Origin of the sequence: Kutzneria sp. CA-103260, assembly GCF_018263855.1 — a bacterium.
Classification (GTDB): domain Bacteria; phylum Actinomycetota; class Actinomycetes; order Mycobacteriales; family Pseudonocardiaceae; genus Kutzneria.
Genome location: NZ_CP073318.1, coordinates 5329562 through 5386020, shown reverse-complemented (window position 1 = coordinate 5386020; position 56459 = coordinate 5329562). Strand labels below are relative to the sequence as shown.

52 protein-coding genes (2 of these 52 running past the window's edge) are annotated in these 56459 nt (G+C 70.5%); 29 read left to right on the top strand and 23 right to left on the bottom strand.

From position 1 onward, the window contains the following. Window positions 1-9 carry the final stretch of a hypothetical protein gene (locus JJ691_RS23410; protein ID WP_211770855.1) on the top strand. Its footprint begins 1872 nt before the window's first position, so only the last 9 of its 1881 coding nucleotides appear in the window; its start codon lies beyond the left edge, outside the window; the stop codon is at window positions 7-9. A gap of 44 nt (window positions 10-53) precedes the next feature. Here JJ691_RS23410 and JJ691_RS23405 read toward each other — a convergent pair whose 3' ends face one another. Then, window positions 54-974: a TauD/TfdA family dioxygenase gene (locus JJ691_RS23405; protein WP_211770854.1), complete on the bottom strand. Its 921-nt coding sequence runs from the start codon at window positions 972-974 to the stop codon at window positions 54-56. 110 nt (window positions 975-1084) lie between these two features. On the opposite strand from JJ691_RS23405, the gene JJ691_RS23400 reads away from it, so the two are divergent. After that, window positions 1085-1654: a CGNR zinc finger domain-containing protein gene (locus tag JJ691_RS23400; RefSeq protein WP_211770853.1), complete on the top strand. Its 570-nt coding sequence runs from the start codon at window positions 1085-1087 to the stop codon at window positions 1652-1654. A gap of 471 nt (window positions 1655-2125) precedes the next feature. On the opposite strand, the gene JJ691_RS23395 is transcribed toward JJ691_RS23400, so the two are convergent. Together JJ691_RS23395 and JJ691_RS23390 are read right to left on the bottom strand one after the other, a co-directional pair. After that, window positions 2126-2701, bottom strand: a complete 576-nt coding sequence (locus JJ691_RS23395) for a TetR/AcrR family transcriptional regulator (RefSeq protein WP_211770852.1) — start codon at window positions 2699-2701, stop codon at window positions 2126-2128. Between the two features lie 55 nt (window positions 2702-2756). Then, window positions 2757-3086 (bottom strand): MazG nucleotide pyrophosphohydrolase domain-containing protein, encoded by a 330-nt coding sequence (locus JJ691_RS23390; protein WP_211770851.1) that lies wholly within the window; start codon window positions 3084-3086, stop codon window positions 2757-2759. A gap of 247 nt (window positions 3087-3333) precedes the next feature. On the opposite strand from JJ691_RS23390, the gene JJ691_RS23385 reads away from it, so the two are divergent. The 4 genes from JJ691_RS23385 to JJ691_RS23370 all read left to right on the top strand — a co-directional run bounded on the left by JJ691_RS23385 (window position 3334) and on the right by JJ691_RS23370 (window position 7537). After that, window positions 3334-4752, top strand: a complete 1419-nt coding sequence (locus JJ691_RS23385; protein WP_211770850.1) for an alpha/beta fold hydrolase — start codon at window positions 3334-3336, stop codon at window positions 4750-4752. Then, complete coding sequence (locus tag JJ691_RS23380; RefSeq protein WP_211770849.1) at window positions 4749-5912, top strand: serine hydrolase domain-containing protein; 1164 nt, start codon at window positions 4749-4751, stop codon at window positions 5910-5912. Before JJ691_RS23385 ends, JJ691_RS23380 begins: the two co-directional genes overlap by 4 nt. 243 nt (window positions 5913-6155) lie before the next feature. Beyond that, window positions 6156-6311 (top strand): hypothetical protein, encoded by a 156-nt coding sequence (locus tag JJ691_RS23375; protein ID WP_211770848.1) that lies wholly within the window; start codon window positions 6156-6158, stop codon window positions 6309-6311. Between the two features lie 233 nt (window positions 6312-6544). After that, window positions 6545-7537 (top strand): CDP-diacylglycerol diphosphatase, encoded by a 993-nt coding sequence (locus JJ691_RS23370; RefSeq protein ID WP_211770847.1) that lies wholly within the window; start codon window positions 6545-6547, stop codon window positions 7535-7537. Between the two features lie 111 nt (window positions 7538-7648). On the opposite strand, the gene JJ691_RS23365 is transcribed toward JJ691_RS23370, so the two are convergent. Next, window positions 7649-8056 carry a glyoxalase superfamily protein gene (locus tag JJ691_RS23365; protein WP_211770846.1) on the bottom strand — a complete coding sequence of 136 codons (408 nt, stop codon included), beginning with the start codon at window positions 8054-8056 and terminating at the stop codon, window positions 7649-7651. Window positions 8057-8162: 106 nt separating this feature from the next. After that, window positions 8163-8759 (bottom strand): TetR/AcrR family transcriptional regulator, encoded by a 597-nt coding sequence (locus tag JJ691_RS23360; protein WP_211770845.1) that lies wholly within the window; start codon window positions 8757-8759, stop codon window positions 8163-8165. Between the two features lie 58 nt (window positions 8760-8817). On the opposite strand from JJ691_RS23360, the gene JJ691_RS23355 reads away from it, so the two are divergent. Further along, on the top strand, window positions 8818-9045 hold the full coding sequence (locus JJ691_RS23355) for a hypothetical protein (RefSeq protein ID WP_211770844.1): 228 nt from the start codon (window positions 8818-8820) through the stop codon (window positions 9043-9045). Here the strand turns inward: JJ691_RS23355 and JJ691_RS23350 are convergent. Beyond that, window positions 9042-10907: an ABC transporter ATP-binding protein gene (locus JJ691_RS23350; protein ID WP_211770843.1), complete on the bottom strand. Its 1866-nt coding sequence runs from the start codon at window positions 10905-10907 to the stop codon at window positions 9042-9044. The two genes, JJ691_RS23355 and JJ691_RS23350, sit on opposite strands and share 4 nt — an antisense overlap. Before the next feature lie 63 nt (window positions 10908-10970). Here JJ691_RS23350 and JJ691_RS23345 point away from each other — a divergent pair, with 63 nt between their 5' ends. Beyond that, window positions 10971-11858 (top strand): N-acetylglucosamine kinase, encoded by an 888-nt coding sequence (locus JJ691_RS23345; RefSeq protein WP_211770842.1) that lies wholly within the window; start codon window positions 10971-10973, stop codon window positions 11856-11858. Window position 11859: 1 nt separating this feature from the next. Here JJ691_RS23345 and JJ691_RS23340 read toward each other — a convergent pair whose 3' ends face one another. The 4 genes from JJ691_RS23340 to JJ691_RS23325 form a co-directional block, all read right to left on the bottom strand. Continuing rightward, window positions 11860-14694 (bottom strand): AfsR/SARP family transcriptional regulator, encoded by a 2835-nt coding sequence (locus JJ691_RS23340; RefSeq protein ID WP_211770841.1) that lies wholly within the window; start codon window positions 14692-14694, stop codon window positions 11860-11862. A gap of 142 nt (window positions 14695-14836) precedes the next feature. Next, window positions 14837-16444 (bottom strand): phospholipase C, encoded by a 1608-nt coding sequence (locus tag JJ691_RS23335; protein WP_211770840.1) that lies wholly within the window; start codon window positions 16442-16444, stop codon window positions 14837-14839. A 20-nt stretch (window positions 16445-16464) separates the two neighbouring features. Continuing rightward, window positions 16465-17658, bottom strand: a complete 1194-nt coding sequence (gene efeB / locus JJ691_RS23330; RefSeq protein WP_211770839.1) for an iron uptake transporter deferrochelatase/peroxidase subunit — start codon at window positions 17656-17658, stop codon at window positions 16465-16467. Next, window positions 17655-18779: an EfeM/EfeO family lipoprotein gene (locus JJ691_RS23325; protein WP_211770838.1), complete on the bottom strand. Its 1125-nt coding sequence runs from the start codon at window positions 18777-18779 to the stop codon at window positions 17655-17657. The genes efeB and JJ691_RS23325 overlap by 4 nt, the downstream gene beginning before the upstream one ends. Before the next feature lie 162 nt (window positions 18780-18941). On the opposite strand from JJ691_RS23325, the gene JJ691_RS23320 reads away from it, so the two are divergent. The 4 genes from JJ691_RS23320 to JJ691_RS23305 all read left to right on the top strand — a co-directional run bounded on the left by JJ691_RS23320 (window position 18942) and on the right by JJ691_RS23305 (window position 24746). Then, window positions 18942-21248 (top strand): hypothetical protein, encoded by a 2307-nt coding sequence (locus JJ691_RS23320; protein ID WP_211770837.1) that lies wholly within the window; start codon window positions 18942-18944, stop codon window positions 21246-21248. Continuing rightward, a complete protein-coding gene (locus JJ691_RS23315) occupies window positions 21245-22300 on the top strand; it encodes a glycoside hydrolase family 88 protein (RefSeq protein WP_211770836.1) in 1056 nt (351 codons plus the stop codon). The genes JJ691_RS23320 and JJ691_RS23315 overlap by 4 nt, the downstream gene beginning before the upstream one ends. A gap of 280 nt (window positions 22301-22580) precedes the next feature. After that, on the top strand, window positions 22581-23783 hold the full coding sequence (locus tag JJ691_RS23310; protein WP_211770835.1) for an acyltransferase: 1203 nt from the start codon (window positions 22581-22583) through the stop codon (window positions 23781-23783). Between the two features lie 132 nt (window positions 23784-23915). Further along, window positions 23916-24746, top strand: a complete 831-nt coding sequence (locus JJ691_RS23305; RefSeq protein WP_211770834.1) for a L,D-transpeptidase family protein — start codon at window positions 23916-23918, stop codon at window positions 24744-24746. Between the two features lie 6 nt (window positions 24747-24752). Here JJ691_RS23305 and JJ691_RS23300 read toward each other — a convergent pair whose 3' ends face one another. Beyond that, a complete protein-coding gene (locus JJ691_RS23300; RefSeq protein ID WP_211770833.1) occupies window positions 24753-25607 on the bottom strand; it encodes an oxidoreductase in 855 nt (284 codons plus the stop codon). 100 nt (window positions 25608-25707) lie between these two features. Here JJ691_RS23300 and JJ691_RS23295 point away from each other — a divergent pair, with 100 nt between their 5' ends. Both JJ691_RS23295 and JJ691_RS23290 read left to right on the top strand, forming a co-directional pair. Next, entirely contained in the window at window positions 25708-26514 is an 807-nt protein-coding gene (locus tag JJ691_RS23295) for a helix-turn-helix domain-containing protein (RefSeq protein ID WP_211770832.1), read from the top strand. A 127-nt stretch (window positions 26515-26641) separates the two neighbouring features. Further along, window positions 26642-28465, top strand: coding sequence for a glycoside hydrolase (locus JJ691_RS23290; RefSeq protein WP_211770831.1), 1824 nt, complete (start codon window positions 26642-26644; stop codon window positions 28463-28465). Here the strand turns inward: JJ691_RS23290 and JJ691_RS23285 are convergent. Beyond that, window positions 28455-29189 (bottom strand): hypothetical protein, encoded by a 735-nt coding sequence (locus JJ691_RS23285; protein ID WP_211770830.1) that lies wholly within the window; start codon window positions 29187-29189, stop codon window positions 28455-28457. The genes JJ691_RS23290 and JJ691_RS23285 overlap by 11 nt on opposite strands. Beyond that, window positions 29177-29713 carry an RNA polymerase sigma factor gene (locus tag JJ691_RS23280; RefSeq protein ID WP_211770829.1) on the bottom strand — a complete coding sequence of 179 codons (537 nt, stop codon included), beginning with the start codon at window positions 29711-29713 and terminating at the stop codon, window positions 29177-29179. The genes JJ691_RS23285 and JJ691_RS23280 overlap by 13 nt, the downstream gene beginning before the upstream one ends. Before the next feature lie 80 nt (window positions 29714-29793). Between JJ691_RS23280 and JJ691_RS23275 the strand changes: the two genes are divergently transcribed. The 3 genes from JJ691_RS23275 (at window position 29794) to JJ691_RS23265 (ending at window position 31814) form a co-directional block, all read left to right on the top strand. Then, on the top strand, window positions 29794-30492 hold the full coding sequence (locus JJ691_RS23275) for a L,D-transpeptidase family protein (protein ID WP_211770828.1): 699 nt from the start codon (window positions 29794-29796) through the stop codon (window positions 30490-30492). A gap of 62 nt (window positions 30493-30554) precedes the next feature. Further along, on the top strand, window positions 30555-31235 hold the full coding sequence (locus JJ691_RS23270; RefSeq protein ID WP_211770827.1) for an SDR family NAD(P)-dependent oxidoreductase: 681 nt from the start codon (window positions 30555-30557) through the stop codon (window positions 31233-31235). Window positions 31236-31379: 144 nt separating this feature from the next. Then, on the top strand, window positions 31380-31814 hold the full coding sequence (locus tag JJ691_RS23265) for an OsmC family protein (protein ID WP_211770826.1): 435 nt from the start codon (window positions 31380-31382) through the stop codon (window positions 31812-31814). On the opposite strand, the gene JJ691_RS23260 is transcribed toward JJ691_RS23265, so the two are convergent. Genes JJ691_RS23260 through JJ691_RS23250 form a run of 3 tightly spaced genes read right to left on the bottom strand, consistent with a single transcriptional unit; the run spans window position 31789 to window position 36481 of the window. Further along, window positions 31789-35451 (bottom strand): ABC transporter ATP-binding protein, encoded by a 3663-nt coding sequence (locus tag JJ691_RS23260; RefSeq protein ID WP_211770825.1) that lies wholly within the window; start codon window positions 35449-35451, stop codon window positions 31789-31791. The two genes, JJ691_RS23265 and JJ691_RS23260, sit on opposite strands and share 26 nt — an antisense overlap. After that, window positions 35444-35866: a MarR family winged helix-turn-helix transcriptional regulator gene (locus JJ691_RS23255; protein WP_211770824.1), complete on the bottom strand. Its 423-nt coding sequence runs from the start codon at window positions 35864-35866 to the stop codon at window positions 35444-35446. The genes JJ691_RS23260 and JJ691_RS23255 overlap by 8 nt, the downstream gene beginning before the upstream one ends. Window positions 35867-35908: 42 nt before the next feature. Next, on the bottom strand, window positions 35909-36481 hold the full coding sequence (locus JJ691_RS23250) for a class I SAM-dependent methyltransferase (protein WP_211770823.1): 573 nt from the start codon (window positions 36479-36481) through the stop codon (window positions 35909-35911). A gap of 55 nt (window positions 36482-36536) precedes the next feature. On the opposite strand from JJ691_RS23250, the gene JJ691_RS23245 reads away from it, so the two are divergent. Both JJ691_RS23245 and JJ691_RS23240 read left to right on the top strand, forming a co-directional pair. Further along, window positions 36537-37253 (top strand): AraC family transcriptional regulator, encoded by a 717-nt coding sequence (locus tag JJ691_RS23245; protein ID WP_211770822.1) that lies wholly within the window; start codon window positions 36537-36539, stop codon window positions 37251-37253. A 76-nt stretch (window positions 37254-37329) separates the two neighbouring features. Next, window positions 37330-38712 carry a hypothetical protein gene (locus JJ691_RS23240; protein WP_211770821.1) on the top strand — a complete coding sequence of 461 codons (1383 nt, stop codon included), beginning with the start codon at window positions 37330-37332 and terminating at the stop codon, window positions 38710-38712. On the opposite strand, the gene JJ691_RS23235 is transcribed toward JJ691_RS23240, so the two are convergent. From JJ691_RS23235 to JJ691_RS23220, 4 genes are all read right to left on the bottom strand, one after another. Next, complete coding sequence (locus JJ691_RS23235; protein WP_211770820.1) at window positions 38681-40306, bottom strand: DUF885 domain-containing protein; 1626 nt, start codon at window positions 40304-40306, stop codon at window positions 38681-38683. The genes JJ691_RS23240 and JJ691_RS23235 overlap by 32 nt on opposite strands. Before the next feature lie 35 nt (window positions 40307-40341). Further along, the gene (locus JJ691_RS23230) at window positions 40342-41250 is read right to left on the bottom strand and encodes a S1C family serine protease (protein WP_211770819.1); all 909 of its coding nucleotides are present in this window, start codon (window positions 41248-41250) and stop codon (window positions 40342-40344) included. A gap of 76 nt (window positions 41251-41326) precedes the next feature. Next, the gene (locus JJ691_RS23225; protein ID WP_211770818.1) at window positions 41327-42313 is read right to left on the bottom strand and encodes a Gfo/Idh/MocA family protein; all 987 of its coding nucleotides are present in this window, start codon (window positions 42311-42313) and stop codon (window positions 41327-41329) included. Window positions 42314-42350: 37 nt separating this feature from the next. Further along, window positions 42351-42866: a hypothetical protein gene (locus JJ691_RS23220; RefSeq protein WP_211770817.1), complete on the bottom strand. Its 516-nt coding sequence runs from the start codon at window positions 42864-42866 to the stop codon at window positions 42351-42353. A 149-nt stretch (window positions 42867-43015) separates the two neighbouring features. Between JJ691_RS23220 and JJ691_RS23215 the strand changes: the two genes are divergently transcribed. From JJ691_RS23215 to JJ691_RS23205, 3 genes are all read left to right on the top strand, one after another. Further along, window positions 43016-43825 (top strand): phosphatase PAP2 family protein, encoded by an 810-nt coding sequence (locus JJ691_RS23215; protein ID WP_211770816.1) that lies wholly within the window; start codon window positions 43016-43018, stop codon window positions 43823-43825. After that, window positions 43822-45843: a threonine--tRNA ligase gene (gene thrS / locus JJ691_RS23210; protein ID WP_211770815.1), complete on the top strand. Its 2022-nt coding sequence runs from the start codon at window positions 43822-43824 to the stop codon at window positions 45841-45843. Before JJ691_RS23215 ends, thrS begins: the two co-directional genes overlap by 4 nt. Before the next feature lie 92 nt (window positions 45844-45935). After that, the gene (locus JJ691_RS23205) at window positions 45936-46403 is read left to right on the top strand and encodes an HIT family protein (RefSeq protein WP_211771665.1); all 468 of its coding nucleotides are present in this window, start codon (window positions 45936-45938) and stop codon (window positions 46401-46403) included. An 89-nt stretch (window positions 46404-46492) separates the two neighbouring features. Here the strand turns inward: JJ691_RS23205 and JJ691_RS23200 are convergent, their stop codons facing one another. Next, complete coding sequence (locus JJ691_RS23200) at window positions 46493-47032, bottom strand: YceI family protein (RefSeq protein ID WP_211770814.1); 540 nt, start codon at window positions 47030-47032, stop codon at window positions 46493-46495. Between the two features lie 87 nt (window positions 47033-47119). Between JJ691_RS23200 and JJ691_RS23195 the strand changes: the two genes are divergently transcribed. From JJ691_RS23195 to JJ691_RS23170, 6 genes are all read left to right on the top strand, one after another. Further along, entirely contained in the window at window positions 47120-47602 is a 483-nt protein-coding gene (locus JJ691_RS23195; protein WP_211770813.1) for a MarR family winged helix-turn-helix transcriptional regulator, read from the top strand. 106 nt (window positions 47603-47708) lie between these two features. Then, window positions 47709-48320, top strand: coding sequence for a phosphatidylinositol phosphate synthase (gene pgsA / locus JJ691_RS23190; protein WP_211770812.1), 612 nt, complete (start codon window positions 47709-47711; stop codon window positions 48318-48320). Continuing rightward, complete coding sequence (locus JJ691_RS23185; RefSeq protein WP_211770811.1) at window positions 48317-49210, top strand: phosphatidylinositol mannoside acyltransferase; 894 nt, start codon at window positions 48317-48319, stop codon at window positions 49208-49210. The genes pgsA and JJ691_RS23185 overlap by 4 nt, the downstream gene beginning before the upstream one ends. Before the next feature lie 3 nt (window positions 49211-49213). Continuing rightward, window positions 49214-50305, top strand: a complete 1092-nt coding sequence (locus tag JJ691_RS23180; RefSeq protein ID WP_211770810.1) for a glycosyltransferase family 4 protein — start codon at window positions 49214-49216, stop codon at window positions 50303-50305. A 5-nt stretch (window positions 50306-50310) separates the two neighbouring features. Next, a complete protein-coding gene (locus JJ691_RS23175) occupies window positions 50311-50727 on the top strand; it encodes a hypothetical protein (protein WP_211770809.1) in 417 nt (138 codons plus the stop codon). Between the two features lie 9 nt (window positions 50728-50736). Continuing rightward, window positions 50737-51696, top strand: coding sequence for an NUDIX hydrolase (locus JJ691_RS23170; RefSeq protein WP_249228132.1), 960 nt, complete (start codon window positions 50737-50739; stop codon window positions 51694-51696). Window positions 51697-51726: 30 nt separating this feature from the next. Here JJ691_RS23170 and JJ691_RS23165 read toward each other — a convergent pair whose 3' ends face one another. Further along, the gene (locus tag JJ691_RS23165; protein ID WP_211770808.1) at window positions 51727-53853 is read right to left on the bottom strand and encodes an elongation factor G-like protein EF-G2; all 2127 of its coding nucleotides are present in this window, start codon (window positions 53851-53853) and stop codon (window positions 51727-51729) included. Between the two features lie 195 nt (window positions 53854-54048). Here JJ691_RS23165 and pdxS point away from each other — a divergent pair, with 195 nt between their 5' ends. Beyond that, a complete protein-coding gene (gene pdxS, locus JJ691_RS23160; protein WP_211770807.1) occupies window positions 54049-54948 on the top strand; it encodes a pyridoxal 5'-phosphate synthase lyase subunit PdxS in 900 nt (299 codons plus the stop codon). Window positions 54949-55011: 63 nt separating this feature from the next. On the opposite strand, the gene JJ691_RS23155 is transcribed toward pdxS, so the two are convergent. Then, on the bottom strand, window positions 55012-56459 hold the 3' portion of the coding sequence (locus tag JJ691_RS23155) for an L-lactate permease (RefSeq protein ID WP_211770806.1). It continues 118 nt past the right edge of the window; 1448 of the gene's 1566 nt are visible here — the last part of the coding sequence; the start codon falls outside the window, past its right edge — the gene reads right to left on this strand; it ends in the stop codon at window positions 55012-55014.

Below are 56459 nucleotides of genomic sequence, written 5' to 3'. Positions count from 1 at the left end.
TATCCGTGACAAGGGCGGCGGCCGCGCGGGAGCCCCCTCGCGGCCGCCGGTCCTCAGTGTCGGGCCGACAGCCAGAGGCGGATGAGATCCCGGCGCAGCGCCGGATCGGGATGGTCCTCGAACGCGGTGCGGCTGTGCATGGTGACGTGGTTGTTGAGGAACTGCATGTCCCCGGGGCGCAGGTCCATGCCGAGCACGAACCGCGGATCGCTGGTGAGCCGGTCGAGCGCGGCCATGGCGGCCAGCTGCTCGGGGCTCAGCGGCGGCACGTCGGCGCCCCGCTGCGCGGAGCGGATGTAGTCGGGGCCGTAGTTGGTGCGCAGCCGGCCGTCAGCGTCGATGTCGTAGACGGGCTCGGTGTAGAAGCTGTCCGGACCGTCGCCGCTGCGGCGGTCCCGCCACCACGGTTGGTACAGCACTTCGGCGAGGTCGGGGTGGTGACGCACGATCTCGTTGTGCACGGCCGGAGAACTGACGGCGGTGCTCAGTCCGCCGGACATCGCCGGGCGCAGGCAGAGCAGCGCGACGAAGTCGTACGGGTCCGAGTGATAGCCGAGGGCAGCGCGGTGCTGGAAGCTGCGACTGGTCGGCGCTGTCGGGTCGACGCCACGGTCCCGTACGTGTTCGAGCACGGATGTTCCTTGTGGCATCACGGTTGCGACGTGGCCGCCGATGCCGACGGCGAGCAGGTCGGACTGCTCGGCCGTGCGCCCGTCGACCGGGATGCCGGTCAGCAGCCCGAATCCCCGTCCGTGCAGGAGCTCGCTCGCCAGCTCGGCCAGCACGGGACCCAAGGTGGGCAAGGGAAAGTTCGACACCGACACCTCGGCCGGCTCGATTCCGGCGACGGCGTCGAGCGCCGTCAACAGCTCGGCTTGATGTCCGGGTTCCAGGGCGATCCGCCACTCGGCGCTGTCGGCGATCTCCGCGCCCCGCCACACCGCCGGCCCCCGCTGCTCCGTGATCGTCACCATGCCGCCGATTCTGCCGACGCGGCCGCAGTTGGCGTCGCCGGTTCGCTGTGAGCGCAGTGAAGTAAGAACTGTAGTATTGATGGTGGTTTCTTGTGGAAGGAGTGGCGGCGATGGTGTGGCCGGCGAGCGGGCGGTACCGGATGGACGTCGCCCCGGCGGGGCTCGGCTTCGTGCACGACCTGCTGAACACCATTCCCGCCGGGCGACCGCGGACCCGGGACCTGCTCGCGGAGGTGGCGGACGCCCAGCCGTGGCTGGATGAGGCGCTTGCGGTGTGGGCGGCGGAGACCGGCCGTCAGCAGCCCGAGGTGACCCTGACCGAACGGGATCTGGACCAGGTTCGGACGCTGCGGGACGAGCTCAAGGGCTTGCTGACCGGCGTCGAGTCCGCCCACGAGCTGTCGTCGGCCACGCTGCGCCTGGACGCGTCCGGCACGGTGGTCATCGAGCCGCGGGGCGGCGGTGGCCGGCTCGTGTCGTCGCTGGTCCTGGTCGAGATGCTCACCGCCCAGCAGGCCGACACCTGGCGCCGGCTGAAGGTGTGCCGCAACCCCCGCTGTCAGGTGGCGTTCTACGACCGGTCCCGCAACAACAGCGGCGTCTGGCACGCCACCAAGGTCTGCGGCAACCTCGAGAACCTGCGGGCGCACCGGGCCCGAGTCAAGGCCTCGGACCGGTAAGAGCCAAACGCTCTTCGGTGCTTACCAGAGTTCTGCCGCGTCTTCGCTGACCGGATTTCCGACGGTCACGGGCCGTCGCCCTTTTGTCGCGTGACGGAAATGGTGCTCCGGGCCGGCGTGGCGCATCGTAACGGGCGGCTCGCTCGTGCTTCCGGGAAATGGCCTCCGACCTGCGTAATTGCCCGCAGATACAAAATCCGCCGACCGAATCCCGACCCGGTTCCAATCCTGGCCTCGTGGGGGCATCGTCCCAGGTCGCCATCGTTGTAACGAATGTGGCTGGTCGCCTCCCCGTCGCTGGGCTACACTGGCCGACGAATCGCAGAAAAGCGTTTCATGCGAGTTGTGAGACACGGGGGAGGGTGACCCGCTGGGGGTGAGTCACCCTCCCCTCGCGGCTTGTCGCACATTCAACTTTCCGCGCGTCCCCCGCTGTGACGAAAAGGCGGAAATTCTTCATCTCCGGCTCGGTCAGCCGTGGAGGGCGGCCAGGGCCGCGTCGAACAGGTCCGCGAAGGACTCGACCCCGTTGCCGCGCGCCCACTCGGCGGTGGCGACGTCCAGGCACGACAGGGTGGCGGTGATGATCGAGCCGGCGGCGAGTGCGGGCCGGTCGGTGTGAGCGAGGCGGCGGGTCATCTCGGGGAGCAGGAGTTCGGTCCACTGCAGGTGCTTGCGCATGATGGCCAGGCGCAGGGCGGGGGTGTCGGCGAGCATCCGGGCCCGGCCGAGGTCGGGCCCGGGCGAAACGCAGAGGTCGAGGGCGTGTCGCAGGGCGGTGCGCGGGGGCTCGGCGTCGGGCCGGGCGCGCAGGACGGCGGCGACCTCATGGCCCCGTTCGGCCAGGCCGTCGACGGCCATGTCCTCCTTGGTGGCGAAGTAGCGGAACACGCTGCGCTGGGACATGCCGACGGCGGCGGCGATCTGGTCGACGGTGGTGTGCTCGAAGCCGTGCGCGGCGAACAGGTCGACGGCCGCGGCGGCGATCTGGGTCCGGACCGCCCGGCGAGTCGCCTCGCGCAGTCCCGCGCCGCGTTGAAGATCCACTGGCTCATCCTGCCCGTTGTGGCAGCGGCTGTCGAACCCGGCAGTGGTTGACAGGTCACTCCACCGGAGCCTGCTCCCGCCAACCGCGGGTGAAGACCACCTTCGCCTTCTCGGTGATGGCCTGGTCCAGGTCGATGCCGAGCTCCTGGGCGCTGACGAAGGCCGTGATCACCACGTCGGCCAGCTCGGCTCGCATCTCCTCGGCGGTGCCGCTGCGCCGGGCCTGTCCGGACCAGCGGCGGTAGGAGCCGACGAACTCCCCGCACTCCTCGGCCAGGGCCAGGACCTGCCGGTTGGCCGCCCCTTCGGCCGAGAAACCGTTGGCGCGCAGGTGTTCGGAGATCACGCGGGCCAGCTCGCGGAGGTTGCCGGTGTTGATGTCCACGGCTGCCATCCTGCCGGGGTCCGGGGCGAAGCCCTGGCGTGGGGGTGTGGGGGCCGGCCCCCACGGGGGCGCTCCGAGTGACGTGGTCCGCGCTCTCCGTGGACGCATGTCCGCGGAGTGAGGACGGTGAGCCGTGACTTCCCCTCACGGCTCACCGTCCAGTAGCACTCTATCACGGTCTCGAACGTGTGTTCGACTCCGGGTGGCGGGGATCACGCGGTAGGGTCGGCGCAAAAGGGGGAGATCCATGATCGTTCAGGTCAACGGCGTCGAGATCGAGACGGACACCTTCGGGGAGCCGGGGCGGGCGGCAGTGCTGCTGCTGGCCGGGGCTGGTGGCTCGAAGGACTCGTGGCGGCCGGAGTTCTGCCGGCGGCTGGCCGAGGCGGTGGGCCTGGTCATCCGTTACGACATGCGGGACACGGGCCAGTCGGTCAGCTACCCGGTGGGCGAGCCGGGCTACACGCTGCTCGACCTGGCCGACGACCCGGTGGCGCTGCTGGACCACTATGGCGTCGAGCGGGCGCACCTGGTCGGCATCTCGATGGGCGGCGCGATCGCGCAGTTGATCGCTGTCGGCCACGGGGACCGCGTCGCCTCGCTGACCCTGATCGCCACCAGTCCGGGCCAGCCGGGCCTGCCGGCCTCGACGCTGCCCGAGGTCACCGAGCCGCTGGCCGATCCGATCGAGCGCAGGGTGGAGGCCTGGCGCGCGATGGCGGCGCAGTCGGTGCCGTTCGACGACGAGGCGGTGCGTGAGCTCGTCACCCAGGAGCGCGCGCGGGCGAGGAATCCCGAGGCCACCGCGCGCAATCTGCACGCGACCAAGCGCATCGAACGCTGGTACGGCCGGCTGCCCGAGATCACCGCGCCCACCATCGTCCTGCACGGCGACGAGGACCGGATGTTCCCGATCGAGCACGGCCAGGCGCTCGCGGCGGCGATTCCCGGGGCGGAACTGCGCATCGTGCCGCAGATGGGCCACGAACTGCCGGCCCGCACCTGGGACGCCGTGATCACCGCCGTCGCCGACCTGGCCACGACGGACTGGGATCTGCGCGGCGATCGCCTTGCGGCGCAAGCAATTGCCGCCGGTCAGCCCACCGTGTGGTTCGACCGCCTCTACGCCGAGGGCGTGCGCGGCGAGGTCAAGATGCCGTGGAACCGGCAGCAGCCGAACCCGGCGCTGGTCGAGCGGCTCAAGGGCGAGGACAGCCAGGGCAAGCGCGGCCTGGTCGTCGGCTGCGGTCTCGGCGTGGACGCCGGATTCCTTGCCGGCCTTGGCTTCGCCACCACGGCCTTCGACGTCTCGCCGACGGCGGTCGAGATCGCCCGCGAGCGGCACCCCGATGTCGACTTCCACGTGGCCGACCTGTTCGCTTTGCCAGACAAGTGGTTGCGAGCCTTCGACTTCGTGGTCGAGATCTTCACCGTGCAGGCATTGCCCGAGTCGGTGCGGGCGCGGGCCAGTGCCGCCGTCGCCGGCCTGCTCGCCCCCGGCGGCACGCTGTTCGTGGTCGCCAACGGTCGCGAGGAGGGGACCGTCGCCGACGGTCCGCCGTGGCCGCTGACCCGGAGTCAGCTGGACGGCTTCGCCGTCGAGGGCGTGACCGCCGTGTCGGTCGAGCGGCGCGACAGCCAGTGGATCGGAGAGTTCACGCGATGAGCCTGTCCAGCAAGGGTTTGACCCGCCTGCGCGACACCCTCGCGCGGCACGTCGACAACGGCGAGTGCCCGGGGCTGGTCAGCGTGATCCGCCGACGCGGCGAGACGCACGTGGACGTGATCGGGGACGTGCGGCGGGACACGATCTTCCGGATCGCCTCCATGACCAAGCCGGTGACCGCCGCGCTGGCCATGGCGCTGGTCGAGCAGGGCCGGCTGCGGCTGGACGATCCCGTCGACGAGCTGCTGCCCGAGCTGGCCGACCGCCGCGTGCTGACGTCGCTGGACGCCGAAGTCGACGACACCGTGCCGGCCAACCGGGCCATCACCCTGCGCGACCTGCTGACGTTCCGCCTGGGCTGGGGCGGCATCTACGCGCCGCCCGGCACCTATCCCGTGCAGGCCGCGGCGGCCGAACTCCAGCTCGGCCTGGGCGAGGGCCCGCCGCGGCCGGCCGGACCGCCCGAGCCCGACGAGTGGATGCGGCGGTTCGGCACGCTGCCGCTGCTGCACCAGCCGGGGGAGCGGTGGATGTACCACACCGGCTCGGAGGTGCTGGGTGTGCTGCTGGCCCGGGCCACCGGCCGGTCGCTGGGCGAGGCCATGCGGGAGCACCTGTTCGAGCCGCTGGGCATGATCGACACCGGCTTCCACGTGCCCGAGGCGCAGCTGGGCCGGCTCACCGTCAGCTACTCGGACGGCAAGCTGTTCGACGCCGTCGACGGCCAGTGGAGCAAGCCCCCGGCGTTCGAGGCCGGCGGTGGCGGTCTCGTCTCCACTGCCGACGACTACCTGGCGTTCGCGACCATGTTGCTGGCCAACGGAAAACACGGCCGCGAACGCGTCCTGTCGCGGCCGGCCGTGCGGCTGATGACCACCGATCACCTGACGCCCGGGCAGCACGCCGCCGACGGCTTCTGGCCGGGATTCTTCGGCGCGCACCGGGGCTGGGGCTTCGGCGTGCAGGTCGTCACCGGGCGGGACGAGCTGTGGGCCACGCCCGGCCGCTACGGCTGGGACGGCGGTCTCGGCACCTCGTGGCACAACGACCCGGCCGAGGACCTGACCGCCATCCTGCTCACCCAGCGGGCCGGCTTCCTGCTGCACTGGCCGCTGTACCTGGACTTCTGGAACGGGGTCTACGCCTCGCTCGACGACTGACGGCTTCTTCCACCTGAGTGGCTCCATGGCTTTGGAGCGCAATTGAGCCACTCAGGTGGAACGAAGAAGCGAGCACGGTGCTACGGAACTGCTCGGGTGAAGTCGAGCCATCAGGCGCATCACGGCCGTCAAGACGACCCGCTCGGCACCGCCATCCGGTTGATGATCGACCAAAACACCAGAAGGTCTCAACCGTGCGTGTCACCATGACGCTCGCCGTTTTTCCTTGGGGGTGCATCGAACGTGGCCAGCGACGAGCAGCAGGATCATCGCCCAGTGCCATCGCCGCCTGCTTCCAGTGACAGCCACACGCCGGAGGCGAGCTCAGCGGCCGACCAGGGACGGGAGGGGCAGTTCGCGCTGGCCACCGACCTGGTGGTGTGGCAGCACTCGTCCTGAGATGCCAACACCGTTCAGACTGCGGGCCACACTTTGCCCACACCTCTGACCTCGACTCACGTCGGCTCGCACGCGTCGTTGACACCTGCGCGTGGCCCGGAGGCGGTCGCCCTGCGCCACGAGTCCCGCGTCGCTCAATCCCGACGCCACCATCTTGCGGCAGACGTGGCTGGTCGCCCGAGGGCTCACCGCGCGAGGTGACCGTTCATGTGTTTGGTGGCCAAGGAATGTCGGTGACGCCTCTGCGCCGCTGCCTGCCGCCGCGTCGCACGAAGGACATGGAAAAGGCTGACAGCGCCGGCCGCCCGATTATCGCATCGGAGGTGATCGTCATGAATGGAAGTGAGAATATCGGGCACCTGTCGCGGCGTCGATTTTTCGGACTCTCTTCCACCGTTGGTGTTGCCGCGCTCCTGGTGGGTGCGGAAGCGGACAGGAACGTTGCCACGGCGTCCCGGGCACCCGTATGTGGAGACCCTTCCGCTGCCACGAACAGCTGTCCGCCTACGTCACTCCAGGTCATCTGCGGTGATCCCGGTGACAGAAACGATCCACTATGGAACGATGTTCAGTACTGCATTCACGGGGTAGTTCCGCCACCGCCCCAGCTGCCGCCCGACTGTGTGCACAAGACCGCCCAGTATGTCGTACTACGCGGCAAACCCGAGAATACTCACAATTACCTCCTGTTGCCAGCGCGTCGAATTGCGGGCATTGAATGTCCGTTCATATGGGAAGCCGGTGCGCCGCATTACTGGAACTACGCCTGGGGCAATGCGATGCCTGGCGGGGTGGTTCCTGTGAAGTATCGAAGCATAGGGTTCGGGGTCAACTCGCAGGATGCCAGGCGCTTCAATCAGCTGCATATCCACATGGCCGGAGTGCGGGACAGCTTGCAACGCCGCTTGCACGAGCTCGAAAATTCGGGAGATATCGCCGATGATCCAACACGATGGGCTGATCCGAAATATCGTGTCACCATCAACGGCTCTCAGGGAGATCGGACGTACCGGGCCCTCGTTCTCGCCGGTCTGGACCAGAACATCTTCACATTACTGTACCGCAACGTGGTGCAGAAATCGCACCTGAAAATGGCCGACCAAACGTTGATCGTGGTGCCGAAGAAGACGAACGGCGGATTCGTCGGGACTTTCTATGTCCTGAACAGCGATAAATCGCTCCACGGTGGCACGTCTACCTGTGATCAGTTGCTTGTGTACAGCTGAGTCGCCGCGGAACCACAGGTCAGGCTGGTCGCCAGGCAGCGGTTGGCGGCTACGGTGCGGGTACTTGACCGTCGGACTGCGTGGAGGACCGGGGTGGGTGCGGAGACGGCGCTACCGGTAGCCCTTTTCCTGGAGGACCCAGGTGTTGCCGTCGGGGTCGGCGAAGTCGGCGAAGGAGTTGTAGTCGGTGTGGTCCGGGTCCACGCCGGGCTGCCAGCCGTCCTTCATGTGCCGGACTTCGCTGACCGCCAGGCCCTTGGCCGCCAGCTCCTCGCGTACGGCGACGATGTCCGACACCACCAGGTGCAGGCCCTTGATCGTGCCGGGGGTGGCGTCGGTGATGCCGACGCCGAAGGCGATGGAGCAGGCGGAGCCGGGCGGGTCCATCTGCACCACCCGGAAGTTCTCGCCGGCCCGGTGGTCGACGTGCACGGCGAAGCCGCACTGGTCGGCGTAGAAGGCCTTGGCCCGGTCGACGTCGGCGACGGGCAGCAGCACCAGCTCCAGCTTCAGCTCCACGGCGCCACCCTCTCACACCTGCCCTGATGCCACATGTGGTCCGCAGGCATCGTTTGAAGTCGACTGTGGCGCACATGTGGCGGAAAGCGGTGTGAGGGGCGGGGCGTCAGCGGGGTGGGAAGACGCGGTCGAGGTTGTAGTCCAGGGTGGCGAGCACGTCGTCCGCCGTGGCGGTGCCGATGAGCACGTCCGGGCCCATGCCGTTGGCCACGGCCAGCAGGGTGGCGGCCTCCCGTTCGGGATCCAGCCACGAGGGACTGTGGCCGGCGGCCTGGGAATCGCGGATCAGGCCAGCGAAGAAGGCGGCGAGCTGATCGGTGCCGTCGCCCTGGAAGGCCTCGCCCAGCACGGGATCGGACAGAGCCCGCACGAAGTAGGCGATGAACACCAGCGACACCATGCGGCTGTGCTCGTCGGCCGGCACGAGCTCGGCCAGGCTGGTGCGGATGATCTCGCGTGGCGTGGGCTCGCTGCCCAGTGCGGTGCGGACCCGGCTCTCCAGGACCTCGTTGAGGTGCCGCAGGGCGAACCGCAGCATCCGGTCCTTGGTCTCGAAGTAGTACTGCACGAGCCGCATGGACACGCCGGCCTCGGCGGCGACCTGGCGCAGGCTGACCGACTCCAGCCCGTGCGTGCTGGCCAGGCGCCAGACGGCGGCGGCGATCTCCCGCCGCCGCTGCTCGTGGTCGACGACTTTCGGCACCGCGACTCCTCACGATCTGTTATGGTGCGATCGCATCATAAAAACTCAGGGGGTAGTGATGAGCAAGAAGACCTGCGAGTTCCTGCAGATGATGGCGGCTCTCATCGGGATCCACAGCGGTGTGCTGCCGTTCGTGTTCAAGCTGATCGGTCGCGGCGCGTCGGGCCTGGCCCTGCCGCTCTACCTGCCGGACCCGGCCTCGTTGATCGTGGCCGGGTCCGTGCTGGTGCTCTGCGTGGCGGCGCTGTGGCTGCTGGAGAACGCCAAGAACCGAGCCACCTCTTAGACCGCAGTCGGCTCCTCGCGGAACTGCGTGTTGTGCAACTCCGCGTAACGGCCGCCGGCAGCCATCAGCGAGGTGTGGGTGCCCCGCTCCACCACCTCGCCGTCCTCGATGACGAGGATCTGGTCGGCGGCCCGGATGGTGGACAGCCGGTGCGCGATGACCAGCGCGGTCCGGCCCTGCAACGCCTCGGTCAGGGCGGCCTGCACCGCGACCTCCGACTCGGAGTCCAGGTGCGCGGTCGCCTCGTCCAGGATCACCACGCGGGGCCGGGCCAGCAGCAGCCGGGCGATGGTCAGCCGCTGCCGCTCGCCGCCGGACAGCCGGTAGCCGCGTTCGCCGACCACGGTCTCCAGGCCGTCGGGCAGGCTCCGGATCAGGTCGCCGAGCCGGGCCCGCTCGATGGCGTCCCACAGCTCCTCGGCGCTGGCCTCGGGCCGCGCGTACCGCAGGTTGGCCTCGATGCTGTCGTGGAACAGGTGCCCGTCCTGGGTGACCACGCCGACCGCGTCCCGGACGTCGTCGAACGACAGCTCGCGAACGTCCACATCGGACAGTCGGACCGCGCCCGAGACGGTGTCGTAGAGCCGCGGCACCAGCGAGGCGATGGTCGACTTGCCGGCGCCCGAGGACCCGACCAGGGCCACCAGCTGGCCGGCCTCGGCCCGGAAGCTGATGCCGTGCAACACTTCCTGCCCGCCGCGGGTGTCCAGGTTGGCCACCGACTCCAGCGAGGCCAGCGACACCTGGTCGGCCGACGGGTAGCCGAACCGCACGTCGTCGAACTCCACCGACACCGGCCCGGCGGGCAGCGGGGTCGGCCGGTTCGACTCCACGATCATCGGCCGCACGTCCAGCACCTCGAAGACCCGCTCGAACGACACCAGTGCGGTCATGATGTCCACCCGCGCGTTGGCCAGCGCGGTCAGCGGCGTGTAGAGCCGGGTCAGCAGCAGCGCCAGCGACACGACGGTGCCCGCTTCGAGCTGACCGGTCAGCGCCAGCCAGCCACCGACCCCGTACACCAGGGCCTGGGCGATGGTCGGCAGCAGCGACATGCCGGTGAGGAACCAGCGCGACGCCATCGCGGTCCGCACGCCGATGTCCCGCACCCGCCGGGCCTTGTCGCCGAAGTCCTCGGCCTCGGCCTTGGGACGGCCGAACAACTTCACCAGCGTGGCCCCGGGAGCGGAGAAGCGCTCGGTCATCTGGTTGGTCATGCCGGCGTTCAGCCCGGCGGCCTCCCGCTCCAGCCCAGCCATCCGCGCGCCCATCCGCCGCGCCGGCAGCAGGAACGCCGGCAGCAGCACCAGGGCCAGCACCGTGACCTGCCACGACAGCGACAGCATCACGACCAGCGACAGGGCCAGCTGGATGACGTTCGTGACCAGACCTGACAGTGAAGAAGTGAACGCCCGCTGCGCGCCGATCACGTCGTTGTTCAGGCGGCTGACCAGCGCACCCGTGCGCGTGCGGGTGAAAAACGCGACCGGCATGCGCTGCACGTGCTCGAACACCGCGCGCCGCAGGTCGTAGATCAGGCCCTCGCCGATGCGCGAGGACTGCCAGCGCTCGACCAGGCTGGTGCCGGCGCTGACCACGGCCACCAGGGCGATCAGCCCGGCCAGCCCGATCACCAGGCCCAGCGCGGCCCGGTTGATGATCGCGTCCACCACCCGGCCGGCCAGCACCGGCGTGCTGACCGCGAGAAACGCGTCCACCACGGTCAGACCGAGGAACACGGCCAGCTTTCCCCAGTGCGGCCGGGCGAACTCCAGCACCCGGCGCAGCGTGCCGCGGCGCACCTGGTTCGGGGCGTCCGCCCGAGCCATCACGCCGCGCATGAACATCCAGGACGAATCCATCGATCCCCCCGACTCTCCAACGTTGTGACGACCGGGGAACCGAGCCGTCTACTCTTCTATTCCATGTACCTCGGCGCCGACGCGGGCGGTTCGAACACCAGGGCTGTGCTGGTCGACGCGAACGGCGAGGTGCTCGGCACCGGCAAGGCGGCCGGCGCCAACCCCGTCGTGCACGGGATCGAGCACGCCGGCCAGCAGCTGGCGGCGGCGTTCCGCCAGGCGCTCGGGGACCATTCTCCCTCCGGTGTCGCCGCCGCGGTGATCGGGCTGGCCGGCGGGCCCACCGCGGGCCGGCCGCTGGTCAACGAGGTCAAGCGGGTGGCGACCGAGATCGGCCTGAAAGTGGCCCCGCGGGTGCTCAGCGACGCCGAGGTGGCCTTCGCCGCCGGCAGCCCGGTGCCCGACGGCGTGCTGGTGATGTCCGGCACCGGCGCGGCCGCCGCCGAGCTGCGGGACTGGCGGATCAAGCGGCACATCGACGGCAACGGCTGGCTGGTCGGCGACGAGGGCTCCGGGTTCTGGATCGGCCGGCAGGCGGTGCGGGCCGTGCTGCGCATGCTCGACGGCCGCGGCCGCCCGACCAAGCTCGTCGACCTGGTCACCTACGCCCTGGCCACCGAACCGGACACGTCGGCCATCGAAGCCGCCGTCTACCGCGAGCCGCCGGTGCGGCTGGCCACCCTCGCGCCGCTGGTCACCGGCCTGTACGCGGACGACTCGGTGGCGGCGGAGATCGTCACCGAGGCCGCCGAGCTGCTGCTGGCCTCGGTGGACGCCCTCGACCCGGTCGGCGCCGGCTACCACGACGTCGTGCTCGGTGGCGGGCTGCTGCTGGCCGACGGCCCGCTGCGGGCCCTGGTCGCCGGCGGCATGGCCGACCGCTTCGGCCTCACCGCCCGCTTCGCCGAGGACGGCGCCGTCGGCGCGGCCAAGCTGGCCCGCATCCTCTGACTCAGCCGATTGTCGCCAACAGCGCACGGATCGCACCGGCCTCGCGTTCGTAGACGGCGGGGCGTCCGGACGTCCGCACGAGGTCCAGCGCCTCGGTGAGCAGCAGGCGGGCGCGGTCCGGCTGGCCGGCCTCGTGGAGCGCACGGGCCAGGGAATGCCGGCTGTGCACCTCGCCCCAGCGGTCGCCCAGGCCCCGCCACAGCTGGAGGGCGTCGTCGAGATGCTTGATCGCCTCGTCCAGCCGGCCGGCTCGCCGGCAGGCCCCGCCGATCTGGGCCATGCCGTGCGCGAGCATGTGCTCGGACCCGGTCTGCCGGGCCAGGGCCACGCATCGCAGCCCGTGCTCGATCGCCTCGTCGTGCCGGCCCTGCCTGGACAGCACGGCGCTGAGCGCTTCGGAGACGGCGGCCTCGACGAACAGGCTGTCCTGCCGGCGGGCGATCGCCAGGGCGTCCTGCAACAGCGGCAGCGCGTCCAGCCGCAGGCCCATCATCAGGTAGGCCACGGCCAGGTTGGCCGCGATGGCCTCCTGGTTGCCCTCGCCCAGTTCGGCCAGCTCGGTCAGCAGACCGGCCGCTTTCTGGTGGCAGGCCACGGCTTGGTCGCCGTGCCCGAGGAAGTGGTGCACGACCCCGGCGTCGTTGTGCAGGCGGGCCACGCTGAGCCGGTCGCCGGCCCGCTCGGCCGCGGCCAGCCCGATTTCGGCTATGCGAAGCCATTCCGGCCAGCGGCTGGTGCAGTGGCACAGGCTGCCCAGCGCGCTGGCGAGTTTGGCCGCGTACGCGTCGAGGCCGCGGTCCACGGCCAGCCGCAGCACGTCGGCCAGGGCCGCCAGCTCACGATTGGTCCAGGCCTGCGCGTCCTCGTAGCCGTTGGGGGCGAACGGCGGGTGCTCCGGCGGCTCCAGCTCGATCGGGCCGAGTTCCGGGGTCAGCACCTCGCGGGCGGCGGCGGCCGAGGCCAGGCACCAGCGCGCCAGCCGCCGGACGGCCTGGTCGATGGCCACCCCGGCCTCGTCCCGCTCCGCGCACTCGGCGGCGTAGATCCGCAGCAGGTCGTGGAACCGGTGGCGATCGCGGGCGACCGGCTCCAGCAGGTGCGACTGGGCCAGCCCGGCCAGCAGCCGCCGGGCGTCCGGCACCGGGACGTCGAGCAGGACGGCCGCCTCGGTCACGCCGAACTCCACCGACGGGTGCAGACCGAGCAGCCGGAACGCCCGGGCCTCCTCGGGTTTGAGCGACTGGTACGACCAGGAGAACACGGTCCGGAGCACCGAGGACTCATCATCCAAAATGGACAGTGCGTCCAGTCGGTCCCGCTCCGCCCGCAACTCCTCCACGAGATGCGCGATGCCGCGCTGGCCGATGACCCGCTCGGCGGCGATCCGCAGCGCCAGCGGCAGATGGCCGCAGAACTCGGCCAGGGCCCGCGCGTCCTCGACGTCGACCGCCACCCGCGCGGACCCGAGAACGCGGCGCAGCAGCGCCAGGGACTCCGCCGGCTGGAGCACGTCGAGGCTGAGCCGGGTCGCGCCGTCCCGGGCCACCAGCCCGGCCAGCCGGTTGCGGCTGGTCACCAGGGCGAGGCAGCCCGGCGAGGCCGGCAGCAGCGGGCGGACCTGCTCGGCGCTGACGGCGTTGTCCAGCACCACAAGGAGTCGACGGCCGGCCAGCAGCGAGCGGTACAGCGCCGACTGCGCGGCCAACCCGGTGTGCTGGGTGTCGGCCTGCGCGCCGAGGCCGCGCAGCAGATGGCCCAGCGCGTCCTCCGGCGTGACCGGCGAGAAGTGCGGGTCGAAACCGCGGAGGTCGACGAACAATTGGCCGTCCGGGAAATCGCCGGAGACCCGGTGCGCGAGGTGGATGGCCAGCGCGGTCTTGCCGACGCCGGCCGCGCCGTCGATGGCCGAGATCACCACCGATCCGCCGTGCGCCGCGCCGGACGCCTCCGCGCACAGCTCGCCCAGCCGTGCCAGTTCGGCCTCGCGACCGGTGAATTCCGCGACGCCGTGCGGCAGCTGCGCGGGCGTCACGCGGGGGAGTGGGAAAGCCGTCGGCTCGGCGTCCTCGCCGGCCCGCACGCGCTCGTGCATCTGACGCAGCGCCGGGCCCGGTTCCACGCCCAGTTCCTCGACCAGACGTTCCCGAATCCGTTGGTACGCCTCGATTGCCTCGGCTGGCCGCCCGGTGCGCAGCAGGGCCAGCATCAGCAGCTCGTGCAGCCGTTCCCGCAACGGGTGCTGGGCGGTGAGCGTGGCCAGCGCGGCGACCGCGCCGCCGGTGGCCCCGGTCTCCAGCAGTGCCGCGCACCGCAGCTCCGCGAGATCCAGCTCCAGCAGTTCCAGGCGGGACCGCTCGGCCTCGGCGAACGGCCCGGCCGCCCCACCGAGCGGCGGCCCGCCCCACTCCCGCAGCGCGCGGTCGCAGTGGATCAGCGCGCCGTCGAAGTCGTTGGCCGTCCAACAGCGCCGGGCCTCGGCGGCCGCGGTCTGGAACCGGAACGCGTCCACGGAATCCGGTGGCAGCAGCAGGCAATACCCGGCGCGACTGCTGGTCAGCACCCGCGGCTCGTCCTTGCGGCCACGGCCCGGTTCCAGCGCCTTGCGCAGTGTCGAGACGTGCGAGTAGATGCCACCCTCGGCGGTCCGCGGCGGCGTTTCGCCCCACAGGGCGGAGATCAGCTCGTCCAGGGTCACGGTTGTGTTGGCGCGCAAGGCCAGCACCGCGAACACCGAGCGCGGCCCGGACGGGCCCAGGTCGACCGCCGTGGCCCCGTTGAGCACCTGGATCCGGCCCAGCAGCCGGACGGCCGTCCCCGGATTTCCCCCGCCGCCCATGACCACCGTTCCGATCGCCCTCGCCCCGGACCTCCCATCTTCGCCGGTGATGGAGTCGTTGCCTAGCGTGAGTGGCGGTAAGGGCACAGAAGAACGCCCCACTCCTCAGAAAAAGGAGCGGGGCGTTCCCGGATCAGTGCGATCAGTGGTTGCTGACCACGGCCCCGGTCTTCGGGTCCAGGATCAGCTGCTTGTTGTTCGGGCGCTGCCAGAAGTTGAACATGTCGAACAGGCTGCCGGCGCGCTGGTCGAACGAGTGGTCGCCGATCTCGCCGGTCCGCCAGTTCTGCTCGATGAACTTCAGCACCGAGGTCTGGTCGGTCAGCGTGTGGTCCACGTGGTTGGTCTTGGCGTAGGGCGAGACCACCAGCAACGGCAGGCGCGGGCCGTAGCCGCAGCGGTCGGCGTAGCCGCCGGCGACCAGGCTGTGGCCGCACAGCGCCGCCTGGTCCAGAGCGGCGTCCTTGGAGCCGTTCACCGTCGGCGGCTTGACGTGGTCGTACCAGCCGTCGGAGTCGTCGTAGGCCAGGATGACCGCGGTGGAGGACCACTCCTTGGACTTCTGGAGCTGGTTGATCTCCTTGACGATGAACGCCTGCTCGTCCAGCGGGTCGGAGTAGCCGGCGTGGCCGTCCTGGTACTCGCCGGCCTTCAGGAAGCTCACCGACGGCAGGTTGTTGGCCGCCACGGCCTTGTCGAAGTCCGACGTGTCGTACTGGTGGTTGGCCTGGTCGGTGTGACCGATGGCGCTCACCGACGACGGCGGCAGGTGCTTCGGGTTGGCCGTGGACTGGTAGTACTGGAACGGCTCGTGGTGCGGGCTGTAGTCCAGCGCCGCGTTGCCGCCGACGTTGGCGTGCTTGGCGCCGCAGACGGCCTTGCCGTTGTTCTGGCTGGTCGGCGCGAAGCCGCCCTGGAACCAGCCCCAGGTGACGTGCTTCTGGTTGAGCAGGTCACCGATGTTCTGGCCGTGCATCGCGGCCAGGTTGTTCGACGCCGTCCCGTTGGTGTTGGAGCAGTCGTCGTAGAACGGGTCGGGGTCGTTGGTGATGGTCCCGATGCCGTTCTTGTCCGGCGACTGCACCGCGTAGGCGTCCGTGGTGGGCTTGCCGGTCTTCGGGTCCATCGCCTGACCGCCGTGGGTCTGGCCGGAGATCAGGTTGAGCGCGCCCGGGGTGGACGGGCCGTACACCGTGTCGAAGGAGTTGTCGCTCAGCGCGTAGTGCTGGGCGTAGTTCCACATCGCGGTGACGGTGTTGCCGTCGTAGTAGTCCATCACCAGGCCGGGCTCGCCGAACAGAACCGGCTGGCCGGTGCACTTGTCCGTCTCGGTGTTCTCGACGAACTTGTCCATCTTGCCGCCGTTGACGGCCTTCTGCTCCGGACCGTAGCTGTGGTTCTGGTCGCAGGTCAGGGCCTGCGACGGCGAGAGCCGCTTGGGGTCGTAGGCGTTCGGGTTGTCGGTCAGCAGCTGCTTGGACAGCCCGTTGACCTTGGGCGTGCCCGGCGCCGCCTTGAACGGGGTGCCGTCCGCGTTGGTGGCGTTCGGGTACGTGCCGAAGTAGTGGTCGAACGAGATGTTCTCGCCGAAGATCACCACCACGTGCTGGATCGGCGTGGTCGGGTGGACCAACTGGTACGAATCGGCGGCGTTGGCCACCTGGTTGGTGTCACCGCCGCCGCAGGCGGCCAGCAACAAGCCCGTCGCGGCCACGGCGGCCGTGGCCAGGACACGGCGTCTTGCACGCATGCCTTCTCCTCCTGAGTGACTCATGCGAGCAACGACCGGCCGAAGTGGTCGTTGCTGTCCCGAACACCGGGAAGCGCGAAGAAATAACCGCCGCCGACCGGCCGGATGTAGTCGACGAGGGGCTCGTCGGCCAGCCGGGTCTGCACGGCCTCGAACTGCCGGGCGATGTCCTGCTGGTAACCGCAGAACAACAGCCCCATGTCCAGGTCCCCGACCGAGTCGGTGCCCTTGTCGTAGTTGTAGCCGCGGCGCAGGAACTGGCTGTCCGCGGTGTCGGTGGTGCGCGGGTTGGCCTTGCGGATGTGGCTGGTCAGCGGGATCGCGCCGCCGGTCGGGTCGGCCGGGTAGTTCGGCACGTCGGTCTCGGTGTTGCCGTCCAGCGGCGCGCCGGAGTCCCGGCGGCGGCCGAACATGTTCTCCTGCTCGCTGACCGAGACCCGGTCCCAGAACTCGACCAGCATCCGGATCTGGCGCAGCACCTGGTAGCTGCCGCCCTCGGTCCAGGCCGGCTCGCCGTTGCCCTTGCCGACCCACACGAGCTTGTCGAAGTCGGCCGGCACCGGCTTGACGATGCCGTCCTTGAAGCCCATCAGGTTGCGCTGCGTGCCCGAGGGCCGCGGCGGGCTCTGGAAGCCGTCCACCCGCCAGCGCAGCTGCATCCCGCCGCGGGTGTGCCGGGCGATGTCCCGCAGCGCGTGCAGCACGGTGTCGGTCTCGGTGGCGCACAGCTGCAGGCTCAGGTCCCCGTGGCACAGGCTGTCGTCCAGGCTGTCGTTGGGGAATTCCTTCATCGCCGTCAGCTTGGCCGGCTTGCGTTCCTTGATGCCGTACCGGTCGTCGAACAGCGACGCGCCGAGGCCGACCGTGACGGTCAGGTCGTCGCCCGGCATGTCCGGTCCGAGCACCCCGGAATCGGCCGGCGGGGCCGTGATCCCCAGCGGCGGCAGCGCGCCGCCGGCGGTCAGCAGCCGGGCCCGGTCGGTCAGCGTCTGGAGCAGATCGGTGAGCTCGCCCTTGTCCGCCGCGATCACGTCGAACGAGGCGAAGACGGCCTGCTTCTGCTGCGGGGTGTCGATGCCGGCCTGGTGAACCCCGTGGAACGCAACGGAGTTCGAGGTGGCGGCGTCGGCGGACACCGACAGCCCGGTCACCGCCGCCGCGCCGGCGCCGACGATCGCGCCGCGCAGGAAGGAACGGCGGCCGAGGCCGGTCATGAATCTCTCCGAACTTCGAGGATGGCGGCGACCGGGGCGAGCTTCTCCAGCAGTTCGCCGACGGCGCCGTTGAGCTGTTCCCGGGTGGCCTGGTCCAGCTGGCCGACCGGGGTGTTCTGGTGCGCGGTCAGCAGCGCGCGGGTCCGGTCCGCCCACTTCCGCACCTGGGGCAGGTCGGGGTAGCGGGGCTGGAGCACCGGGTCCAGGATGGCTAGCACCTTGGCCGTGCCGTCGAGGTTGGCCAGCGCGGTGTTCAGGCTGGTGCCGCTGCCCTGGTCGTTCTCCCCGGTCAGCTCGAACTGGAGGGCGTTCTCCATGATCTCGTGGGCCCGCAGCCCGAGATCGTTCGGATCCACCTGTTCGTTGGGCAGGTCGTCGGCCAGGCCGCGCACGGAGTCGGCCAGCTGGTCGGCGATCGGCTTCAGGTCACCGGCGGCGGCGTTGTGCCACAAGCCCTTCTCGAGCGGGTGGAAGCCGGCGTCGGAGCCGTCGATCTTGTCGGCGAAGTCGCCGAAGGCGTCGTAGGCCGCGCCAAGGGAGTTGTAGGCCAGGTGCGCCGGCAGCCAGTCGGCGCGGGCGGCGTCGAGATTGCCGGCGTCCACGTCGCCGCGCAGCTTGTCGGTCTTGGCGGCCAGGTCGGCGACGCCGCTGGCGACGGCGGCCTCGTACTGCTTCACCAGCGGCAGCATGTCGTTCTTAGTCACGGCCACCGCGGCCGGACCGCTCTTCGAGTCACCCGTCAGCGTGACACTCGGACCAGTGATCGCGTCGGTGTCCTCGATCAGGCAGCGGAAGGCGTACTGGCCGGCGCCCAGCTGGACGTCCATCGGCGCGCTGGTGTTCGGGCCCAGGCCCTCCAGCTCCCCGTACACCTTGTTGCTGCCGAGCTCGACCAGGTCGACCTCGGCCGCCGCGTCCCCGGTGTTGCGCAGCGTGAACGTCTGCCGGCCGGTCTTCGCGTCGGTCCACCCCTGGCCGCACTGGCTTCGGGACACGGTGATCTGGGGCGGGCCGCTGGCCGCGTCGGCGGAGCCTTCCCAGGGCCGCCACACCGCCACCGTCACGACCGCCGCCACCCCGACCAAGGCGATCGCCGCCGGCAGCGGACGGGGAGTGCGCACGGGGTCGCTCCTGGTGATCGACGATTTCTATCGTGGGGAATCCTAAGGGGGCTGTCACGGGAGTCGAACGGTGTTGGCCCGCTCGTCACGCATTGTTTGTCCTAGTCGGACAGAATGGGCATCGTGGCCACGGATGGACGCACAACTCATCGACTGTCAGTAATGGGATCGGTACTCGATTGGGTGGTGCGGCCGGTGATCGCCGCGCCGGTGCCCGACGCGGATCTCGGTGTGGCCGCCACGGGTTCGCCCTGGGGAGACGACGGCCGGTGGGTGCTCACCAACGGCCCGGACGTCACCCCGTTGAAGCGCCGGCTCTATCTGAACCGGCCGTTGCCGGTCGACCAGCCGCCGCCCGAAGTCGTAGAAGGCCCGAAATTCCGTCGCATTCACACCGGAATGGACGGTTTGGTCGATTGGAGCGAATTCTGCTTCACGCCGACCTACCGCACCGCCGTCGCCGGCACGGCCTTCGAGATAGACCAGGCCGAATGGCGGACCTTGAAGGTGGCCAGCACCGGCCCGGTGTTGCTGCACGTCAACGGTGAACTGCTGCTGCACGCGGACACCGTCACCTACATGGAGCCGGCCGAGCACGAGGTGCGGGTCTGGCTGCCGTCCGGGATCTCCCAGGTCGTGGTGACGTCCTGGCAGGTCGGCTTCCGCGAGTGCCGCCAGGTCGTGCGGCTGCGGGTCGGCGGCCTGCCGGTGCGGGTGGTGATTCCCAGCCCCGGTGCGGACGAACGGGTGGCCGCCGAGGCGGAGCGGATCCTGTCCGCGGTCGGCACGCCGACCTGGGGCACGGTCGACGGCGCGGTGGAGCTGACCGGTCCCGCTGATGCCCGGCTCCGCGTCGGCCGCGAGGTCGTGACGTTGACCGATGGCCGGGCGACCGCGCGGCTGGTCGATCTGGGCGATCTGGGCGAGGACGCCGAAGGGGCCGTGGGGTCGGCGTCGATGCTGGCCAGCGGCGAGGTGGTGCTGCGGGTGTCGGTGGACGACGACCGCTCGCCGGTGTTCCGGGAGTTCCCGATCGCGGTGCTGCCGCCGCGCTACCGGCCGGAACCCGTTGGCTCGCCGGAACAATGGCGGGCCGAACTGCTCGCGCACGTGCAGACGACCACGCCGAGCGTGGCGACCGCCCTCGCCGCCGGCCGGGTGCGTGCCGAGGCCCTGGAGCGGTCGCTGTGGATGATCGCCAGCCGGGCCGACTGCGCCGACTTCGAGGCGGTCGGGCTGATCACCCTGCTGCACCGCGTCGGGGCCGAGCACTGGGATCCAGGGCTGCGGGACGAGGTGCGGGCCGCGCTGCTGGGCTTCAAGTACTGGATCGACCAGCCCGGCCTGGACGCCATGTGCTACTTCACCGAGAACCACCAGCTGGTGTGGCACACCGCCGAGCTGCTGGCCGGCTCGCTGTTCCCCGGTGAGGTGTTCGGCAACACCGGCTGGACCGGCTCGGACCACGCCGCGCACGGCCACGAGCTGGCGGCGGAGTGGATCCGGCGCCGGCTGGCCGGCGGCTTCAGCGAGTTCAACTCCAACGCCTACCTCGCCATCGACGCGCTGGCCCTGGTGTCCATTGTGGAGTTCGCCGGGGAGCCGTCGCTGGTGGCCGACGCCCGCGTGCTACTGGACCGGATCCTGACCGGGTTGCACGTCACGTCGTGGCGGGGCGTCAACGGGGCCGCGCACGGCCGGTCGTACGTGAACACCGTGCGGTCGTCACGGTTCGAGGAGACCGCCCCGATCCTGTGGTTGTGCTACGGCATGGGCGCGTTGAACAACGCCGTGCTGCCGGCGACGGCACTGGCCACCGCGGTGAAGTACCAGCTCCCGGCGGCGCCCGAGGCGCGGGAGCTGGTGCGGATCAGCTCGGCGGGCGAGTACCGCTTCGAGCACGACCTGCTCTCGCGGCCTTACCACTCGGACATCGTGGTGTACAAGACGTCCGACGTGATGTTGTCCACAGTGGAGGATTACCGAGCCGGCCTGCCCGGGCTCCAGGAGCACGTCTGGGGCGCCACGCTGGGGTCGGAGACGCAGGTCTACGTCACCCACGCGCCGAACTCGTCGACCAGCTCCTCGGCCCGGCCCAACGCCTGGGCCGGCAACCGGATCCTGCCCCGGGCCCGGCAGTTCCGGGACGTGGTGCTGGCCCTGTACCGGATCCCGCCGGACGACCCGATGGGCTACACCCACGCCTGGTTCCCACTGTCCACACTGGACTCCTGGGAACAGCGCGGGGTGTGGACGATCGGCCGTCGCGGCGCCGGCATCGTGGCGCTGGCCTGCGAGGGCGGCGCGCGGATCGTCACCACCGGTCCGGACGCCTACCAGGAGCTGCGGCCCAACGGTCCCGGCACGGCCTGGGTGTGCGTGGTCGGCGATCCCGCCCCGGCGGAGCCGGTGTTCTGGTCTGATGGTGTGACGTACAAAGGACTGTCGCTGGACTGGGAGGGGCCGTGACCGGACTCGACCCGAGCTCGGCCGAGCACGCCGAACCGCTGCGGCCGCCGGTGGATCCTTCGGTTTTGACCGTTGACGTTCTCGCCGACACCGGCCGGCGGATCGGCCGGCGCGCGGCGGAGATGGGGCTGCGCCGCTGGTTCTGGGGCGAGGGCGTGGTGCTGCTCGGCCTGCTGCGGCTGGCCTCGGCCGCCGGGGATCCGTTGCCGCCCTTCGTGGTCGATTATGTGGACAATCACCTCCGGCAGGGCATAGCGCCTGATCACGTCAATTCGATCATTCCCGGCGCGGCCTGCGCGTGGCTGTACAAGGAGACCGGCGAGCGCCGCTACGCCGACGCCTGCGAGCAGCTGCTGTCGTGGCTGGCCGAGCGGACCGGGCCGGGAGCGCTGGAGCACTGGCCCGGCGGTGTCTGGGCCGACACCGCGTTCATGGCCGGCGTGTTCCTCGTCCAGTGCGGACAGGCCTTGGGACGGCCGGAGCTCATCGCCGAGGCGGCAAGGCAGTGGCTCGCGCACGCCGACGTGCTGCGCGATCCGGCCACCGGTCTGTTCGCCCACGGCTCGCACCGCGGCGAGACGGTCTGGTGCTTCTGGGGCCGGGCCAACGCCTGGATCGCCTTGTCCGGTGTCGAAATCCTCGAAGCCGATCCGAGCCACGGTCACATCCGTGAACTTCTTTCCGCCCAACTGGCCGCGCTGGCCGGAAACCAACCGGCCCACGGCGTGTGGGACGTGCTGGTCGACGGGCACCCGGAAACCCGGGGAATCATCGAGACCTCCGCCACAGCCGGCATCGCCGCCGCGCTGTTCCGGGCCGCCGCGCTGGGCGTTTCACCTGCGGTGACCGGGGAATCGGCCTGGCGAGCCATGGGCGGGCTGCACCCGTACGTGGCCGCCGACGGCGCCGTGACCAGGACCAGCGCCGGCACCGTGTTACAACTCGTGCCGTTCGGGTATTCCGTCATTCGTGACGACCGCATCCAGCCTTGGGGGCAGGGCCTCGGGCTGCATGCCTACGCGGCCGCCCTGGTCACCCGCTCGTGTCAGTGAGTCCGTTCGCTACGGTGAACCCACGCGCGGCGCGTGGCGTGGTCCCGAACGGGAAGCCTGGGCGTCAGCTGTCGAGATGCTGAAGGTCACCTGTCCGGCCCAGTCCCCGGGGGCGGAGGTGAATCCCCTGGTCGGAAGGGTTGCTGGCGCGTCATGGGAGCACAGGTCGAACCATCATCAGGATTTCGACAGGCAATGGGGCCGCCATCCTTAAGCCACTCTCAGGTCGAGGTTGCAAGCTAGTCACCGATCACGAGTGGGACGAGGGAGGACACGCCCGATGAGCGTTCAGATGCTCCCCGCCGCGCCGGCGGCCAAGGCCACGGCGAAGGCGGGCAAGGGACACCTCAACCAGGTCGACCTGGTCCGAGTGCTGACCTTCGCCAGCGTGATCGCGGTGCACGTCATCACGTACACCAACGACGGCGCCGACGTGACCGCCTACGGGGCGCTCACCCTGCTGCACTTCACCCGGTCCGTGTTCTTCTTCCTCACCGGGTTCGTGCTGGTCTACACCTACCGCAAGCGCCCGCTGGCCACCGGCAACTTCTGGCGGCGGCGGATGTCGCTGGTCGGCATTCCGTACCTGATCTGGACCGCCTTCTACTTCGGCGTCCTGCAACAGGTCGGCATGAGCTCCATGCCGCTGGGCGACTTCCTCGACAACCTCTGGGGCTGCATCTACAAGGGACTGGGCTGGTACCACCTGTACTTCCTGCTGGTGTCGCTCCAGTTCTACATCCTGTTCCCGTTCGTGCTGTCGGTGCTCAAGAAGACCGTCCGGCACCACAAGAAAATCCTCGTCGGCTCGCTGGTGCTGCAGGTCGGGCTCTCCCTGGCCGAGACCTACCTGCCCGCGCCGTCCGACCCCGACTCGCTGCTCGGGCAGCTGTGGTCCAACGACGGCACGCTGGTGATCACCTACCAGTTCTTCCTGCTGGCCGGCTGCATCGCCGCCTTCCACTACGAGGCGTTCCAGGCCTGGATCACCGCGCACAGCCGGCTCATCTGGTGGGGCCTGGCCGGCTCCGCCGCGCTCGCCCTGACCTGGTACGGAGTCAACCTCGCCTACGGCCACACCCCCGGCGACGCCACCGGCGTGCTCCAGCCGGAGATGCTGCCCTGGTACGGCTTCGTCGTGCTGGCCCTCTACCTCGTCGGCTCCCGCTGGGCCGCCCGCCAGCAGGCCGGCTCCCGCTCCCAGCGGATCATCGCCGCCGCCTCCCAGCGCTCCTTCGGCGTGTTCCTGGTGCACCCGGCCATGCTGTGGGTGTTCCTCAACGAGTTCGGCGAGTGGTTCCCCAACCACATCCCCCAGGGCTTGCCGCTGACCGTGTCGGCCTACCTGTTCGCCGTGATCACCTCCCTGGTCGTCGTGGAGATCGTGATCCGCACCCCGCTGGCCAAGGTCCTCATCGGCCGCGACCGCATCCGCCGCGCCCCCAAGCCCGTCAAGGCCGAAGTGCACCCCGTCGCCGCCTGACCCCCGCGAGTCACGCTTTCCGTCACACCGAATGTCGGTTTCCGGCACATCGACAAGCCGCCCACCCGGGCGGCTTGTCGCCGTTCGGGCGTCGCTGCTCGACGCGACGCGCGGACGTGAGAGTGTGGGCTGATGCGATCCCTGCCGCGGTGCGTATCGGCCGCGCTGCTCGTGACGGCGTTAGCCGGCTGCGCCACCAGCCCGCCGCCGGTTGCCCGCTCGGCTGCCCACGAGAGCAGCACCCCGCCGAGCAGCACCAGCACGACAACGGTGCCGGCATCAACGACGACCACCGCGCCGACGACCACCACGCCGTCGACCACCGTTCCGACAACCACCACGCCGGCCCCTCCCGCTGGTCAGCCGTTGCCGCTGACCGCCGACACCGGCTCGGCAACCCAGGTGATCACCGTCGTCGCGAAGAGCGCCTCCGCCACCACGGCCCAGGTGCGGGAATGGACCAAGGTCGCCGGCGGCTGGCAGCCGGTCAGCGCGAACATCCCGGCCAACCTCGGCTCGGCCGGGCTGACCGCCCACCCCAGCGAGACCCTGTCCGCGACCCCGATCGGCAGCTTCACCCTGACCCAGGCCTTCGGCCGCGACGCCAACCCCGGCACCGCCCTGCCCTACCTGCGCACCACCCCCGACGACTGGTGGATCAGCCAGCCCGGCCCGCTCTACAACACCCACCAGCGCTGCGCCAGCGCCTGCCCGTTCGACACCACCAGCAGCAACCCCAACGAACACCTCTACTACGAGACCCCGTTCTACAACTACGCCGTGGTCATCGACTACAACACCGGCCCACGCATCGCCCAGGGTGCCGGCAGCGCGTTCTTCCTCCACGTCACCACCGGCGCATCGACCCAGGGTTGCGTGGCGATCCCCGTCGACGACCTGCTCCCGCTGATGCGCTGGCTCAATCCCGCCGCTGAGCCACGCATCGTCATCGGCATCGGATAATCGGGCTCATGCCTCCGCCAGGTCCGCGCTCCTGGTCAACGCCTCGTTGGCGTCGATCTCGCCGCGCACCCGGTCCAGACGGGCGCGAGCCCCGGCGAGCGCGTCGGAGCCCAGCAGCAGCCGGAGCGGCGGTGCCTCGGTGTCCACGATCGCGGCGATCGCCGCGGCGGCCCGTGCCGGGTCGCCGGGCTGGCGGCCGGACACGGCCAGCGTGGCGTCACGGCGTTTGCCGGCGGTCTGCTCGTAGTCGTCCAGGCGGGTTGGGGACTGCCGCATCGACGCCCCCGCCCACTGGGTGCGCAGGCCGCCCGGCTCGACGATCGTCACCGCGATGCCCAGCGGCGCGAGTTCCGCGTGCAGCGACTCCGACAAGCCCTCCAGGGCGAACTTCGTCGCGTGGTAGTAGCCGGTCGCGGCGAAGGCGGCCAGGCCGCCGAAGGACGAGACGTTGACGATCCGCCCCGAGCGGCGGGACCGCATGCCGGGCAGCACCGCCTTGAGGACGGTCACCACGCCGTGCACGTTGGTCTCGTACAGCGCGCGGACCGCCGTGTCCTCGCCCTCCTCGATGGCGGCCAGGTAGCCGTATCCGGCGTTGTTCACCAGGACGTCGACACGTCCGAAGGCCTCCTCGCACGCCTGGACGGCCGCGGCCACCGACGCCGGGTCGGTGACGTCCAACTCCAGGGCCAGCGCGCGATCGCCGTGCTTGTCGGCGAAATCGGTCACGGTCATGCGGTCGCGGGCGGTGACCGCGACCCGGTCACCCCGGTTGAGGGCGTGTTCGGCCAAGGCCCGGCCCAGGCCGCTGGAGCATCCGGTGATCAGCCACACCGGCGATTGGGGTGTTTCGTTCGACATGCCTTCATGCCACCAGCGCGCCCCTGGACGTGCCACACCCCCGTGAGGGTGGCTCCCGCAGGGTCAGCTTCGCGTGTGACCAGCGGTAAAGTCGGTCCTGATGGCACGTGACGACAACCAGCTCGGCTCCTTCCTGCGTAGCCGCCGGGAGAAAATCGACGCCGCCTCCGCCGGCGTCCGCGACAGCACGCGACGGCGGGTCACCGGGCTGCGCCGCGAGGAGCTGGCGCTGGTGGCTGGGCTCAGCCCGTCCTACTACACCCGGATCGAGCAGGGCCGCGACCGGCATCCCTCCCGCGAGATCCTCGAAGCCCTGGCTCGCGCGCTACAGCTGGACGACACCGAGCGGGCCTACCTGTGGTCCCTCGCGACGCCGCCGCTGGCCCCGGCCGACCCCCACGCCGTCCCCGGCCACACCGTGCGGCCGGGGGTGCTGGCCCTGCTGGAGCGCTGGGCCGACCTGCCCGCGTTCGTCGTCGGCCCCACCCGTGACGTGCTGGCCGGCACCGCGCTCGCCGCACGGGTCAACCCGGCGTGGAGCCCCGGGCACAACCTGATCGAGTTCACCTTCCTCGACCCCCGCGCGCCCGAGGTCTACCCCGACTGGGACGACATCAGCCAGCAAGCCGTCGCCGGTCTGCGCGCCACGTCAGGCGTGCGCGGCGCGGAACTCGACCCGTTCATCGCCGGCATGCGCGAGCGCAGCGAGACGTTCCGGGCACTGTGGGACTCCCACGACGTGTACGACCGCGTGACGGGCGACAAACGACTGCGCGTCGACGGCATCGGCGTCCTGCGCCTGAGCTTCGAGACCTTCGCGTGCGCCGGGCCCGAGGGCCACGTGCTGTACGTGTACTTCCCCCACCCCGGCAGCGGGGACGACGAAACACTGCGCAGCCTCGCCTGACCACGACCGGAAACCGACATTCGGTGTGACGGACAGTGCTGAATTTCCTGGGTGAACTCGCCGGGGTTTTCAACTGTGAACTGTTGGGGGTACCGGCGAGTAGCGATCACTGCCTACGGTCTTGACCATGCGTGGGGTGATCCTGGCGACGGCGCTGGCGATGACGGCGATGGCGGCTCCGGCGGTGGCGACACCGCAGGCGGCGGCGGAGGTGTCGGGGACACCGGCGCAGTCGGTGCAGGGGTTCGGGGCCTCGGGCGCGTGGTGGGTGAACGACCTGGCGCATTTCGCCCCGGCGGTGCAGCAGCGGGTGGGTGATCTGCTGTTCGGTCCGGATGGGCTGGACCTGAGCGTCTACCGCTACAACGTGGGCGGCGGGGGAGTGGGCGTGACGAATCCGCCGCGAGCCCCGCAGACGGCGCTGGTCAGCCCGGGCGTGTACGACTGGACGAAGGATCCGGGCGGCACGACCTTCGTGAAAGCGGCGGCCCAGCACGGAGTGCCGGACCTGCAGGCGTTCGTGAACAGCGCCCCGCCGGTGTGGACGACCAACGGCAAGAGCTGCGGCGGCTCCCTGACCAGCGGCGACGAGGCGGCGTTCGGGCAGTACCTGGCCGACGTGGTGACCCACTTCCAGCAGCAGGGCGTGACGTTCTCCCAGGTCAGTCCGATGAACGAGCCGGACAACAGCTTCGGCGACTGCGGCCAGGAGGGCATGTCGGTCGGCACGGGCCAGCGCGGGGCTATCGTGCAGGCGCTGGGGGCGGCCCTGGCCAGGTCGGGCGCGTCGGCCCAGGTGCTGGCCGACGAGACCAGCTGGGCGTTGCAGGACATCTTCGAGCTGCCGCTCTGGGCCGGGGACGCCAACACCCAGCGGTACCTGGTCGCGCTGGCCCACCACACCTACGACTTCCCGACCAACGCCACTCTCAACACCCTGCGGGCCAGTGCCAAGAACTACGGCAAACCGCTGTGGGCCACGGAGATCTGCTGCTCCAACGGCGGCGGCTACGGCCAGGGCTACGACCCGACCATCGACGGCGGCCTGCGCATGGCCGACCTGATCCACCAGGACCTGACCGAGGCCAACGACGCCCAGTTCGACTGGTGGACGGCGCTGTCCCCGGTGCTGGGTTGCGACCCGGTGGCCACGCCGAGCTGCCCGACCACCAAGAACGGCCAGGGCTGGAACGACGGCCTGATCTACTACGACCCGAACTACGCGACGAACGGCAACCAGAACCTCTATGTCACCAAACGGTTCTGGGCGCTGGCCAACTTCAGCCGGTTCGTGCGGCCCAACGCGCTGCGGTTCCCGATCACCGGCATGCCGGCCAACGTGTGGCCGGTGGCCTTCGAGTCCGGCGGCACGTGGACGGTGGTGGCGATCAACGACAACACGTCGGCCACCTCCTTCCCGCTGCACTTCGGCGCGACCAACGGCCAGCTCACCGCGACCGGGGCGTACCGGACGAGCGCCACCGAGGACCTGGCCCCGGTGGACCTGCCCACCGTCAGCGGCAGCACCGCGACCGCGACGCTGCCGGCCCGCAGCATCACCACGTTCACCTTCGGCCAGCCGACTTCCGCCGTCCCGGGCCGGAACTACGTCGTGCAGGCGGTCAACTCCGGCTCCGCCGCCGACGTCGCCGGAGCGTCCACTTCGGACGGTGCGGCGGTGATCCAGTACCACACCACCGGCGACGCCAACCAGCGCTGGACCGTGCAGGCCAACGGCACGATCACCTCGGTGAACAGCGGAAAGTGCCTCGACGCCTCGGCCACGACCGTCGTGCAGCGGACCTGCGACGGGTCGGCGGCCCAGCAGTGGACCGTGAGCAACGGCACGATCTCCAACCAGGGCAGGGGATTGACTGCGGCGTCCACATCGGACGGTGTGCAGCTGACCGTCGGCGCCGGGCAGCCGTGGACGCTGAACGCTACTGGTTGACGATCGTGTCCTTGTTCATCGACAGCAACGTGCTCGTCGACGCGTCGATGACCAGCTGCAACGACAGCGGCCCGACATTGGCCACGTACAGCGCGCCCTGACGGCCGTCCAGGTCGACGGAATTAGGGTCGAGCAGGCCGACTTCGGGCTGCCGCAACAGCAGTTTCACCGTCACCGCGCGCATCTGCTCGCTCAGCCCCGGCTTGCTGAGCAGGTCGGCGAGCACCTGGCCGTTGTACATCTTGGTCCGCTTGGCCACCTCGCTGATCACGTCGGACAGCGCGGTCTCGGTGGTCGGCAGGTCGGCGACGATCGTGCGCTGGTCGGCCACCAGCACGTCCGGCGACATCTTCGCGAACTCCTCCGGCACACCCGGCCGGTTCAGCGCGATCGGCTCCGGCACGTCGGTGAAGGTCCGGTCGAACGTCGGCGACTTCAGCCGCACGGTGTGGCGCACGTCGTCGATCCACACCTCGTCGCTCCCCGGTCCGTTCGGGCTCAGATGCGGTGTGGTCCAGCGCAAATGGCGGATCGATGGTGGTGCGCTCGCCTCGTGCACGTCGGTCGGCGTGCCGATCGGCGGCCGGATCACGGTCAGCACCAACAGCCCGGCCGCGACGGCCGCGGTCGCCGCCACCGGCAGCCAGCGGCGACGCTTGCGGGGCGGCTCGACCTGCCGCAGCCCGGCCAGCATCCGCTCCTCGAACGGGGTCAGCTCGGGCATGTCGATCCCTCCCCGACCAGCGGCACCAGCTTGCGGCGGGCCCGGGCCAGCCGCATCCGCGCCGCCGAGGCGGTGATGCCGAGCACCTGCGCCGCCTCGCCCGGCGTCAGCTCGTCCAGGCTGACCAGCAGGAACAGCTCCCGCTCGGCCGGCGGCAGGTCGTCGAGCCCGGCCAGCACGGCGGTCGCGGCGGTGGCGGCGTCCACGCGGGCCTCCAGTTCGGCGAAGTCGTCGGGCGCGAGTGTGCGTTGACCGTAGACGCGATGCAAGGCCCGGAACTCCGCGCCCCGCCGACGACCGCGCGAGGCGATCAGGTTGGCGGTGATGCCGAACAGCCAGGACCGGGCCGTGCCGCGGGCCGGGTCGAAGCCGCCAGGCCGCTCCAGCACGGCCAGGAACGTCGCCGCCACCACGTCCGCCGCCTCGTTCGGGTCGCCGAGCCGGCGCGCGGCGTAGCCGAGCAGCGCATGCACGTGTTCCCGGTACAGCGACTCCAGGTCCTCCACGCCGTGGACGACGAACAACTGGCGTCGGACGTTGCGCCCCGGGACACTCGTGCCAATCCCCAGTGACGCCGATTCGCTCGCCCAAGGGATCCGAGTACATGTCGAGAACCGCGAAAGCGCTGGTCGCAGGCTCTGTTGCGCTGCTGGCCGCCGCCTGCGCCCAGGCCCAGTCCGCGACCGCGCCGGTGGCGCAGACCGTGACCTCCGCCACAGCCACCACCACTGTCGTGCCGCCCAAGCCGGCCCCGCCGACGGTCGCCGAAGCGCAGCAGATCCTGCACGACCTCGGCTACCAGGCCCGAGGCGTGAACGGGACCCTCGACGACGAGACCAAGCACGCGATCGTCGCGTTCCAGAAGGTGCAGGGCCTGCTCCGTACCGGCGTCATCGACGACGCCACCGCCACCGCCCTGCGCTCCCCGTCGCCCAAGACGATCAAGCCGCAGCACGCCACCGCCGGCACCCACCTGGAGGTCGACATCGCCCACCAGGTCGACTACACCGTGGTCGACGGGGCCGTGAACCGCATCTACGACGTCTCCACCGGCGACAACACCGGCGACCGCGTCACCCCGCTCGGCGACTTCCACGTCTACTACCAGATCAACTTCTGGGAGTACGCGCCGCTGGGCCGGCTCTACCGGCCCAGCTACATCACCACCACGGGCATCGCCGTGCACGGTGGCGAGGACGTCGCGCCGGTTCCGGCCAGCAACGGCTGCGTCCGCATGACCGACCAGTCCATCGACGACGTCTACCCGCTGCTGCACCCCGGGGCCGAGGTGCTCATCTTCTGAGGCGCTTGTCTAGACGCAACGTTGCGTCTAGCCTGAGTGGACCGTTTCACTAAGGAGTGACCGTGTCCGCTGCATCCGATCGCCTGGCCCTTGTCATCGGCGCCTCCCGGGGTCTGGGTCTCGTCCTCGTCGACGAGCTCGCCCGGCGGGGCTGGCAGGTGATCGCCACGACTCGCCAGCCCGGCGGCCAGCTCCGGGTCGACGCCTCGGTCGAGGTCGAGTCGTTGGAGATGACCAGCCCGGAGCAGGTCGCCGCCCTGCGCTCGCGCCTGGCCGGCCGCCGCCTCGACCTGCTCTTCGTCAACGCCGCCATCGACCGGGGCGACCTGCCCATCGACCAGGTCCCCACCGGCATGTTCACCGAGGTGATGATCACCAACGCGCTCAGCCCGCTGCGCGCCGTCGAGGCCCTGCGTGACCTCGTCGTCCCCGGCGGGACTGTCGCCGTCATGTCCTCCGAGCAGGGCAGCATCTCGCTCAACACCGGCGGTGGCTACGAGCTCTACAAGGCCAGCAAGGCCGCGCTCAACCAGCTCATGCGCAGCTACGCCACTCGGCACGCCCACGACGGGCACACCAAGCTGCTCATCGATCCCGGCCACAACCAGACCGAGCTCGGCGGCCCCGACGCTCCGCTCAATCCGTCGGAGAGCATTCCGGCCGTTGTCGACGTCCTCGAAGCCCAGGCCGGCGCCCCCGGCCTCCAGTTCCTGGACCGTCACGGGAAGTCCGTTCCCTGGTAGGGGATCAGGAGTGCGGCGTCAATCGCCTGACCCCTGCCGCTCGGTCGCCTGACCCCTGGGTGGTCTCCTTTTCGTCCGGAAGCATTGCGTGCGATTTAAGTGTGCGCTAGGGTCTTGGTGTAACCACCACTCAGGGAGGCCACAATGCCCAGCCGCGACGCCACCACCCACTGGGAAGGCGGACTGCAGAACGGCAAGGGGACCGTCACGTTCGACTCCTCGAACGCGGGTCAGTTCGACGTGTCGTTCCCGACCCGCACGGGCAACCCGGACGGCCAGACCTCGCCGGAGGAGCTGATCGCGGCCGCGCACAGCTCGTGCCTGGCGATGAACCTGTCCGGCGTGCTCGGAGCGGAAGGCCTCACCGCGGACTCGCTCGACGTGAGCGCCGAGGTGACGCTGGGCCCGGACCCGGCCGGCGGCTTCGCGCTGACCGGCATCGCGATCACGGTGAACGCCAAGGTGCCGGGCCTGGACGCGGCCAAGTTCGCCGAGCTGGCCCAGACCGCCAAGGACACCTGCCCGGTCAGCAAGGCGCTGACCGGCACGACGATCACGCTGGACGCGACGCTGGTGTGACGGCGGCTGTGCTGGTTTCAAAGGCCAGCCAGAGTCGAGCGTAGTGGTCGCTGTCGGCGAGCAGCTGCTCATGAGTGCCGACGGCGACCACGCGCCCGGCGTCCATCACCACGATCCGGTCGGCGGCGCGAGCGGTCTGCAAGCGGTGCGCGACCAGGATCGTGGTGCGGCCCTCGGCCAGCGTGGACATGGCGGCGGACACGACGGATTCCGTGGCCAGGTCCAGATTGGCGGTGGCCTCGTCCAGCAACAGCAGCACCGGATCGACGAGTTGGGCCCGGGCCAGGCACAACAGCTGCCGCTGCCCGGCGGACAGGGATCCGCCCCGCTCACCCATCTCGTGCAGATAGCCGCCCGGCAGCTTGGCCACGAAGTCGTGCGCGCCGATGGCCCGCGCGGCCGCCTCGACCTCGGCGTCGGTGGCCTCGGGCCGGCCGTAGGCGATGTTGTCCCGGATGGTGCCGGGGAACAGGAAAGCCTCCTGCGGCACGTAACCCAGCTGTCGGCGGAACTCCGGCGGATCCAGCTCGCGCAGGTCGAAGCCGTCGATCGTGACGGATCCCCGGTCCGGGTCGTAGAACCGGGCCAGCATCTTGACCACAGTGGACTTGCCGGCCCCGGTCTCGCCGATCAGCGCGACCGTTTCCCCGGGCTCCACAACGAGATTCACGCCCCGCAGCACGTCGGTGTCCACGCCGGGGTAGCGGAACCACAGGTCCCGCACCATGATCCGGCCGGTCAGCCGGCCGGGGTGGGTCGGTTGGGCGGCGGTCGGTGTGAGATCGGGCTCGGCCAGCAGGTCGTTGATCCGCTGCATCGACACCCGTGCCTGCTGCCAGTCGTCGAACACACCGGACAGCTGCTGGATCGGGGCGAAGAACAGGCCGAGGTAGAGCACGAACGCGATCAGCTCGCCGGCGGTCAACTCGTTGCGGGCGATGAGGAAGTAGCCCGCGCCGAGCACCAGCGCCGCGCCGAGGTCGGACAGGAACTCCAGGAACGGGAAGTACGCGGAGATCAGCCGCTGGGCCTTCATCCTGGCGTCCAGGTAGCCCCGGGTGAGCCGCTTGAACTCGCTGTGCCGGCGCTGCTGCTGCCCGAACGCCTGAGATTCCCTTACGCCGGAAAGGCTTTCCTGCAAGCCGGCGTTGACGTCGGAGATCCGCTCCCGGGCCTGCACATAGCTGCCCTTGGCCAGCCGCCGGAACAACGTGGTGGCCAGCACGAACGGGATCAGCACCAGCGCGGCCACCCCGGTCAGCTCGATGTTCATCACGGCCATCGCCACGAACACGCCGGTGAAGGTCAGCACGCTGGCCGCGGCCTGGAGCAAACCGTTCTGCAGCAAGGAGGAGAACGAGTCGGTGTCGGTGGTCATGCGGGTCATGACCTGGCCGACCATCTCCCGGTCGTAGAACGAGACCGGCAGCCTGAGCAGCCGTTTGAACACGCGGACCTTCAACGCCATCAGCAGCCGCTCACCGGTGCGGCCGTTGACCAGCGTCATGGCCACCGACACGGCGAGATCGCCCAGCACCACCGCGAAGAAGACCAGGGCCGACAGCATCAGCGCCGCGCTGGACCCGTTGAGCACGCCGTTGTCGATGCCCTCACGGGAGAAGTACGGGCCGGCGGCGGTCGCGACGGCGTCCAACAACACCAGGAACAGACCCAGCCCGAGCGCCGTGCGGTGCCGCCACACGAAGCGGCGGAAGGAGAAGTGCGGGTCGTCGTCGCCGACGGTGTCGACCTCGGCGCGGTCCCGGGCCGGTGGCAACGCGGCGATGCCGGCGGCCATCTCCCTGGGCGTCTCCATGATCGCCAACTGCTTGCGCTTGCCGCCATCCGCCTGCCAGGCCTCGGCGGTGACGCCTTCGGTCACCTCGACGTCGATGTCCTCGTCGGTGCCGGCCAGCAGCCGCCGATACAGCGGACTGGCGGCCATCAGCTCCTCGTGACTGCCCTGCGCGACCACACGTCCCTTGTCCACCACGGCAATCCGGCTCGCCAGCCGCAGGGTGGAACGGCGGTGGGCGATCAGCAGCGTGGTGCGGTCGACCATCACCCGGCGCAGCGTGGCGTGGATGCCCTCCTCGACCCGGGCGTCCACCGCGCTGGTCGCGTCGTCCAACACCAGGATCCGCGGATCGGTCAGCAGAGCCCGGGCCAGCGCGATTCGCTGCCGCTGCCCGCCGGACAACGTCAGCCCGCGCTCGCCGACCTGCGTGTCGTATCCCTCCGGCAGCGCTTGGATGAAGCCGTGCGCCTCCGCCGCTCGTGCTGCCGCCTCGATCTCCGCGTCGGTGGCGTCCGGCCGGCCGTAGCCGATGTTGGCCCGCACGGTGTCGGAGAACAGGAAGCTCTCCTCGAACACCATGCCGACCTGGCTGCGCAGCGAATCCACCGTCACGTCCCGGACGTCGACTCCGTCGATCTTGACGCTGCCGCCCTGCACGTCGTGGAATCGCGCCAGCAGCATGGCCACGGTGGACTTTCCGGAGCCGGAAGTGCCCACCAGGGCCACGGTTTCACCGGGCTCGACGTGCAACGTGAAGCCGTCCAGCACCGGTTCCGAGCGCAGGTAGCCGAAAGTGGCGTCGGTGATGGCGATGTCGCCGCGCACTGGCGGCAATGGCTCGGCGTCCGGCTTGTCCGTGACCGCCGGCACCGAGTCCAGCAGGTCGAAGATCCGCCGCGCGGAGATGCCGGCCCGCTGGGTGGCGCTGATCATCCCGGCGAACATCTGCGCCGGCCCGATGACCTGGGCCAAGTACGTGGCGAAGGCCAGGAAGGTGCCGACGGTGATGTTGCCGTGCAGCGCCAGCCAGCCGCCCAGGGCCAGCAGCAGCACCTGCCCGATCGCTGGGATCGCCTGCAGCAGCGGCTGGTACTTGGCGATCAGCCGGACGGATCGGATGCGTGCACCGTAGAGTTGTTGGCTGGCCTCGACGAACCGGTCCAGCTCGTGGTCCTCCTGGCCGAACGCCTTGACCACCCGGATGCCGGACACGGTCTGGGTGACGGTCTGCGTCACCTCGGCGCCGCGCTGCTGACTGTCCCAAGTGGCCGGTCGGACCTGGCGGCGCATCTTGTACACCACAAAAACCAGCGCCGGCACCACCAGCGCGCTGATCACCGCCAGTAGCGGCGACAGCACGACCATCACCACCAGCGACACCACGATCAGCAACACGTTGCTGCTCAGCGCCGGCAAGTAGGACAGCACCCGGACCATCACGCCGGCGTCGGTGGAGATCCGGGACACCAGCTGCCCGGTCGGCATCGACTGGTGGCTGCCGATGTCCAGGCGCTGCAACTGCTCGTGCACCGCGTTGCGGATCTGGTACTGGACCTCCAGCACCACCTTGGCCGCCCGGAAGCGGCGGATCCGCGACGCGAAGAAGGTCAGCACGCCGACCGCGATCAGCGCGATCAGCCACGGCAGCAAGGGGGAGCGATGGCTGAGGATGACGTCGTCGACGATGTGCCGCTCCAGCAGCGGTGTGACCGCGGCCAGACCGGCGCCGGCCAGTGCGGCGGCGAAGGTGAGGACCAGGCTGCGGCGCTGGATCCGCAGGAACGGCAGCAGGCGGCGGATCCAGTTGCCGCCCATGGGGTTCACCCGCGGCTCAGTCATCGGCCAGCCGATCCATCAGCTCGGCCGCGTCGGCCAGCAGTTGCCGCTCGGCTGGGCTGAGCTGGATGTCCATGGCCTTGGCCAGCCACAGTTCCCGGGCCTGCATGTCCTCGGACAGCGCGGTCACGCCGGCCTCGGTGATGCCGATGACCGCCTGCCGGCGGTCCAGCTCGTCCGGCCGGCGCAGGATCAGGCCGTCCTCCTCCAGCGCGGCCAGCGTCCTGGTCAGCGACTGCGGCTGCACCCGCAGCAGGGAAGCCAGGTCGCCGGCGCACATCCGGCCGTTGCGCCACAACTCGGCCAACACGGCGATCTTGGTCGCTGCCAGGGCGTCCGCCGGCCGTTCGGCCCGCAGCCGGCGGGACAGCCGGGTCACGGCCGACCGGATCCGGCGGACGTTCTCGTCTCGAGGCACGTTATTACGCTACTGCGTACTAACGCGACGACGCCACCGGTTTTAGCGCGAAGGTTTCCGGGCTTTGAACTTGAACGCCCCCTCCTTGAGGGTCACCTCGACGTCCTCGAAACCGGCCCGCCGCAGGCGTTCCGGCAGCTCGTCCGGGTCGACCACGTTCATCGTGTCGCCGATGTGCAGCATCCGGAACCGCAGACTCAGCCGGCTGTCGCTGCCCGCGAACACCCCGCCCGGCCGCAACACCCGCAGCGCCTCGGCGAAGATGCCGTCCTGCATGTCCCTGGTCGGCACGTGGTGCAACATCGTGAAGCACACCACCGAGCTGAAGTCGTTGTCCGGCAACGACATCTTACTGCCGTCGCCGTGCAGGATCCGGGCCCGGCCGTCGAACTCGCCACGGAGATCCTCGGCCGACCTGGCGTCCACCTCCACCGCGGTCACCTTGGGGGCCATCTCCACCAGAACCCGGGTCGTGGCCCCGTAACCCGGCCCGATCTCCAGCAGGTCCTCGCCCAGTTCCACGCCCGCCAGCGACCAGGGCAGCTTCTGCTCGCGGACCTGCCGGGCCCAGTCCTGCGAGGAGCAGATCCTCCGGTGCATGAAGTTCATCGGCATGGCTTCGACGGTAGGGTGGGCCGGAGGTGTCCGCTACCGAGTAGAAGGACAGGTGATGTCGTCAGACGGACACGCCATCATGGTGCTCAGCGTGACCATGCCCAAGGGGGAGTGGTTCGACTGGCACGTGCATCCCGACCACCAGTTCGCTTGGGCCGCCGAGGGCATGCTGACCGTGCAGGTCGGCGACGCCACCTGGGTGCTGCCGCCCAGCCGGGCGCTGTGGATCCCGGCCGGCACCGTGCACCGCACCGGGGCCGCCAGCACGTCGTCCATGCACAGCGTGTACTTCGGCGGGCGGCGCTGGGGCGAGCCCACCGTCGTCGCCGTCGGGCCGCTGCTGGCCGAGATGATCCGCTACCTCGCCGACCTCACCCTGCCCACTGCTCCCCGCCGCCGCGCCGAGGCCGTGCTGCGGGACCTGCTGGTGCCCGTGCCGGTGTCCACCATCCACGTGCCCACCGTCTCCGATCGCCTGGCCGTGATCGCCCGAGCCCTCACCGACGACCCCGCCGACGACCGCGACCTGTCCGCCTGGGGCCGCCTCGTCGGCGCCTCCTCCCGCACCCTGGCCCGGGCCTTCGTCGCCGAGACCGGCATGACCTTCGGCGCCTGGCGCACCCAGATCCGCCTGCTGGCCGCCCTGCCCCTGCTGGCCGCCGGCATGCCCGTCGCCACCACCGCCCGCCGCGTCGGCTACGCCACCCCCAGCGCCTTCGTCGCCGCCTTCCGCCGCGTCACCGGCACGACTCCGGGCACCTATTTCATTTGAGCCCGGTTGACGGCGCGGCACGGTAAGGTGCCCGCACAGCGTCGGCGGCACCACCGGAACGTGTTGGAGCGTGCGAGTGACGTTTCTCCAGTGGGCCCCGGTGGTCAGCGCGGGCGTGGCGGTCCTGGTGATGGTTGTCGGCGCAATCTGGTGGGTGGGAAGGAAAACCATCGACGCCAAGGTCCTCACCCTGGAAGCCGAGGCCAAGGCGGAGACCGCGGCGCTGAAGACGGATCTGCACGAACAGGTGCGGGCGGCCCAGCAGCTGGCGGCCGCCGCGCAGCAGCGCGCCGATCGGGCCGAGGCCGTCGCGAACGCCAAGAAACGGGAGCTCTACTACGAGATTTTCGAGGACCTGCGCAGCAAGATGTCGTCCGAGGCGTCGCTGCTGACCAGCGGCGGCCTGCTCCGGTACGAGGTCGAGAACGAGCTTCGCAACGTGATGCAGGATCTGGGGGCCACCGAGTCCTCGGTGATCGTCAAAGATCCCGAACCGCAGTCCAACTCCTTCATCTTCCTCGTCGCCCATGGCCCGGCCGCCCCGCGGCTGGAGAAGATGAAGGTGAAACCGCAGTCGATCGCCGGCTTCGTGTTCCGGGACGGCCGCCCGGTGATTGGCGATCCCCAGGAGAATCCCCACTTCTCGCCCGCGGTGGACTCGCGGGCCGAGCATGTCACGGAGAACATGCTCACCGTGCCGCTGCACTACGGCGGCAAGGGCCCCGTCGGTGTCGCGCAGTTCCTGAACAAGGACGGCGGCTTCGAGAGGGGGGACGAGCAGGCGGCGGTCGCGGCGGTGACCAGGATGGCGGTCAAGGTCGGCGAATTCGTCAGCGACACCGACCATTTCTCCCAGATCGGGCTGTACTCGCCGCCGAGCCGCTACCAGGCGGCCATCGTGTTCTGCGACCTCAGCCACTCCTCGTCGCTGTTCGACGCGCTCGGCGAACCGGGCGCGGTGGCCTGCATCGACGAGTACCTGACCGGTGTCACCGAGTTCGTGCTCAACGCGGGCGGCGCGATCGACGGATATCTCGGCGACGGCGCGATGTTCCGGTTTGTCGACGACCAGCTGGCGGTCTCCGGGAACTCGACGGCGGTGGACGCGGCGGTCACCACGGCGCTGCGAGCCGCCGAGGACTTCGCGCGGATCAAGAAGGTGTGGCGGGATCGAGGCTGGCAGGTCGACCGGGTGCACAGCCGGATGGGCATCTCGTACGGCCCGTACCGCGAGGTCCGGATGGGGCCGGTGCGGCACCGGGAGAACCTCGTGGTCGGCGCCAGCGTGCACAAGGCGGCGCAGATCTGCGATCTGGCCTCACGCGACCGCACGCTGGTCGTGGTGGACCGCGCGGTCGCGGAACGCGTGGGCGACCGGTGGTGCCTCGAAGTCCCGGACGCCGACCTGCCTGAGCCCTTCTTCGAGGTCAGGTCAGCAGCCGGGCCAGCTCCGTCGTGAGCAGGTCCAGGCCCATCGGGCCGAGGTCCAGCGCCGTCTTGTGGAAGGTGCGCAGGTCGAAGCGGGCGCCCTGGCGGGACTGGGCGGCGGCGCGGGCGGCGAGCCAGGAGCGTTCGCCTACCTTGTAGGCGATGGCCTGGCCGGGCAGGCCCAGGTAGCGGTCGACCTGGAAGCGGGCGAACTCCTCGCCGCCGATGGAGCCGGAGCGGTCGCGCACGAACTCCACGGCCAGTTCGGGTGTCCACGGCTCGCCGTCGTGGAAGCCGACGCCGTGCGGGATGGACAGTTCGAGGTGCAGGCCGATGTCGACGATGACGCGGACGGCGCGCAGCTGCTGGCCGCCGGCCAACATGCCCATGCGGTGCGCGGGAAGCTCGTAGCAGCCGAGCTCGTCCATCAGCCGCTCGGCGTAGAGGCCCCATCCCTCGCTGTGCCCGACGTGCAGTTCGGCGCTGAGCCGCTGGAATCGGTTGAGAGTACGGGTGTTCAGCACGTTGAGGCCGAGCTGGAGGTGATGCCCCGGCGCGCCCTCGTGGAACATCACCGACGGCACGGACCAGGTGGCCGGCTGCTCCTCGGTGACCGAGTACCACACGATGCCGGGCCGGCTGAGGTCCTCGGCCGGCGCGAGGTAGTAGATGCCGGTGTTGGAGCCGGGCACCCGGCATTCCAGGCGCCGCAACGGTTCCGGGATGTCGAAGTGCACGCCGTCGAGATCGGCGATGGCCCGGTCGGCCAGCTCCTGGATCCAGCCGCGAAACTGGTCGACACCGGACGCCCGGTGCGCGGGGTCGGCGTCCAGGGCGGCCAGCACGGCCGGCAGCGGCTCGCCGGGCCGGATGTGCGCGCCGACGGCCCGCATCTCCGATTCCAGCCGGGCCAGCTCCCGCCAGCCCCAGTCGTACGTCTCCACAAGGTCGATCTCGCTGCCGAGGAAGTTGCGTGCCTCCAAGGCGTACCGCTCAGACCCGACGGCGTCCCGCGCCGGAGCGTACGGGGCCAAACCTTCGGTCAGGTACGCCGCGAACTCCAGCAGCGCGGCCCCGGCCCGCTCGGTCTCGGCCCGGAAGTGGCCCGGCAGCGTGTCCAGGTAGTCGGCGAACTCCTTGCTCTGCCGGGCGCAGTTGACGACCTGTCGCACGGCCGACACGCGCCCCTGCTGTCGGCCCCGCTCCAGGGTCGCCCGCAGCCCGGCCAGCGCCTCGGGAATCCCGGCCAGCCGCGAGCGCATGTCCGCCTCGACGGTCCGTTCGCCCTGGTCCAGCACCTCGATGGCCTGCCGCAACCGTTGCGGCGGACTGTCGATGGTGTTGAGGTCCGCTTCCACGTAGCCGGCGGCGAACCGGGCCAGTTCGATCTCCAGCCGATCCCGCAGCACCGCCGCGGCCCGCCGCTGCGCATCCGAACCGAGCGGGACGGCGGTCAGCTCGGTGAGGGTGCGTTCGGCCAACTCGTGCCGGGCCGCGAAGCCGTCCGGCCCGTAGTCGGTCAGCGCGCCGTCGTGGCCGGCGATGCCCATCATGGCCGCCAGGCAGGGATCGGTCGCGGCCAGTCGGCCCACGTACCGGTCGGACAGCTCGTCGACAGGGTTCACCGGCCGAGCATAGGTGGTCCACGGCACGCAGGTCGCTAATTGCCGTTTGCCACCAGCTTCTGGGCCACGGTCTTGGCCGTGTTGCTGGGGATGGCGAAGCCCAGGCCGATGCTGCCGTCGCTGGTGGAGTAGATGGACGAGTTGATGCCGATGACCTGGCCCTGCAGGTTGAACAGGGGGCCGCCGGAGTTGCCGGGGTTGATGGACGCGTCGGTCTGGATCGCGCCCTTGTAGGTGGTGGCCGAGTTGGCCGAGCGCGAGTACGGGCTGTTGCCCTGGTTGTCCGAGGCGGTGACGGTCCGGTTCAGCGCGCTGACGATGCCGGTGGTGACGGTGCCCTGAAGTCCTTCGGGGGAGCCGATCGCCACCACCTGGTCGCCCACCTTGACCTGCGAGGAGTCGCCGAAGGTGGCCGTCTTCAGCCCGCTGACGCCCTGGGCCTTGACCACCGCGAGGTCGGTCGAGGGGTCGGTGCCGACCACGGTCGCCGCGACCTTCTTGCCGTCGTTGAACGTGACGGTGAAGGAGCCGCCGCTGGCCACCACGTGGTTGTTGGTGAGGATCAGCCCGTCGGAGCTGATGATCACGCCCGAGCCCAGGCCCTGCGAGTTGGAGATCTGCACGACCACCGGCAGGCCGCTGGCGGCCACCGTGCTGACCGAGCCGGACGTGTTGTTGGCGGCCGGGGTTGCGGTGGTGCTGCTGGAAAGGCTGCTGACCACAGTGGACTGGGCGTTGGCCGTGTAGATGCCGTAGCCGGTGCCGCCGCCGACCACCGCCGCCAGCACCGCGGCCCCGATCAGGACCGCGGCGCCCTTGCGTGACTTGCGGGGCGGCTGCGGTGGTTGCGGCACGAACAGCGGGTTCGGGAAGCCGGTCGGCGGCGTCGGCGTGTTGTCGGTGTAGACGGCGGCGGGCTCAGGGGTGCGGGGCGTCTCGGTCATGGCACCAGCCTGACTTCGCCACATATGAGGAACCTGAGGCGAAGGCGTGCGCACCCCAAGAAGTTCCTGGGTTTGTCTAACGGGGAGTGAGGCCGGCCTTCCGGTAGATCTCGTCGATCACCGTCATGGTGCGGATCGAGTCGGACGGCGGCGTGAGGATCGGCTCGCCCCGGAGCACGGCCCCGCAGAAGGCGTCCAGCTGATAGCTGTAGGACGGGCGCTTCGACAGCTGCTCCACCCGCTTGCCGTCGGCGGTGCGCACGGTCAGCCGGTGATAACCCTGCGGCATCACGAAGTTGAACACGTTGACGCGGCCCTTGTCGCCCACCGCCGAGGCGGTGATCTTGAGCAGGTCCCTCGACCACAGGGACGCGGTCAGTGCGCCCGTGTGTCCCTGGGGGAAGACCAGGTCCGCCTTCATCGCCCGGTCCACGTCCGGCTTGTGCAGTTTCGCGTGCGCGGACACGACATCCGGCTCGCCACCGCCGAGCAGCCGCACCATGTGCAACGCGTAGCAGCCGGCGTCCATCATGGCTCCGCCGCCGAGGTCGCGGTTGTAGCGGATGTCGGAGAACTTGGGCAGCGGGAAGCACAGGGCCGCCTGCACGTGGCGCAGCGTGCCGATCTCGCCGCTGGCCAGGATGTCGGCGACCCGCTGGGCCAGCGGGTGGTAGCGGTAGTGGAACGCCTCCATCACCACCAGGCCGCTCTTCTCGGCGGCTTCGGCCACGGTCTTCGCCTCGGCGGCGTTGCTGGTGAACGGCTTCTCGCACAGCACGTGCTTGCCGGCGTCCAGCGCCGCGAGCGTCCACCGCGCGTGCAGGGCGTTGGGCAGCGGGTTGTAGACGGCGTCGATGTCCGGGTCGGCGAGCAGTTCCTCGTAGCTGCCGTGCACCCGGCCGATGCCGTGTTTCTGCGCGTACGCCGAGGCCCGGTCGCGGTCGCGGGCCGCCACCGCGACCACCTCGGCCTCCGCGTTGTCCCGGGCCGGCGCGATCAGGGCGTTCGGCGCGATGCGGGCCGCGCCGAGCACCCCGATGCGGACGGTCGTCGTATTGCTCATGCGGCGATGATGCCGCATGGTTGGTTAACAGGTGTAACTAGCCCTGTTCTCCCTGCTGCGTCCCCTGCTGGGGGCCGCCTTGCTGGCTGCCGGGCCCGAAGCCGCCGCCGCGGCCGAAGCCGCCCTGGGGGCCGTACTGGGAGTACGTGCGGTGCATGCCGGGCCCGCCGGTGTGGTGCGCGCCGATGATGCCGCCGATGCCGCCGCCCACGATCAGCCCGACCACCAGCGCGGCCACCACCTGGGTGACCCGGTTGCGGGCGAAGGCGGCGAACTTGCCGGGCGGCCGCTGGACGTAGATCACCTGGGGCTGGGGCGCGCCGGGCGGCGGGGGAACGTAGGACGCCTGCGGCTGCTGGACACCGGGCTGGGCCTCGGGCGGCGCGTCGGCGGCGAAGGCCGCCGGCTGAGGCTCCTCCTGCGCCGGGGCCTGTTCTGGCTGGGAGGGCTGCGGCGGCTCGGCGGCGGACGGCTGCTGGTGCGCGTCGGGGCCGGCCACCGGCTGCTGGTGCTGCTCGGCCGGCTGCTCGTCTGGGGTGTTCGGCTCGGACATCTGGCCTGCTCCTGGGGTTGCGCGTTGCTGCTGAACACCAGAGTGCGAGAGCCGGCTGTGCTGCCGCTGAGTGGAACCTGTCGAACTCGTAGCGAAACCATGACAGGACACGCACAGTTCACACACAGCGCACCGGCAGTGTTGATCGCATGAAGCTGCTGCCCGTGGGGGGATGCGTGGTCGGGTTCGTGCTCGCCTACGCGGTGTTTGTGCTGTCGCCGACCGGCCGCCGGCTGGAGGATGCCACGCTGCTGCCGCCGGACATGACCGGCACGCTGGGCGCGATCAGCCCGGGCCTGATCGCCGTCGGCATCGTGCTGGTCCTGGCCACCGGCGTGCTCCAGCGCCGCTGGCGGGGCACGGCCGCGGCGGCGGTGCTGATGGCGGCGGCGATCTCGGTGGCGTGGGTGCTGAAGGAGTCGCTGCTGTACCGGCCGGGTTCGGTCGGCAACAGCTTCCCCGGCGGCCACGTCACCGCCTGTGCGGCGATCGTGCTGGGGGCGATCCTGGTGCTGCCACGGGACATCCGGCCGGCGGCGCTGGTGCTGGGCGCCGTGCTGACGTCCTACATCGCGGCCACCACCGCCGAGCTGGGCTGGCACCGGCTCAGCGACACGATCGGGGCATTGGCGTTGTGCGGGGCCCTCGCGGCGGCCCTGTCCGACGTCCGGCCGACCCTGTGGGCGGCCCTCACGGCGGCCTGCGCACCGGCCGCTGCCGTGCTCGCCGGATATGTGGTACTTGCCTCGACCACCAGCTCCGACCTGGTGATTGTCGCCACCGGGGCGATCGCCGCCGGCACTGTCGCGGCGGTGGCCCTGCCGCTGTGCGCCCACCCGAGGGCTACGGCAAACGCCCAGGTGGCCGCTGGATACGATGGGATACCGACTTATCCCGTGTTGAAGGAGTCATCGTGTCGCAGCCGCGCCCCTCAGGCCCAGGATCAGCACCGCGCGTGACGGTGCCGGCCGGGACGACGGCGGGCACCGCGGTCCGCGACGCCGGCCTGCCCGGCAAGGGCTCCGACGCGATCGTGGTGGTGCGGGACGCCGAGGGCAAGCTGCGCGACCTGTCCTGGACGCCGGAGGCCGACGTCGAGGTGGAGGCGGTCGCCGCCGACACCGAGGACGGCCGCAGCGTCATCCGGCACTCCACCGCGCACGTGCTGGCCCAGGCCGTGCAGCAGGCGTTCCCGGAGGCCAAGCTGGGCATCGGCCCGCCGATCAAGGACGGCTTCTACTACGACTTCCAGGTCGACCGCCCGTTCACGCCGGAGGACCTGGCCGCGCTCGAGAAGCGCATGAAGCAGATCATCAAGGGCTCCCAGCGGTTCTCGCGCCGGGTCGTCGAGTCCGTGGACGCGGCCAAGGACGAGCTCAAGGCCGAGCCGTTCAAGCTGGAACTGGTCGACATCAAGTCGGACGTCGACACGTCCGAGGTCATGGAGGTCGGCGCGGGCGAGCTGACCATCTACGACAACCTCGACCCGCGCAGCGGCGACCGGGTGTGGGGCGACCTGTGCCGCGGCCCGCACGTGCCCACCACCAAGCACATCCCGGCATTCAAGCTGACCCGCTCGGCCGCCGCCTACTGGCGCGGCAACGAGAAGAACCCGCAGCTGCAGCGGGTCTACGGCACCGCCTGGGAGTCGCAGGAGGCGCTGGACAAGCACCTGGAGCTGCTGGCCGAGGCCGAGCGCCGCGACCACCGCCGGCTGGGCACCGAGCTGGACCTGTTCAGCTTCCCCGACGAGATCGGCTCCGGGCTGGCCGTCTTCCACCCGCGCGGCGGCATCGTGCGCCGGGCCATGGAGGACTACTCGCGCCGCCGGCACGAGGAAGAGGGCTACGAGTTCGTCTACTCGCCGCACATCACCAAGGGCGCGCTGTTCGAGACCTCCGGCCACCTCGACTGGTACCGCGACGGCATGTACCCGGCCATGCACCTGGACGCCGAGTACGACGAGGACGGCAAGGTCCGCAAGCCCGGCCAGGACTACTACCTCAAGCCGATGAACTGCCCGTTCCACGACCTGATCTTCCGGTCCCGCGGGCGGTCCTACCGCGAGCTGCCGCTGCGCATGTTCGAGTTCGGCACCGTGTACCGCTACGAGAAGTCCGGCGTGATTCACGGCCTGACCCGCGTGCGCGGCATGACGCAGGACGACGCGCACATCTTCTGCACCCCCGAGCAGGTGCAGGACGAGCTGAAGTCGCTGCTGGGCTTCGTGCTCAACCTGCTGCGCGACTACGGCCTGGACGACTTCTACCTGGAGCTGTCCACCCGCAACGACGAGAAGTACGTCGGCTCCGACGAGGTGTGGGAGAAGGCCACCGAGGCGCTGCGCGAGGCGGCCGAGGACTCCGGCCTGGAGCTGGTGCCGGACCCGGGCGGCGCCGCCTTCTACGGTCCCAAGATCTCCGTGCAGGCCCGGGACGCGCTGGGCCGCACCTGGCAGATGTCCACCATCCAGCTGGACTTCAACCTGCCCGAGCGGTTCGAGCTGGAGTACACCGCCAACGACGGCAGCCGGCAGCGGCCGGTGATGATCCACCGGGCGCTGTTCGGGTCCATCGAGCGCTTCTTCGGCGTGCTCACCGAGCACTACGCCGGCGCGTTCCCGGCCTGGCTGGCCCCGGTGCAGGCGGTCGGCATCCCCATCGCCGACGAGCACGTCGAGCACCTGCTGCAGGTCACCAAGGCGCTGCGGGCCAAGGGCGTGCGGGTCGAGGTGGACGCCTCCGACGACCGGATGCAGAAGAAGATCCGCAACCACACCCTGCAGAAGGTGCCGTTCATGCTGGTCGCCGGCCAGAAGGACGTGGAGAACGGCGCGGTGTCCTTCCGCTTCCGCGACGGCAGCCAGGTCAACGGCGTGCCGGTCGAGCAGGCCGTGGAAGCGGTGGTGGACTGGGTCAGCCGCCGCGAGAACGCCTCGCCCAACGCGGAGAACTTCTCGGTGGTGGCCACCGCGTGACCTCACCTGAACAGGGACCCCCGGCAGGGAAGTCGGTTCAGCACGGTGTGGGGGTCCCGGACGCGCTTCAGCGGCTGTGGACCCCGCACCGGATGGCCTACATCCAGGGCGAGAACAAGCCCGAGAGCGACGAGCCGGCCGGCTGTCCGTTCTGCGCCATCGTGCGCCTGCCCGACGAGCAGGCACTGATCCTGGCCCGTGGGCAGCTGGTGTACGCGGTGCTCAACCTGTACCCGTACAACGCCGGTCACCTGATGGTGGTGCCGTATCGGCACGTCGCCGACTACACCGACCTGAACGCGGCCGAGACCGTGGAGCTGGGGGAGTTCACCCAGACCGCGATGCGGGTGGTGCGCAGCGTGTCGGCCCCGCACGGCTTCAACATCGGCATGAACCAGGGCACGGTCGCCGGCGCCGGCATCGCCGCCCACCTGCACCAGCACGTGGTGCCCCGCTGGGGCGGCGACGCCAACTTCATGCCCGTCATCGGCCAGACCCGCACCATCCCCCAACTCCTGGGGGAGACGTGGGCGCTGTTGTCGAAAGCCTGGCCCAAATAACCGCGAGTCCCGCTCTCCAGCAACCGTGTGTCGAGTTCCAGAACTCGACATTCAGTTGCCCGAGAGCGGGACTCGCGGGGGTCGGGGCATCAGGCCTGGAGGCCGGCCTCGACGTCCAGCTCGATCTTGATCTTGTCGCTGACCACGGCCGCCGGGATGCCGCCGCCGACGCCGAAGTCGGAGCGCTTGATCTCGGTGGTGGCCGACACGCCCAGCACCTTGCCGTTGGGGCCGTCGCCGAAGCCGCCCAGCTCGCCGGTCAGGGTGACGGCCTTGGTGACGCCGTGCAGGGTCAGGTCGCCGTCGATCTCGATCTCCTCGCCGTCGATGCGCACGGCGGTGGAGGTGAAGGTCAGGTGCTCGTGCTCCTCGACGTGCAGGAAGTCGGGGGACTTCACGTGGCCGTCGCGCTGCTCGTTCTTGGTGTCGATGCTGTCGGCCACGATGCTGGCGGTCACCGTGGAGGCGGCCGGGTCGTCACCGGTCACGATCGTGCCGGAGATGGTGTTGAAGCGACCGCGAACCTTGGAGACGCCGAGGTGGCGGACGATGAACGCGACGTCCGAGTGCACCGGGTCGATGGTCCAGGTGCCGGCGACGTATCCGGGGATCTGGGTTGCGGCAGTCATCTTTCGGTCCTCCATGAGCATTGGTTGAACTCTCAACCGAACTCTAGCACTGAGATTGAGAGTTCAACAACAGGTACGATGGTAGCCATGAGCGAGCCGCGATGGTTGTCCGAGTCCGAGCAGTGGGCGTGGCGGGCCTACACGGCCGCCACCAAGCTGGTCAACGAGCGTCTGGACCGCCAACTGCAGCGCGACTCGGGCATGCCGACCACCTACTACGAGATCCTCGTCGCACTCTCCGAATCACCCGACCGTGAGCTGCGGATGAGCGAGCTGGCCGAGTTCACCAAGTCTTCCCGCAGCCGGCTCTCGCACGCCATCGCCCGGCTGGAGGAGAACGGCTGGGTCAGCCGGCGGTCCTGCCCCACCGACAAGCGCGGCGCGTTCGCGGTGCTCACCGACGATGGTATGACCGCGGTCGAGCAGGCCGCCCCCGGGCACGCCGCCGAGGTCCGCAGCGTGCTGTTCGACGGGCTGAGCGAGGAGCAGGTCAAGCAGCTGGGGCTGATCTCGGAGGCCATCACCGCCCAGGCCAGCAAGGGCTGTCCCAGCAACCCGTGTGAGGAATGAGACGGGACCGATGAACCGCGGGGGTGTCGCTGGCGGGGTGATCGGGGTCGCTGGCTAGGCTGGCCGTACCCCGTCCTGAAGTGCAGGTAGGTGCCTCCGCCGCCCCATGCTGAACATCTTCGCTCGCGCCTCCGTCTCCCGCGTCACCGACCCGGTCGGGACGTGGCTGCTGCGGCGTGGTGTCACGCCGAACGCCGTCACCCTCGTCGGCACCGCGGGCACCGTGCTCGCCGCCCTCTGGTTCATCCCGCGCGGGCAGCTGCTCGCCGGCACTCTCGTGATCACCTTCTTCGTGCTGTTCGACCTGCTGGACGGCGCGGTGGCGCGGGCCAGCGGGGCCGGCACCCGGTTCGGCGCGGTGCTCGACGCCAGCTGCGACCGGATCGCCGACGGCGCGCTGCTCGCGGCCATCACCTGGTTCTGCCTGTCCGCCACCAACGACCGTGTGGGCGGGGCCGCGGCGCTGATCGCGCTGGTCGGCGCCCAGGTCATCTCGTACGTGAAGGCCCGCGCCGAGGCCACCGGCCTGTCGGCCGACGGCGGCCTGGTGGAACGGGCCGAGCGCATGATCCTGGCCCTGGTCGGCACCGGGCTGACCGGCCTCGGCGTGCCGTACGCGCTGGACGTGGCCCTGTGGGTGCTGGCGGTGCTGGCCGTGGTCACCGTGGCACAGCGGCTGCTGGCCGTGCACCGGGCGGCCAAGGAGCAGACCCAGTGAAGGGTTTGCTGGTCACCGCCGCCTTCCGGGCCGGCTGGCTGTTCGCCCGGATCGTGCCCGAACAGGTCGCCGTCGGCGTGTTCCAGTGGGGCGCGGACTTCGCGACCCGGCGGGGCGGCCGTGGCGTCGCGCAGTTACGCCGGAACCTGGCCCGGGTGGTGCCCCGGGCCGGGGCGGCCGAGCTGGACGAGCTCGTCGCGCGGGCGATGCGGTCCTACGCCCGCTACTGGTGCGAGACGTTCCGACTGCGGCCCGGCGACGTCGAAGCCGTGCACCAGGCGGTCGAGCGGACCGCCACCGGCCAGGAGAACCTGCTCGCCGCGTGCGCCGAGGGCAACGGCGTGATCCTGGCGTTGCCGCACTGCGGCAGCTGGGACCTGGCCGGCGTGTGGCTGCTCGGGCACGCCCGGCAGGTCAGCGTCGTCGTGCAGCGGGTGCGGCCGGAGTCGCTGTACCGGAGCTTCACCCGGGCCCGGCAGCGGCTCGGCTTCGAGGTCGTGCCGTCGGCCGGCGGCGACGTCCGGCCGACCGAGCTGCTGGCCCAGCGGCTGCGGGACGGCGGCGTGGTGTGCCTGTTCGCCGACCGGGACCTCACCGCCAGCGGCGTGCCCGTGTCGTTCTTCGGCGGCACCACCAAGATGCCGGCCGGACCGGCCTACCTGGCCGCCACCACCGGGGCCGCGCTGCTGCCGGTCGGCACCTGGTTCACCGAGACCGGCTGGGGCATGCGGGTGCACCCGCCGGTCAAGGTCAGCGGGGTGGAGGGCATTCCCGCCGCCACCCAGGCCCTGGCCGACGTGTTCGCCGCCGACATCGCCGCTCACCCCGAGGACTGGCACATGCTCCAGCGGCTGTGGCTGGCCGAGGAGCCCGCCCACAATGAGGATTGACCGGTGAGGATCGGCCTGGTCTGCCCGTACTCGCTCGCCGTGCCGGGCGGCGTCCAGGCCCATGTCACCGGGTTGGCCGCCGCGCTGCGCGGGCTCGGGCACGAGGTGTCCGTGCTGGCGCCCGAGGGGCGGGCCATGCCCATTCCCTTCAACGGCTCCGTCGCGCGGCTGGCCTTCGGGCCCGGCGCCTACGTCCGGGTGCGGCGGTGGCTGCGGGCCGGCTCCTTCGACGTGCTGCACGTGCACGAGCCCATCGCGCCCAGCCTGTCGTTCCTGGCCCTGACCCTGGCCGGCGGCCCCATCGTCGCCACCTTCCACACCTCGTTCACCCGGTCCTGGATCCTGCTCGCCGCCCAGGGCGTGCTGCGGCCGCAGCTGGAGAAGGTCACCGCCCGGATCGCCGTGTCCGAGCCGGCCCGGCGGGTGCAGGTCGAGCACCTGGGCGGGGACGCCGTCGAGATCCCCAACGGCGTCGACGTCCGGTTCTTCGCCGACGCCCCGCCGCTGCCCGGCTATCCCCGCGCCGGCGGCACCATCGGCTTCGTCGGCCGCTTCGACGAGCCCCGCAAGGGCATGTCCGTGCTGGTCGAAGCTGTTCGTCTGCTGGCCCCGCGCTATCCCGACCTCCGCCTCCTCGTCGCCGGCCGCGGCGACGCGACCGCCCTCCAGGCCGCCTGCCCCCAGGCCGTCGTCCTCGGCGAAGTCTCCGACGCCACCAAGGCCGCCTTGCTCCGCTCGGTCGACGTCGTGTGCGCCCCCAACACCGGCGGCGAGAGCTTCGGCATCGTGCTGGCCGAGGCCATGAGCGCCGGCGCCCCCGTCGTCGCCAGCGACCTCGACGCCTTCCGCCGCGTCCTCGGCCCCGCCGCCCTCCTCGCCCCGCCCGGCGACCCCGCCGCCCTGGCCGCCGCCCTCGCCTCGATGCTCGAAGACCCCGTGCGCCGCATGGAATTCGGTTTCGCCGGCGCCTCCCGCGCCCTAGCCTTCGACTGGTCCGTCGTCGCCGACCAGGTCCTCCGCGTCTACGAAGCCGCCACCTCGGCCAACCCCCGCGAGTCCCGCTCAGCGTCCCACCGAAATGCAGGTTTGAGGTAGGTCGAATGCCCCGCCACCGCAACGACAGCCGCTGGCTCGGCGTCGGCGCGGACCGCTACCGGTGGCATGTCGGCCACAGCCACGACAACATCGAGGACCCGGTCGAGCGGGACAAGACCTGCCACGAGTTCCTGATGATCCGCCGCGATCGCTCGCCCGGCCGCCTCTTCGTCGAGTTCCACGTCGGCAACGGCTTCCTCGTCGCCGAAGGCTGGCTCCTGCACTCGGGCCAGGTGCGGCACGCCGACGGCCGTGGCCTCAACCTCAACCAGCCCGGCGTCGTCCGGGCCCTGCTGGACGCCGCGGTCGCCGACGGCTGGGACCCGCTCGCCAACGCCACCACCGAGCTCGACGGCTGGGCCCTGTTCGACACCGCCTTCGCCACCACCACGTCCGGCCGCTACTTCCCCCGCCCGGAGTAGGGTCGAGCGGTGATCATCGAGGCGCTGGCGGCGGGGCTGGTGGTGCTGCTGATCCTCGTGGCGCGGACGATGCGGTTGACGAGCCGGCTGGACCGGTTGCACATCCGGACCGACGCGGCGTGGGCGGCGTTGGATGCGGCGCTGGCGCGGAGGGCGCTGCTGGCCCGGTTGGCGAGCCCGAAGCTGCAAGCGGCGACGGAGGCAGCGGAGCAGGCCCTGAAGGCGGACCGGGAAGCGGCCGAGAACGAGGTGAGCCGGCTGCTGGGGGACCTGGACCGGGCGGCGCTGCCTGAGGAGATCGTGACGGAGTTGGCCGACGCCGAGCATCGCCTGGTGTTGGCCCGGCGGGTGCACAACGACGCGGTGCGGGACACGCTTGCCTTGCGGCGCAGGCGATCCGTCCGGTGGCTGCGGCTGGCGGGCACGGCGCCGCTGCCGAGCTACTTCGAGATCGCGGAGCCGGTGGCGCCGGAGAGCGGGGAACAGGCGCTGGTGCCGCGGGCCTCGGCCCGCGTCCTGCTAGTGGACGACCGCGACCGGGTGCTGTTGTTCCGGGGCGGCAATCTGCCGCCGAACAACACCGAGCAGTGGTGGTTCACCCCGGGCGGCGGCATCGAGCAGGGGGAGAAGCTGCGTGAGGCGGCGGTCCGGGAACTGTTCGAGGAGACGGGAATCCGCTGCGCGCAGGACGACCTGACCGGCCCGGTGTGGCTGCGGCGGGTGACTTTTTCCTTCGACAGCCGGTGGTTTCTCGGCGAGGAGTGGTTCTTCCTGTTGCGCACCAACACGGAGACGATCGACACCTCGGGATTCACCCAGCTGGAGAACGACATCGTCACCGGGCACCGCTGGTGGACCACGGCCGAGCTGGCCGACACCGGCGAGCTGGTCTACCCGCCGCTGATCGGCCCGCTGCTCGACGACCTGCTGGCCACGCCCTGGGACGGCACGGTGCGGCCCGTGCGGTGACGTCCCCCGGCGCCACCGCACGAACGGGCCTCAGGCCTTGGCGGCCAGGTTGTCCGGCAGCGGGTCGTACCGCGCGAAGTGCCGGGTGAACGTCGCCGTCCCGGAGGCCAGCGAGCGTAGCTCGACGGCGTAGCGGATCAGCTCGGTGGCCGGCACCTCGGCCCGGATCAGGGTCCGGCCGGGGACGATGTCGGCCTCGGTGCCCAGCACCCGGGCCCGCTTGCTGGACAGGTCGCCGAGCACCGAGCCCAGGTACTCGTCGGGCAGCCGGATGGTCACCTCGTCCATCGGCTCCAGCAGCGAGATCCGGCTGTTGGCGGCGGCCTCCTTCAACGCCAGCGCGCCGGCGGTCTGGAACGCGGAGTCCGAGGAGTCGACGCTGTGCGCCTTGCCGTCGACCAGGGTCACCCGCACGTCGACGCACGGGTGGTCGCCGTGCAGGCCCTTCGCCAGCTGCGCCCGCACTCCCTTCTCCACGCTGGGGATGAACTGGTGCGGCACCGAGCCGCCGATGACCCGGTCCACGAACTCGAAGCCGGATCCGCGCGGCAGCGGCTCCACCTCCAGGTCGCACACGGCGTACTGGCCGTGCCCGCCGGACTGCTTCACGTGCCGGCCGTGGCCCTTGGCGGCCTTGGCGAAGGTCTCCCGCAGCGGCACCCGAACGTCCTCGGTGTCGACCTCGGCGCCGCCGGCCCGCAGCCGGGCCAGCACCACGTCGGCGTGGGCCTCGCCCATGCACCACAACACCATCTGGTGCGTCTCGGTGTTGCGTTCCAGCCGCAGCGTCGGATCCCCGGCGACCAGTCGCGCGAGGTTGCGGGCCAGGGTGTCCTCGTCGCTGCGCTTGCGGGCCGTGATCGCCACCGGCAGCAGCGGTTCCGGCATCAGCCACGGCGACATGAGCAGCGGCTGGTCGGGATCGGACACGGTGTCGCCGGTCTCGGCCGAGCCGAGCTTGGTCAGCGCGCACAGGTCGCCGGCCACGCAGAACGGCACCTCTCGCAGCTGCGCCCCGAGCGGCGAGTAGATGTGCGCGACCCGTTCGTCCTCGTCGTGGTCCTCGTGCCCGCGGTCGCTCATGCCGTGCCCGGACACGTGCACCGACCGCTCCGGCCGCAGCGTCCCGGAGAACACCCGGACGAGCGACACCCGGCCGACGTAGGAGTCGACGGCGGTGCGCACGACCTCGGCCGCGAGCGGGCCGTCCGGGTCGGTGCTGATCTCCAGCACGGTGCCGCCGACCGGGTCGGTGACCGAGGGCAGCGGGTGTTCCAGCGGGGACGGGAAGGCCCGCACGATGCCGTCCAGGATCTCGGCCAGCCCCAGGCCGGTGGCCGCGCAGGCCGGCACCACCGGGTAGAACGAGCCCCGGCTGACCGCGGTCTCCAGGTCGGTGATGAGCACGTCGGGGTCGATCTGCTCGCCGCCGAGATAGCGGTCCATCAGGGTCTCGTCCTCGCTCTCGGCGATGACTCCCTCGATCAGCGTGTTGCGGTGGTCGGCCAGGAACTCGGCCAGCGCGGCGTCCGGCTCGCGGACGGTCGGCGGATAGCCGTCGGAGTAGTCGAAGACGCTTTGGGTGATCAGGCCGACCAGCTTGGTGTTGGCCGAGCCGGGCACCGGCAGGTAGAGCGGCAGCACGCCGGCTCCGAACGCCTCCTGGCAGGCGGCCAGCTCGGCGTCGAAGTCGGCCCGGTGGTGGTCGAGCCGGGCGATCACCACGCCGCGGGGCATGCCGACGGCCGCGCACTCCTCCCACAGGGCCATGGTCATCGCGTCCACGCCCTCGGCCGCGCCGACCACGAACACCGCGGCGTCGGCGGCCCGCAGCCCGGCCCGCAGCTCGCCGACGAAGTCGGCGTAGCCGGGCGTGTCGATGAGATTGATCTTGACGTCCTGGTGGACCAGCGGGGCCACCGCCAGTCCGACCGAGCGCTGCTGGCGCTGGGCCGCGGGGTCGTGGTCGCACACGGTGGTGCCCTCGGTGACCGACCCGGCCCTGGTCAGCACGCCCGAGGCGGCCAGCAGCGCCTCGGTGAGCGTGGTCTTGCCGGCCCCGGACGGGCCGACCAGCACGACATTGCGGACCTTGGCCGGGTCGGCTACAGCGACCGCGCCGCCGGAATTGGTGTTGTCGGTGTTCTTGGACCCCATGGGGTCACCTCCCGCACGAACCGAATTGGCCTGGCGTACACCTCGATGTGTCCGATCTCACACCCGAACCGCTGGTCGGACAAGCCCACCCGGCAAGTGGCCTTCCGAAATTGTGTCAGATTGGCCTCAAACAGCAGGCCACGTCCGACCTAGCATCAAGGTGTCCCCCTGGTCCGTTCCCGAAAGGTCGGCACGTTGAACATCGACACCACTCCCGCCACCGGCACCGCGCGGGTCAAGCGCGGCATGGCCGAGATGCTCAAGGGCGGCGTGATCATGGACGTCGTCACCCCGGAGCAGGCCAAGATCGCCGAGGACGCCGGCGCGGTCGCCGTCATGGCGCTGGAGCGCGTGCCGGCCGACATCCGCGTGCAGGGCGGCGTCGCCCGGATGAGCGACCCCGACATGATCGACGGCATCGTCGCCGCGGTGTCCATCCCGGTGATGGCCAAGGCCCGCATCGGCCACTTCGTCGAGGCCCAGGTGCTGCAGTCGCTCGGCGTCGACTACATCGACGAGTCCGAGGTGCTCACCCCGGCCGACGAGGCCAACCACATCGACAAGTGGCCCTTCACCGTGCCGTTCGTGTGCGGCGCCACCAACCTGGGCGAGGCCCTGCGCCGCATCGCCGAGGGCGCGGCCATGATCCGCTCCAAGGGCGAGGCCGGCACCGGCAACGTCGTCGAGGCCACCCGGCACATGCGCCAGATCCGGGCCGACATCCGCCGCCTGACCGTGCTCGACGACGCCGAGCTCTACGCCGCCGCCAAGGAGCTGCGCGCGCCGTACGAGCTGGTCAAGGAGATCGCCACCACCGGCAAGCTGCCGGTCGTGCTGTTCACCGCCGGCGGCATCGCCACCCCGGCCGACGCCGCCATGATGATGCAGCTCGGCGCCGAGGGCGTGTTCGTCGGCTCCGGCATCTTCAAGTCCGGCGACCCGGTCAAGCGGGCCGAGGCCATCGTCAAGGCCACCACCTTCCACGACGACCCGGACGTGATCGCCAAGGTCTCACGCGGCCTGGGCGAGGCCATGGTCGGCATCAACGTCTCGGAGCTGCCCGAGTCCCAGCTGCTGGCCACCCGCGGCTGGTAGTCGCCGTTGTCGTGAAGGGGTCCTTCCTGGCGTTCAACGTCAGGAAGGACCCCTTCACGACGTTCAGACGACCATCCAGCTCAGGATCGGGGTGGACTGGAGGAAGACGAGCAGGCACATCGCGGCCAGCAGGATCAGACTCCACAGGAAGACCCGGCGGAACAGGTCGCCCTCGCGGCCGGCCAGGCCGACGGCGCCGGCCACGATGGCCAGGTTCTGTGGGCTGATCATCTTGCCCAGCACGCCGCCGGCCGAGTTGGCCGCGGCCATCAGCGTCGGGCTCAGGCCGGCGTGTTGGGCGGCGGTCACCTGCAGCGCCCCGAACAGGGAGTTGGACGAGGTGTCGGACCCGGTGACGGCGACGCCGAGCCAGCCGAGCACGGGCGACAGCAACGCGAACAGGCCGCCGGCGTTGGCCATCCAGGTGCCCAGGGTGGTGGTCTGCCCGCTGGCGTTCATCACGTAGGCCAGTGCGAGCACCGCCATCACGGTGACGATCGCGGTGGCGAGCTGGCGGTAGGTCCCGCCGTAGGCCCGGAGCGCGGCGCCGGTGCCGATCTTGATCACCGGGATGGTGATCAGGCCGGCGATGACCAGCAGGCTGCCGGCGGCGTCCAGCCAGTCGAACTTGAACGCCGGCAGCGTGGACGCCTTGCCGCTCAGGGTGGCCAGGTGCAGGCCGGGCCAGTTGAACGTGACGGTGACGCTGGTCAGGGCGTTCTTGATCGCCGGGACCTGGGCCAGCGCGAAGACGATGATGATGATCGCGTACGGGGCGTAGGCGCGGAACACCTCGACCCGGCTGTCGGTGGCCTCCGCCTTGCTGCGGCGGCGCACCACGGCCACCACGGCCAGCGCGCTGAGCAGCGAGGCCACGATGTCGGTCAGCGGAGCGCTGAAGAAGTTCGACGTGGCGTACTGGGCGATGGCGAACACGACGCCGCAGGTGAGGGTGGCCGGCAGCGTCTCCCGCACGCCGCGCCAGCCGTCGATGATGCCGACCAGCACCATCGGCACGAACACCGCCAGCACCGGCGTCTGCCGGCCGACCATCGCCGCCAGGTCGGACAGCGGCAGGCCGGACACCGTGGCCAGGGTGGTGATCGGCGCGGCCAGCGCGCCGAAGGCCACCGGCGCGGTGTTGGCCACCAGCGCGACCGTGGCCGCCTTCAGTGGCTGGAAACCCAGCGCCACCAGCATCACGCTGGTCACCGCGACCGGTGTGCCGAAGCCGGCCAGCGCCTCCAGCAGCGCGCCGAAGCTGAACGCCACTATCACGCCCTGGATCCGCTGATCGTCGCTGATCCGCGCGAAGGACCGGCGCAGCACGTCGAAATGTCCGGTGTGGACGGTCATGTTGTAGATCCAGATCGCGTTGATCACGATCCACAGGATCGGGAAGAAGCCGAACGCGGCGCCCTCGGTGGCCGCGAGCACGGCCTGGCCGACGGGCATCGGATAGCCGAGCACCGCGACCAGCAGGCTCACCGCCAGCGAGATCGCCGCGGCCA

What these genes read in the sequence shown, in the direction of transcription:
- JJ691_RS23260 (WP_211770825.1), bottom strand. Translation starts at nt 35,451, where the DNA reads ATGACTGAGCCGCGGGTGAACCCCATGGGCGGCAACTGGATCCGCCGC.
- pgsA (WP_211770812.1), top strand. Translation starts at nt 47,709, where the DNA reads ATGCTGAACATCTTCGCTCGCGCCTCCGTCTCCCGCGTCACCGACCCG.
- JJ691_RS23405 (WP_211770854.1), bottom strand. Translation starts at nt 974, where the DNA reads ATGGTGACGATCACGGAGCAGCGGGGGCCGGCGGTGTGGCGGGGCGCG.
- JJ691_RS23175 (WP_211770809.1), top strand. Translation starts at nt 50,311, where the DNA reads ATGCCCCGCCACCGCAACGACAGCCGCTGGCTCGGCGTCGGCGCGGAC.
- JJ691_RS23285 (WP_211770830.1), bottom strand. Translation starts at nt 29,189, where the DNA reads ATGCCCGAGCTGACCCCGTTCGAGGAGCGGATGCTGGCCGGGCTGCGG.
- JJ691_RS23230 (WP_211770819.1), bottom strand. Translation starts at nt 41,250, where the DNA reads ATGACCGAGACGCCCCGCACCCCTGAGCCCGCCGCCGTCTACACCGAC.
- JJ691_RS23355 (WP_211770844.1), top strand. Translation starts at nt 8,818, where the DNA reads ATGAGCAAGAAGACCTGCGAGTTCCTGCAGATGATGGCGGCTCTCATC.
- JJ691_RS23400 (WP_211770853.1), top strand. Translation starts at nt 1,085, where the DNA reads ATGGTGTGGCCGGCGAGCGGGCGGTACCGGATGGACGTCGCCCCGGCG.
- JJ691_RS23250 (WP_211770823.1), bottom strand. Translation starts at nt 36,481, where the DNA reads ATGCCGATGAACTTCATGCACCGGAGGATCTGCTCCTCGCAGGACTGG.
- JJ691_RS23275 (WP_211770828.1), top strand. Translation starts at nt 29,794, where the DNA reads ATGTCGAGAACCGCGAAAGCGCTGGTCGCAGGCTCTGTTGCGCTGCTG.
- JJ691_RS23320 (WP_211770837.1), top strand. Translation starts at nt 18,942, where the DNA reads ATGGGATCGGTACTCGATTGGGTGGTGCGGCCGGTGATCGCCGCGCCG.
- JJ691_RS23225 (WP_211770818.1), bottom strand. Translation starts at nt 42,313, where the DNA reads ATGAGCAATACGACGACCGTCCGCATCGGGGTGCTCGGCGCGGCCCGC.
- JJ691_RS23200 (WP_211770814.1), bottom strand. Translation starts at nt 47,032, where the DNA reads ATGACTGCCGCAACCCAGATCCCCGGATACGTCGCCGGCACCTGGACC.
- JJ691_RS23215 (WP_211770816.1), top strand. Translation starts at nt 43,016, where the DNA reads ATGAAGCTGCTGCCCGTGGGGGGATGCGTGGTCGGGTTCGTGCTCGCC.
- JJ691_RS23300 (WP_211770833.1), bottom strand. Translation starts at nt 25,607, where the DNA reads ATGTCGAACGAAACACCCCAATCGCCGGTGTGGCTGATCACCGGATGC.
- efeB (WP_211770839.1), bottom strand. Translation starts at nt 17,658, where the DNA reads ATGACCGGCCTCGGCCGCCGTTCCTTCCTGCGCGGCGCGATCGTCGGC.
- JJ691_RS23245 (WP_211770822.1), top strand. Translation starts at nt 36,537, where the DNA reads ATGTCGTCAGACGGACACGCCATCATGGTGCTCAGCGTGACCATGCCC.
- JJ691_RS23220 (WP_211770817.1), bottom strand. Translation starts at nt 42,866, where the DNA reads ATGTCCGAGCCGAACACCCCAGACGAGCAGCCGGCCGAGCAGCACCAG.
- JJ691_RS23195 (WP_211770813.1), top strand. Translation starts at nt 47,120, where the DNA reads ATGAGCGAGCCGCGATGGTTGTCCGAGTCCGAGCAGTGGGCGTGGCGG.
- JJ691_RS23265 (WP_211770826.1), top strand. Translation starts at nt 31,380, where the DNA reads ATGCCCAGCCGCGACGCCACCACCCACTGGGAAGGCGGACTGCAGAAC.
- JJ691_RS23340 (WP_211770841.1), bottom strand. Translation starts at nt 14,694, where the DNA reads ATGGGCGGCGGGGGAAATCCGGGGACGGCCGTCCGGCTGCTGGGCCGG.
- JJ691_RS23310 (WP_211770835.1), top strand. Translation starts at nt 22,581, where the DNA reads ATGAGCGTTCAGATGCTCCCCGCCGCGCCGGCGGCCAAGGCCACGGCG.
- JJ691_RS23385 (WP_211770850.1), top strand. Translation starts at nt 3,334, where the DNA reads ATGATCGTTCAGGTCAACGGCGTCGAGATCGAGACGGACACCTTCGGG.
- JJ691_RS23205 (WP_211771665.1), top strand. Translation starts at nt 45,936, where the DNA reads ATGGCCTACATCCAGGGCGAGAACAAGCCCGAGAGCGACGAGCCGGCC.
- JJ691_RS23380 (WP_211770849.1), top strand. Translation starts at nt 4,749, where the DNA reads ATGAGCCTGTCCAGCAAGGGTTTGACCCGCCTGCGCGACACCCTCGCG.
- JJ691_RS23290 (WP_211770831.1), top strand. Translation starts at nt 26,642, where the DNA reads ATGCGTGGGGTGATCCTGGCGACGGCGCTGGCGATGACGGCGATGGCG.
- JJ691_RS23335 (WP_211770840.1), bottom strand. Translation starts at nt 16,444, where the DNA reads ATGCGTGCAAGACGCCGTGTCCTGGCCACGGCCGCCGTGGCCGCGACG.
- JJ691_RS23295 (WP_211770832.1), top strand. Translation starts at nt 25,708, where the DNA reads ATGGCACGTGACGACAACCAGCTCGGCTCCTTCCTGCGTAGCCGCCGG.
- JJ691_RS23345 (WP_211770842.1), top strand. Translation starts at nt 10,971, where the DNA reads ATGTACCTCGGCGCCGACGCGGGCGGTTCGAACACCAGGGCTGTGCTG.
- JJ691_RS23305 (WP_211770834.1), top strand. Translation starts at nt 23,916, where the DNA reads ATGCGATCCCTGCCGCGGTGCGTATCGGCCGCGCTGCTCGTGACGGCG.
- JJ691_RS23165 (WP_211770808.1), bottom strand. Translation starts at nt 53,853, where the DNA reads ATGGGGTCCAAGAACACCGACAACACCAATTCCGGCGGCGCGGTCGCT.
- JJ691_RS23350 (WP_211770843.1), bottom strand. Translation starts at nt 10,907, where the DNA reads ATGGATTCGTCCTGGATGTTCATGCGCGGCGTGATGGCTCGGGCGGAC.